At 71.1% G+C, this 56415-nt stretch carries 54 protein-coding genes, 2 tRNA genes and 1 riboswitch (2 of these 57 cut by a window edge); of the genes, 36 read left to right on the forward strand and 20 right to left on the reverse strand.

Annotation, left to right across the window (positions count from 1 at the left end; genetic code table 11):
* The 4 genes from yidC to rpmH all read right to left on the reverse strand — a co-directional run.
* Positions 1 to 292 carry the 5' portion of a membrane protein insertase YidC gene (gene yidC, locus BLQ63_RS10665; RefSeq protein WP_091033287.1) on the reverse strand. Its footprint begins 836 nt before the window's first position, so only the first 292 of its 1128 coding nucleotides appear in the window; its start codon is at positions 290 to 292; its stop codon lies off the left edge, out of view.
* On the reverse strand, positions 292 to 546 hold the full coding sequence (gene yidD / locus BLQ63_RS10670; protein WP_342673932.1) for a membrane protein insertion efficiency factor YidD: 255 nt from the start codon (positions 544 to 546) through the stop codon (positions 292 to 294). Before yidD ends, yidC begins: the two co-directional genes overlap by 1 nt.
* A 98-nt stretch (positions 547 to 644) precedes the next feature.
* Positions 645 to 1091 carry a ribonuclease P protein component gene (rnpA, locus tag BLQ63_RS10675; protein ID WP_342673930.1) on the reverse strand — a complete coding sequence of 149 codons (447 nt, stop codon included), beginning with the start codon at positions 1089 to 1091 and terminating at the stop codon, positions 645 to 647.
* Between the two features lie 96 nt (positions 1092 to 1187).
* Positions 1188 to 1325, reverse strand: coding sequence for a 50S ribosomal protein L34 (gene rpmH, locus BLQ63_RS10680; RefSeq protein ID WP_091033296.1), 138 nt, complete (start codon positions 1323 to 1325; stop codon positions 1188 to 1190).
* 611 nt (positions 1326 to 1936) lie between these two features.
* Between rpmH and dnaA the strand changes: the two genes are divergently transcribed.
* The 12 genes from dnaA (at position 1937) to BLQ63_RS10735 (ending at position 15016) form a co-directional block, all read left to right on the forward strand.
* The gene (gene dnaA, locus BLQ63_RS10685) at positions 1937 to 3925 is read left to right on the forward strand and encodes a chromosomal replication initiator protein DnaA (RefSeq protein WP_091033300.1); all 1989 of its coding nucleotides are present in this window, start codon (positions 1937 to 1939) and stop codon (positions 3923 to 3925) included.
* 392 nt (positions 3926 to 4317) lie between these two features.
* A complete protein-coding gene (gene dnaN, locus BLQ63_RS10690) occupies positions 4318 to 5466 on the forward strand; it encodes a DNA polymerase III subunit beta (protein ID WP_091033304.1) in 1149 nt (382 codons plus the stop codon).
* A 76-nt stretch (positions 5467 to 5542) separates the two neighbouring features.
* Positions 5543 to 6418 carry a phosphogluconate dehydrogenase (NAD(+)-dependent, decarboxylating) gene (gnd, locus tag BLQ63_RS10695; RefSeq protein ID WP_091033895.1) on the forward strand — a complete coding sequence of 292 codons (876 nt, stop codon included), beginning with the start codon at positions 5543 to 5545 and terminating at the stop codon, positions 6416 to 6418.
* A gap of 191 nt (positions 6419 to 6609) precedes the next feature.
* Entirely contained in the window at positions 6610 to 7746 is a 1137-nt protein-coding gene (gene recF, locus BLQ63_RS10700; RefSeq protein WP_091033308.1) for a DNA replication/repair protein RecF, read from the forward strand.
* The gene (locus BLQ63_RS10705; protein WP_177154877.1) at positions 7736 to 8203 is read left to right on the forward strand and encodes a DciA family protein; all 468 of its coding nucleotides are present in this window, start codon (positions 7736 to 7738) and stop codon (positions 8201 to 8203) included. The genes recF and BLQ63_RS10705 overlap by 11 nt, the downstream gene beginning before the upstream one ends.
* A 302-nt stretch (positions 8204 to 8505) precedes the next feature.
* On the forward strand, positions 8506 to 10464 hold the full coding sequence (gene gyrB / locus BLQ63_RS10710) for a DNA topoisomerase (ATP-hydrolyzing) subunit B (protein ID WP_091033316.1): 1959 nt from the start codon (positions 8506 to 8508) through the stop codon (positions 10462 to 10464).
* Positions 10465 to 10508: 44 nt separating this feature from the next.
* Positions 10509 to 13007, forward strand: coding sequence for a DNA gyrase subunit A (gene gyrA / locus BLQ63_RS10715; RefSeq protein ID WP_091033319.1), 2499 nt, complete (start codon positions 10509 to 10511; stop codon positions 13005 to 13007).
* On the forward strand, positions 13008 to 13709 hold the full coding sequence (locus tag BLQ63_RS29940; protein WP_091033321.1) for a DUF3566 domain-containing protein: 702 nt from the start codon (positions 13008 to 13010) through the stop codon (positions 13707 to 13709).
* A gap of 186 nt (positions 13710 to 13895) precedes the next feature.
* Positions 13896 to 13972: transfer RNA gene (locus BLQ63_RS10725), tRNA-Ile, on the forward strand.
* Between the two features lie 238 nt (positions 13973 to 14210).
* Entirely contained in the window at positions 14211 to 14342 is a 132-nt protein-coding gene (locus tag BLQ63_RS28830; RefSeq protein ID WP_218125197.1) for a DLW-39 family protein, read from the forward strand.
* Between the two features lie 112 nt (positions 14343 to 14454).
* Positions 14455 to 14527 (forward strand) — tRNA-Ala (locus tag BLQ63_RS10730).
* A 105-nt stretch (positions 14528 to 14632) separates the two neighbouring features.
* On the forward strand, positions 14633 to 15016 hold the full coding sequence (locus BLQ63_RS10735; protein ID WP_091033325.1) for a helix-turn-helix domain-containing protein: 384 nt from the start codon (positions 14633 to 14635) through the stop codon (positions 15014 to 15016).
* 39 nt (positions 15017 to 15055) lie between these two features.
* On the opposite strand, the gene BLQ63_RS10740 is transcribed toward BLQ63_RS10735, so the two are convergent.
* From BLQ63_RS10740 to BLQ63_RS29820, 3 genes are all read right to left on the reverse strand, one after another.
* Positions 15056 to 15643, reverse strand: coding sequence for a ClpP family protease (locus BLQ63_RS10740; RefSeq protein WP_091033328.1), 588 nt, complete (start codon positions 15641 to 15643; stop codon positions 15056 to 15058).
* Complete coding sequence (locus BLQ63_RS10745) at positions 15640 to 16269, reverse strand: ClpP family protease (RefSeq protein WP_091033332.1); 630 nt, start codon at positions 16267 to 16269, stop codon at positions 15640 to 15642. Before BLQ63_RS10745 ends, BLQ63_RS10740 begins: the two co-directional genes overlap by 4 nt.
* Positions 16270 to 16364: 95 nt before the next feature.
* The gene (locus tag BLQ63_RS29820; RefSeq protein WP_218125198.1) at positions 16365 to 16691 is read right to left on the reverse strand and encodes a type II toxin-antitoxin system RelE family toxin; all 327 of its coding nucleotides are present in this window, start codon (positions 16689 to 16691) and stop codon (positions 16365 to 16367) included.
* Positions 16692 to 16720: 29 nt separating this feature from the next.
* On the opposite strand from BLQ63_RS29820, the gene BLQ63_RS10755 reads away from it, so the two are divergent.
* A complete protein-coding gene (locus tag BLQ63_RS10755; RefSeq protein WP_177154878.1) occupies positions 16721 to 17740 on the forward strand; it encodes a phosphotransferase in 1020 nt (339 codons plus the stop codon).
* 1 nt (position 17741) lies between these two features.
* Here the strand turns inward: BLQ63_RS10755 and BLQ63_RS10760 are convergent, their stop codons facing one another.
* Together BLQ63_RS10760 and BLQ63_RS10765 are read right to left on the reverse strand one after the other, a co-directional pair.
* Positions 17742 to 18419 (reverse strand): response regulator, encoded by a 678-nt coding sequence (locus BLQ63_RS10760; protein WP_091033341.1) that lies wholly within the window; start codon positions 18417 to 18419, stop codon positions 17742 to 17744.
* Positions 18416 to 20056 (reverse strand): sensor histidine kinase, encoded by a 1641-nt coding sequence (locus tag BLQ63_RS10765; protein ID WP_218125199.1) that lies wholly within the window; start codon positions 20054 to 20056, stop codon positions 18416 to 18418. Before BLQ63_RS10765 ends, BLQ63_RS10760 begins: the two co-directional genes overlap by 4 nt.
* Positions 20057 to 20168: 112 nt before the next feature.
* Here BLQ63_RS10765 and BLQ63_RS10770 point away from each other — a divergent pair, with 112 nt between their 5' ends.
* The 3 genes from BLQ63_RS10770 to BLQ63_RS10780 are packed head-to-tail and all read left to right on the forward strand — an operon-like array spanning position 20169 to position 23247.
* Positions 20169 to 21164, forward strand: a complete 996-nt coding sequence (locus tag BLQ63_RS10770; protein ID WP_091033346.1) for a Bug family tripartite tricarboxylate transporter substrate binding protein — start codon at positions 20169 to 20171, stop codon at positions 21162 to 21164.
* Positions 21161 to 21739: a tripartite tricarboxylate transporter TctB family protein gene (locus BLQ63_RS10775; protein WP_091033349.1), complete on the forward strand. Its 579-nt coding sequence runs from the start codon at positions 21161 to 21163 to the stop codon at positions 21737 to 21739. The genes BLQ63_RS10770 and BLQ63_RS10775 overlap by 4 nt, the downstream gene beginning before the upstream one ends.
* Entirely contained in the window at positions 21739 to 23247 is a 1509-nt protein-coding gene (locus tag BLQ63_RS10780; protein WP_091033352.1) for a tripartite tricarboxylate transporter permease, read from the forward strand. The genes BLQ63_RS10775 and BLQ63_RS10780 overlap by 1 nt, the downstream gene beginning before the upstream one ends.
* A 51-nt stretch (positions 23248 to 23298) precedes the next feature.
* On the opposite strand, the gene BLQ63_RS10785 is transcribed toward BLQ63_RS10780, so the two are convergent.
* Together BLQ63_RS10785 and BLQ63_RS10790 are read right to left on the reverse strand one after the other, a co-directional pair.
* Complete coding sequence (locus BLQ63_RS10785) at positions 23299 to 24459, reverse strand: DUF418 domain-containing protein (protein ID WP_091033355.1); 1161 nt, start codon at positions 24457 to 24459, stop codon at positions 23299 to 23301.
* Positions 24460 to 24615: 156 nt separating this feature from the next.
* Complete coding sequence (locus tag BLQ63_RS10790) at positions 24616 to 25353, reverse strand: DUF2306 domain-containing protein (RefSeq protein WP_218125200.1); 738 nt, start codon at positions 25351 to 25353, stop codon at positions 24616 to 24618.
* A gap of 146 nt (positions 25354 to 25499) precedes the next feature.
* On the opposite strand from BLQ63_RS10790, the gene BLQ63_RS10795 reads away from it, so the two are divergent.
* Complete coding sequence (locus BLQ63_RS10795; RefSeq protein ID WP_091033359.1) at positions 25500 to 26189, forward strand: TetR/AcrR family transcriptional regulator; 690 nt, start codon at positions 25500 to 25502, stop codon at positions 26187 to 26189.
* Positions 26190 to 26373: 184 nt separating this feature from the next.
* Here the strand turns inward: BLQ63_RS10795 and BLQ63_RS10800 are convergent, their stop codons facing one another.
* The gene (locus BLQ63_RS10800) at positions 26374 to 27783 is read right to left on the reverse strand and encodes a dicarboxylate/amino acid:cation symporter (protein WP_091033363.1); all 1410 of its coding nucleotides are present in this window, start codon (positions 27781 to 27783) and stop codon (positions 26374 to 26376) included.
* Between the two features lie 352 nt (positions 27784 to 28135).
* On the opposite strand from BLQ63_RS10800, the gene BLQ63_RS10805 reads away from it, so the two are divergent.
* The 3 genes from BLQ63_RS10805 to BLQ63_RS10815 all read left to right on the forward strand — a co-directional run bounded on the left by BLQ63_RS10805 (position 28136) and on the right by BLQ63_RS10815 (position 31982).
* Positions 28136 to 28585 (forward strand): fluoride efflux transporter FluC, encoded by a 450-nt coding sequence (locus tag BLQ63_RS10805; protein ID WP_091033367.1) that lies wholly within the window; start codon positions 28136 to 28138, stop codon positions 28583 to 28585.
* Complete coding sequence (locus tag BLQ63_RS10810; protein ID WP_091033371.1) at positions 28582 to 28944, forward strand: fluoride efflux transporter FluC; 363 nt, start codon at positions 28582 to 28584, stop codon at positions 28942 to 28944. Before BLQ63_RS10805 ends, BLQ63_RS10810 begins: the two co-directional genes overlap by 4 nt.
* A 485-nt stretch (positions 28945 to 29429) precedes the next feature.
* Positions 29430 to 31982, forward strand: a complete 2553-nt coding sequence (locus BLQ63_RS10815; protein ID WP_091033379.1) for a S8 family serine peptidase — start codon at positions 29430 to 29432, stop codon at positions 31980 to 31982.
* Between the two features lie 444 nt (positions 31983 to 32426).
* On the opposite strand, the gene BLQ63_RS10820 is transcribed toward BLQ63_RS10815, so the two are convergent.
* Positions 32427 to 33161, reverse strand: a complete 735-nt coding sequence (locus tag BLQ63_RS10820) for an SDR family NAD(P)-dependent oxidoreductase (RefSeq protein ID WP_091033382.1) — start codon at positions 33159 to 33161, stop codon at positions 32427 to 32429.
* 142 nt (positions 33162 to 33303) lie between these two features.
* Positions 33304 to 33510: riboswitch (cobalamin riboswitch) on the forward strand.
* Positions 33511 to 33552: 42 nt separating this feature from the next.
* On the opposite strand from BLQ63_RS10820, the gene metE reads away from it, so the two are divergent.
* From metE to BLQ63_RS10870, 10 genes are all read left to right on the forward strand, one after another.
* On the forward strand, positions 33553 to 35808 hold the full coding sequence (metE, locus tag BLQ63_RS10825) for a 5-methyltetrahydropteroyltriglutamate--homocysteine S-methyltransferase (protein ID WP_091033385.1): 2256 nt from the start codon (positions 33553 to 33555) through the stop codon (positions 35806 to 35808).
* A 155-nt stretch (positions 35809 to 35963) separates the two neighbouring features.
* Positions 35964 to 37148, forward strand: coding sequence for an alanine racemase (alr, locus tag BLQ63_RS10830; RefSeq protein ID WP_245680946.1), 1185 nt, complete (start codon positions 35964 to 35966; stop codon positions 37146 to 37148).
* 41 nt (positions 37149 to 37189) lie between these two features.
* A complete protein-coding gene (locus tag BLQ63_RS10835; protein ID WP_091033388.1) occupies positions 37190 to 38389 on the forward strand; it encodes an alpha/beta fold hydrolase in 1200 nt (399 codons plus the stop codon).
* 52 nt (positions 38390 to 38441) lie between these two features.
* On the forward strand, positions 38442 to 38924 hold the full coding sequence (gene tsaE, locus BLQ63_RS10840) for a tRNA (adenosine(37)-N6)-threonylcarbamoyltransferase complex ATPase subunit type 1 TsaE (RefSeq protein WP_091033915.1): 483 nt from the start codon (positions 38442 to 38444) through the stop codon (positions 38922 to 38924).
* Positions 38921 to 39559 carry a tRNA (adenosine(37)-N6)-threonylcarbamoyltransferase complex dimerization subunit type 1 TsaB gene (gene tsaB, locus BLQ63_RS10845; RefSeq protein WP_091033391.1) on the forward strand — a complete coding sequence of 213 codons (639 nt, stop codon included), beginning with the start codon at positions 38921 to 38923 and terminating at the stop codon, positions 39557 to 39559. Before tsaE ends, tsaB begins: the two co-directional genes overlap by 4 nt.
* Before the next feature lie 30 nt (positions 39560 to 39589).
* Entirely contained in the window at positions 39590 to 40036 is a 447-nt protein-coding gene (gene rimI / locus BLQ63_RS10850; RefSeq protein ID WP_091033395.1) for a ribosomal protein S18-alanine N-acetyltransferase, read from the forward strand.
* A gap of 35 nt (positions 40037 to 40071) precedes the next feature.
* A complete protein-coding gene (gene tsaD, locus BLQ63_RS10855; protein ID WP_091033920.1) occupies positions 40072 to 41109 on the forward strand; it encodes a tRNA (adenosine(37)-N6)-threonylcarbamoyltransferase complex transferase subunit TsaD in 1038 nt (345 codons plus the stop codon).
* Between the two features lie 50 nt (positions 41110 to 41159).
* Positions 41160 to 41738, forward strand: a complete 579-nt coding sequence (locus BLQ63_RS10860; protein ID WP_091033400.1) for a mycothiol transferase — start codon at positions 41160 to 41162, stop codon at positions 41736 to 41738.
* Positions 41739 to 41817: 79 nt separating this feature from the next.
* Positions 41818 to 42855 carry an endonuclease/exonuclease/phosphatase family protein gene (locus BLQ63_RS10865; RefSeq protein ID WP_091033403.1) on the forward strand — a complete coding sequence of 346 codons (1038 nt, stop codon included), beginning with the start codon at positions 41818 to 41820 and terminating at the stop codon, positions 42853 to 42855.
* Positions 42856 to 42956: 101 nt separating this feature from the next.
* A complete protein-coding gene (locus BLQ63_RS10870; protein WP_091033406.1) occupies positions 42957 to 43523 on the forward strand; it encodes a dihydrofolate reductase family protein in 567 nt (188 codons plus the stop codon).
* Between the two features lie 92 nt (positions 43524 to 43615).
* On the opposite strand, the gene BLQ63_RS10875 is transcribed toward BLQ63_RS10870, so the two are convergent.
* The 3 genes from BLQ63_RS10875 to BLQ63_RS10885 all read right to left on the reverse strand — a co-directional run bounded on the left by BLQ63_RS10875 (position 43616) and on the right by BLQ63_RS10885 (position 46380).
* Positions 43616 to 44161, reverse strand: coding sequence for a GNAT family N-acetyltransferase (locus BLQ63_RS10875; protein ID WP_091033409.1), 546 nt, complete (start codon positions 44159 to 44161; stop codon positions 43616 to 43618).
* An 87-nt stretch (positions 44162 to 44248) separates the two neighbouring features.
* Positions 44249 to 45229, reverse strand: coding sequence for a S66 peptidase family protein (locus tag BLQ63_RS10880; RefSeq protein ID WP_091033413.1), 981 nt, complete (start codon positions 45227 to 45229; stop codon positions 44249 to 44251).
* A gap of 83 nt (positions 45230 to 45312) precedes the next feature.
* Entirely contained in the window at positions 45313 to 46380 is a 1068-nt protein-coding gene (locus BLQ63_RS10885) for a hypothetical protein (RefSeq protein WP_091033416.1), read from the reverse strand.
* 256 nt (positions 46381 to 46636) lie between these two features.
* Between BLQ63_RS10885 and BLQ63_RS10890 the strand changes: the two genes are divergently transcribed.
* The 4 genes from BLQ63_RS10890 to BLQ63_RS10905 all read left to right on the forward strand — a co-directional run bounded on the left by BLQ63_RS10890 (position 46637) and on the right by BLQ63_RS10905 (position 51821).
* Complete coding sequence (locus BLQ63_RS10890; RefSeq protein WP_342673934.1) at positions 46637 to 48892, forward strand: glycoside hydrolase domain-containing protein; 2256 nt, start codon at positions 46637 to 46639, stop codon at positions 48890 to 48892.
* Positions 48889 to 50181 (forward strand): glycosyltransferase, encoded by a 1293-nt coding sequence (locus BLQ63_RS10895; protein WP_091033424.1) that lies wholly within the window; start codon positions 48889 to 48891, stop codon positions 50179 to 50181. The genes BLQ63_RS10890 and BLQ63_RS10895 overlap by 4 nt, the downstream gene beginning before the upstream one ends.
* Before the next feature lie 351 nt (positions 50182 to 50532).
* Positions 50533 to 51051, forward strand: coding sequence for a SigE family RNA polymerase sigma factor (locus tag BLQ63_RS10900; protein ID WP_218125203.1), 519 nt, complete (start codon positions 50533 to 50535; stop codon positions 51049 to 51051).
* Positions 51048 to 51821: a hypothetical protein gene (locus tag BLQ63_RS10905; protein ID WP_091033433.1), complete on the forward strand. Its 774-nt coding sequence runs from the start codon at positions 51048 to 51050 to the stop codon at positions 51819 to 51821. Before BLQ63_RS10900 ends, BLQ63_RS10905 begins: the two co-directional genes overlap by 4 nt.
* Before the next feature lie 237 nt (positions 51822 to 52058).
* On the opposite strand, the gene BLQ63_RS10910 is transcribed toward BLQ63_RS10905, so the two are convergent.
* Both BLQ63_RS10910 and BLQ63_RS10915 read right to left on the reverse strand, forming a co-directional pair.
* The gene (locus BLQ63_RS10910) at positions 52059 to 52787 is read right to left on the reverse strand and encodes a PIG-L deacetylase family protein (RefSeq protein ID WP_091033436.1); all 729 of its coding nucleotides are present in this window, start codon (positions 52785 to 52787) and stop codon (positions 52059 to 52061) included.
* 59 nt (positions 52788 to 52846) lie between these two features.
* Positions 52847 to 53326, reverse strand: a complete 480-nt coding sequence (locus BLQ63_RS10915) for a rhodanese-like domain-containing protein (protein WP_091033439.1) — start codon at positions 53324 to 53326, stop codon at positions 52847 to 52849.
* 191 nt (positions 53327 to 53517) lie between these two features.
* On the opposite strand from BLQ63_RS10915, the gene BLQ63_RS10920 reads away from it, so the two are divergent.
* On the forward strand, positions 53518 to 54354 hold the full coding sequence (locus BLQ63_RS10920) for an aldo/keto reductase (RefSeq protein WP_091033443.1): 837 nt from the start codon (positions 53518 to 53520) through the stop codon (positions 54352 to 54354).
* Between the two features lie 238 nt (positions 54355 to 54592).
* Here the strand turns inward: BLQ63_RS10920 and BLQ63_RS10925 are convergent, their stop codons facing one another.
* Positions 54593 to 55474 (reverse strand): sigma-70 family RNA polymerase sigma factor, encoded by an 882-nt coding sequence (locus BLQ63_RS10925; protein WP_091033446.1) that lies wholly within the window; start codon positions 55472 to 55474, stop codon positions 54593 to 54595.
* Between the two features lie 178 nt (positions 55475 to 55652).
* On the opposite strand from BLQ63_RS10925, the gene BLQ63_RS10930 reads away from it, so the two are divergent.
* On the forward strand, positions 55653 to 56126 hold the full coding sequence (locus BLQ63_RS10930; RefSeq protein ID WP_091033449.1) for a carboxymuconolactone decarboxylase family protein: 474 nt from the start codon (positions 55653 to 55655) through the stop codon (positions 56124 to 56126).
* Between the two features lie 200 nt (positions 56127 to 56326).
* Here the strand turns inward: BLQ63_RS10930 and BLQ63_RS10935 are convergent, their stop codons facing one another.
* Positions 56327 to 56415, reverse strand: the 3' end of a protein-coding gene (locus tag BLQ63_RS10935; RefSeq protein ID WP_091033452.1) for a class I SAM-dependent methyltransferase. It continues 724 nt past the right edge of the window; 89 of the gene's 813 nt are visible here — the last part of the coding sequence; its start codon lies beyond the right edge, outside the window; its stop codon occupies positions 56327 to 56329.

Here is a 56415-nt window from a genome sequence, read left to right on the forward strand (position 1 = left end):
CCTTCTCCTTCCGATACAGCTCCATCATCTCTTTCTGGAGCGTCTCGCGGTCGCCCTTGTACCGCTCCTGGAGCACCTTGATCTCCGGGGCGAGCTTCTGCATCGCGCGCTGCGACTGGATCTGCTTCACGAACAGCGGGAAGAGGATGATCCGGAGGGTGAGCACGACGCCGACGATGGCGAGCACCCAGGCCCAGTCGGTCTGGAGGAACTGGTTGCCGTCGAAGACGTTGGACCAGAGATCGTGCCACCGCAACAGCACCCAGGACACGCCGTTGTAGGCCCACTCCATCACTTGCGGACTCCAGTCATCTCGGTCTTCGAATTCGGTACGTGCTCATGCCGTGGGGGTACGGGGTCATGCCCCCCGGGATGAAAGGGGTGGCATCGTCCCAGCCGTCGCAGGCTCAACCATATGCCACGGACGGCACCGTGCCGGGACAGCGCCTCAAGGGTATATGCGCTGCAACTGGGGTAGAAGCGGCAGCGGGCCGGCAGGGCCGGGCTTATCCAACGACGGTACGCGATCACGGGGGCGCCGACCACTCGGACCAGCAGGCCGTCGGTCACTCGCTCAAGGGGTTTGACCTGCTGCGGCGTCGGCAGGGGGATCGTTCGGGGGGCCTGCTCGGCGGCGGGGTGCGTCATGGCGCGCTCCGGGCCTCGCGGGCACGACCTGCCTTGCCGCCCTTGCCTTCACGTGCGGCCCGCACGGCTTCGGCGAGATCGCGGTGGAGCTCGGCGAAGTCGCGTTCGGCGGCGCGGGGGGTGGCGCGCACGACCACGTCGGTGCCGGCGGGCCAGTCGGGGAGCTCGGCCGCGGCGGCGTGGCGCAGGCGGCGCTTGACCTTGTTGCGCACGACCGCGTTGCCCACGGCCTTGGAGACGACGAAACCCGCCCGCGCCGTGGTGTTCACGGCTTCGGACGGTGTCGCCGGCCCGTTCGGGGCCGGAATGTCAACGGAACGCTTGACCGCTGGTGCCCAGTGCACGACGACGCCGCCGCGAGCGGCGCGGCGGCCTCGCTTGAGCGCCGAACCGAAGTCCCGGCTGCTGCGAATGCGCGCGTCGGCTGGAAGCACCTGGATCACGTCCTCATCGAGGCCCTCAGCTGGGGGCGGCGGGCACTGAGCGCTACGGCACTCGAAGGCCCGCGGGCCGCCTGCCAGGGGACGAGAAGCAAGCGCTCAGACGGTCAGCTGCTTGCGACCCTTGTTGCGGCGCGCGTTGACGATGGCGCGCCCGGCACGGGTGCGCATGCGAAGCCGGAAGCCGTGGGTGCGGTGACGACGGCGGTTGTTCGGCTGGTAGGTGCGCTTGCTCACGACGGATGTCTCCCATTACGAATCAAATTGCCACTGCGCCACCCGGTCTGCGGAGGCTCCTGCCCCGGCCCGCGAGGGGCACCAGAGACGCGGAGAACAGCCTAGCAGGGCATTCATGCGCCGGCCCAGCCGCGGACGGCGGGTGTGGCATGCCCCTCTGGTTCGAGCGGGCAGTCTGCTCATGTTACTCGCCGCGTCCGGACCGATGCCACCGCGGTGCGGGCCCGGGCGCCGCCCCGGGCGGCGCAGACCGTCCTTCTCGGAAGGGCCTCCCCGGCCGCCACGCGGCCTGTGCAGGGCCGTCGCGCCCGGCGCGGGCAGCCTGTGGATAACTTCGCCCGAATCGTGGACGACTTCGGCGGCCCCCGAACGGCATCGTCGCGAGGCTCACAAGAAAGTCCAGGTCATGACCGTGATTCAGGAAACATTGTCACAAGGCGCCCATGTGCACAGGCCAGCTGAAGGCCTGTGGATAACCTGTGGAAAACTTGCTTGGACGTAACGGGTGCGACCGGGTGCGGCAGCGCGTATCGCCTGCATCGGAGCCTACCGTTTGCCGGTTCCGATCTTCGCGAAACGGCCGCTTCGAGGACAGAAGACAACGCAGAGGGATGGCGAAGGTGACCGACCAAGATCTGTCGGCAGTCTGGTCGGCGGTGACCGCCGAACTGGCCGACACGTCGGCGCTGACCCGTCAGCAGCAGGCGTGGATGCGGCTGACGCAGCCGGTCCTGGCGGTGGGCGGCACGTTCATCATCGCCGCGCCCGACAAGTTCGCCCGCTCCGCGTTCGAGTCGAAGCTGCGGCTGCCGATCAGCGACGTGCTGACCCGGCTGATGGGGCAGCCCACGCAGATCGCGGTCACCTTGCAGGAGAAGCAGGCCGACCCGCCGGCGCCCGAGCCCTCGCCTCCGGCCGAGGCCGCCCACCAGGCCCCGCCGGCCCCCGCCGCGCAGGTCTCGCCTCCCCAGGCCCCGCAGCCTCCCGCCGGGCCGGCCGAGGGCGCGCCCGTGAACGGCGCCGCGCACCGCCCCCCCGAGGACCCGGACGCCACCATCGTGTTCGAGCGGCCAGGGTCGTTCGACCGGCCCTCCTTCGAGCAGAGCACCGTCGACCAGAACGCCTTCAACCCTGACCTGTCGCTGGAGGAGACCCAGCGGCTCGCCCCGGCCCGCAAGTCCGTGCCCTCCCAGAACCCGCCGAGCCTGTTCGACACCGCCGCGTTCCGCGCCGGCGAGGCCGCGGGCGCGGCCTCCGCCGAGCCGCCCGCGGCACCCGAGCCCGAGCCGAGCGCCCCCGAGCGCTCCGCGGCGATCCCGCACCAGCCGGTGCGGCCCGCCGATCCCGAGCCCCCGTCCGTGCCCCGCTGGGAGGAGCGCCAGCCCGAACCCCCCGGCGACGAGCTCGAGCGCGTCCTCTCGGAGGCCCATCCCCGACAGGGCGCCAAGGAGAACGGTGCCGGGCCGCTGGTCGCGCCCCCGCCCTCCGACGACCCCGACCCCGAGCGCCGGGGCGGGATCACCAAGCCCGGCGGCGGCGCCGCGCCGGTCAAGGCCGTGGACGGCGTCGGCCGGCTCAACCCGCGCTACAACTTCGACACGTTCGTCATCGGCTCCTCCAACCGCTTCGCGCACGCGGCGGCGTTCGCCGTCGCCGAGGCGCCCGCGAAGGCCTACAACCCGCTGTTCATCTACGGCGGTTCGGGACTGGGGAAGACGCACCTCCTCCACGCGGTCGGCCACTACGCCCACGACCTGGGCACGGCCCACTCGGTGCGGTACGTGACGACCGAGGAGTTCACCAACGACTTCATCAACTCCCTCTCCGACCGGCGCCAGCAGGCGTTCCAGCGCCGCTACCGGGACGTCGACATCCTCCTCATCGACGACATCCAGTTCCTCATGGACCGCGAGCGCACGCAGGAGGAGTTCTTCCACACCTTCAACGCGCTCCACAACGCCAACAAGCAGCTCGTGATCTCCTCGGACCGCTCCCCCAAGCAGCTCCAGACCCTCGAGGACCGGCTGCGGACCCGCTTCGAGTGGGGCCTGCTGGCCGACATCCAGCCGCCGGACCTGGAGACGCGCATCGCGATCCTGCGCAAGAAGGCCGTGCAGGACCAGCTGAACGTCCCCACCGACGCGGTCGAGTTCATCGCCACGCAGATCCACCACTCGATCCGCGAGCTCGAAGGCGCGCTCATCAGGGTCACCGCGTACGCGAGCCTGAACAAGAAGCCCGTCGACCTCGGCCTCGCCGAGGAGGTCCTGCACGACATCATCCCCGAGAACGGCAAGTCCGCCGAGATCACGGTGGACCAGGTCATGGGGGCCACCGCGGACTACTTCGGCGTGCAGTCGGCCGACCTCAAGGGGAACTCGCGCTCGAGGGCGCTCGTGAACGCCCGCCAGGTCGCGATGTACCTGTGCCGGGAGCTGACGGACCTGTCGCTGCCGCGCATCGGCCAGGCGTTCGGGGGACGCGACCACACCACGGTCATGCACGCGAACAAGAAGATCCGCAAGCAGATGTCCGAGCGGCGGGCGCTCTACAACCAGATAGCGGAATTGACGAACCGTTTGAAACACACCGACGATTGAGCGGGCCTGTGGACAACTCTGTGGAAAAGCTGTGGATAAACCCGCATTTCTGTGGAAAGCCTGTGGACGGCGTGTGGATAACACGCGGTGACGCGATCTTCGTTCGCCTTGGCGCTGTGTACAACCCTGTGCATAACCTGTGGAAAACCTGTGGACAAGCCTGTGGATGAAATGTGGAAAACTCGCCGGGTGTCGGAGGCTGTGGATAAGCTCCTGATTCATCCACAGGTTCTCCACAGCCCGTCCACAACCCGAGACCCCGGAAGAGCTGCGAAAAGGCGGGTTTTCCACAGTATCCACAGCACCGACGACTACGACGACAGTTATATCTATAGAGAGTTCATTAGTAATAGCGCTGTGAACAACCGAGCTTCAGACAGAAGGAGCGACCCATGAAGTTCCAAGTTGACCGAGACACGTTCGCGGACGCGGTCTCATGGACCGCCAAGAGCCTCCCGGCCCGCCCCTCGGTCCCCGTCCTCGCGGGCGCCCGCCTGTCCGTCGACGAGGGCAAGCTGACGATCTCCGGCTTCGACTACGAGATCTCCACCCGGGTCACCGTCGACGTCACCGGCGAGTCCGCCGGGACCGCCCTGGTCTCGGGCAAGCTCCTGGCCGAGATCGTCAAGGCCCTCCCGCACAAGCCCGTGGACTTCGTCGTCGACGGCCCCCACGCCGAACTCACCTGCGGGTCGGCGCGCTTCACCCTGCCGACCATGCCGCTGGAGGACTACCCGAGCCTGCCGCAGATGCCCGAGGCCATCGGCACCATCGACGCCGAGGAGTTCGCCCGGGCCGTCGCCCAGACCGCCGTCGCCGCGGGCAAGGACGAGACCCTGCCGACGATGACCGGCGTCCAGGTCGAGATGACCGGCGGCGGCATCGGCATGCTCGCGACCGACCGCTACCGCATGGCGATCCGCGACTCCTCCTGGGAGCCGGGCAGCTCCGACGTCTCGGTGACGGTCCTGGTGCCCGCCAAGGCGCTCGCCGACACCGCCCGCACGTTCGGGTCGCTGTCGGGCCCGGTGACGATCGCGATCCCCCAGGGCGGCGAAGGCGCCCCCGGCATGATCGGCTTCACCTCGGGCGGGCGCCAGACCACCTCGCGCGTCCTCGACGGCCAGCTGCCGCCGCTGCGCAGCCTCCTGGCGACCTCGTACGCGACCACGCTGCGCGTCAAGACCTCCGACCTCATCGAGGTCGCCCGCCGCGTCGCGCTCGTCGGCGACCGCAACTCGCCGATCCGCCTCTCGTTCGACGAGGACGGCCTCGTGGTCGAGGCCGGCGGCGCCGAGGACGCCAAGGCCTCCGAGGGCATGGACTGCACCCTCGAAGGGGAGCCGGGCAAGATCGCGTTCAACCCGACGTACCTGCTCGACGGCCTGTCGGCCATGGACGCCCCGTACACGGCGTTCAAGATGAACGAGCTCGGCCGGCCGGTCGTGATGACCGGGCAGCCCGCGCCCGAAGATGAGGATTCCGACACAAACCACGACGTGTACCTGTACATGCTGCAACCATTGCGTTGGGACGCCTGACAGCACAACGACGTGAGTGACCCTGGCGCGCGACATCGCCGATGTCTCCGGACGCAAACGTGAGAGGGGGCGCGACATGCAACTGGGCATGATCGGGCTCGGCAAGATGGGCGGCAACATGAAGTTGCGGCTCGAAAAGGCTGGACACCGGGTCGTCGGCTACGACCGCAACCCGGACGTCGCCGACGTGGGCTCGCTCGCGGACCTGGTCGCGGCCCTCGAGGGCCCGCGGGCCGTCTGGGTCATGGTCCCGGCCGGGGAACCCACCCGGTCCACCGTGGCCGAACTGGCCGGGCTCCTGTCCGAGGGCGACATCGTCGTCGACGGCGGCAACTCCCGCTTCACCGACGACGCCGTGAACGCGCAGGCCCTCGCCCAGAACGGGATCGGCTACATCGACGCGGGCGTCTCCGGCGGCGTGTGGGGCTTGACCGAGGGCTACGCGCTCATGGTCGGCGGCGCCGAGGCCGACGTCGAGCGGCTCATGCCGGTCTTCGACGCGCTCAAGCCCGAAGGCGAGCACGGCTTCGTGCACGCCGGCGGCGTCGGGGCCGGCCACTACGCCAAGATGGTCCACAACGGCATCGAGTACGCGATGATGCAGGCCTACGCCGAGGGCTACGAGCTCCTCGAGGCCAGCGAGTACGTCGACAACGTGCCGGAGATCTTCAAGTCCTGGCGCTCGGGCACCGTGATCCGCTCCTGGCTGCTCGACCTGATGGACCGGGCCCTGGACGACGACCCGGACCTGTCGAGCATCAAGGGCTACGTCGAGGACTCCGGCGAGGGCCGCTGGACCGTGGACGAGGGCATCCGCCTGCGCGTCCCGCTCCCGGCCATCACCGAGTCGCTCTTCGCCCGCTTCACCTCCCGCCAGGAGGACTCCCCGGCGATGAAGGCCGTCGCGGCCCTGCGCAACCAGTTCGGCGGCCACGCCGTGAAGTCGGAATAGTGGCGGTCACGCGCCGCGAAGCGGCAGGTGACGCGACGCAGTCGTGGCACCTCGTGAAATCGGAATAGTGGCGGCCGCGCGCCGCAGCACGGCGGCTGACGCGACGCGGTCGCGTCAGCCGGTGAAGTCCGAGACCGCGCCAATGCGGGGCTCGCAAGCGCCGCCCCGAGCCGACCGGGCATCATAGAGGCGTGCGTGTACGACAGCTGCAACTGAGCGACTTCCGTTCCTACGCGCACGCCCAAGTCATGTTCGACGAGGGCCCATCGATCCTGGTGGGCCCCAACGGACACGGCAAGACCAACCTGGTCGAGGCCCTGGTCTACCTGGCGAACCTCCGCTCCCACCGCGTCTCCACCGACGCCCCCCTGGTCCGCCAGGGCTGCGAGCAGGCCGTGGTGCGGGCCGAGATCCTCCACGACTCCCGCCGCCTCCTCGCCGAACTGGCGATCGTCCCCGGCAAGTCGAACAAGGCCCGCCTCAACCGGACCCCGCTCGCCCGGCCCCGCGAACTCATCGGCGCCCTCAAGGCCATCGCGTTCGCCCCCGAGGACCTGTCGCTCGTGCGCGGCGAGCCCGCCTCGCGGCGCCGCTACCTCGACGAGCTCCTGTGCTCCCGCTACCCGCGCTTCGCGGGGGTGCGCGCCGACTACGAGCGGGTCCTCAAGCAGCGCAACACGCTCCTGCGCACCGCCTACCTCGCGAAGAAGACCGGCGGCCGCGGCCCCGGCGGCGCCGAGATGGCGACCCTCGACGCCTGGGACGCCCACCTCGCCGAGCACGGCGCCGAGCTCCTGTCCGGGCGCCTCGCGCTCCTGGAGGACCTGACCGAACCGGTCGCCAAGGCCCACGCGCGCATCGCCGACGGCCGCTCCGAGCTCACGCTCGCGTACGAGTCCGAACTCGGCGCCGACCTGACGGCCGACCGGGACGTGCTCACCGCGCGCCTGGCCGCCGCGCTCGCCGGCGCCCGCGCCAAGGAGGTCGAGCGCGGCACCACCCTCGTCGGCCCCCACCGCGACGACCTCGACCTCGTGCTCGGCACGCTCCCGGTCAAGGGCTACGCCTCCCACGGCGAGACCTGGTCGGTCGCGCTCGCGATGCGCCTGGGCGCGTTCGAACTGCTCCGCGCCGACGGGACCGCCCCGATCCTCATCCTCGACGACGTGTTCGCCGAGCTGGACGCCACGCGGCGCGAGCGCCTCGCCGAGTACGCTGAATCCGCACCGCAGGCGCTCATCACGTGCGCCGTCGCCGGAGACGTCCCCGAACGGCTCACCGGCGCCCGCTACGACGTGTGGGAAGGGGAGGTCCAGCGTGTCCTATGACGGCTCGGGCTCCGGCGGCTACGACTACCGCCCCCGACCCCGGCGGCGCGGCAAGTCCGACGACCCGCGCTTCCGCAAGGAGTGGTCCGGCCCCGGACCCGACAAGCGCGACCCCGAACTCCTGGGAAGCCTGCTCCCGCAGATCGTGCGCAAGAACGGCTGGACCCGCAAGGTGGCCGACGCCTCGGTGTTCGGCCGCTGGGAGGCCATCGTCGGCGCCGACATCGCGGGCCACTGCCGCCCCGAGCGGCTCGAGCACGGCGAGCTCCTCGTCGTCGCCGAGTCCACCGCCTGGGCCACCCAGCTGCGCCTGTTCTCCCGCCAGATCCACGCCAAACTCGCGGCCGCGCTCGGCCCGAGCGTGGTCAAGCGGCTGAAGATCGTCGGACCCCAGCAGCCGACACGTTCCTTCGGTCCCAGGCGCGTACGGTTTAATGGCTCCCGTGACACGTTCTGAAGCCACGCACCCCTAGTCCCGTAGGGGGGTTCATGTCCGAGCCTCCCAGTGCGACTGTGACGACAACGAGGCGCACAGACGCCGAATCGGAAGTCGGGTCGCAGTAGACTTGACCGATGCGGTTCGGCCGGCGCTCCAGCGTCCGGCCGTCTCCATGGCAGGTCCGCCGCGCCGGGTGCCCCCCGCGCCGACCGCGCGGACCAGACAATCCGGCAGGCCCGAGGCCAGACGGCTGAAAAGTGTCACAACCATGGACTAGCTTTCTCACTACTGACCGTGTACGACGACAGAAGGAGTTGCCGGTGGCGGCGAAGCAGCAGGACGATTACAGCGCCAGTTCGCTGCAAGTCCTCGAAGGCCTCGAGGCCGTCAGGAAGCGCCCGGGCATGTACATCGGCTCGACCGGCGAGCGCGGCCTGCACCACCTCATCCAAGAGGTCGTCGACAACTCCGTCGACGAGGCCATGGCGGGACACGCCACCGAGATCCTGGTGATCCTCACCGAGGACGGCGGCGTGAGCGTCGAGGACGACGGCCGCGGCTTCCCGGTCGACCTCCACCCCAAGCTCAAGAAGCCCGGTGTCGAGGTGGCCCTCACCGTCCTCCACGCGGGCGGCAAGTTCGACTCCGAGAGCTACGCGGTCTCGGGCGGCCTCCACGGCGTCGGCGTCTCGGTCGTCAACGCCCTGTCCACGCGGCTCTCGGTCGAGATCTGCCGCGACGGGTTCGTGTGGCGCCAGGACTACAAGCACGCCCAGCCCGGCCCCCTCGAGAAGGGCGAGCCGACCGACCGGACCGGCACGATCGTCTCCTTCTGGCCCGACGGCACCATCTTCGAGACCCTCGAGTTCGACTACAAGACGATCTACCGCCGCCTCCAGGAGATGGCCTTCCTCAACAAGGGCCTGTCCATCACCCTGCGCGACGAGCGGCCCGACCACCTCGACGACGAGGGCAACGTCCGCCAGGTCGCCTTCAAATACGACGAGGGCATCGCCGACTTCGTGCGCCACCTCAACGCCTCCAAGATCGCCATCCACCCCACGGTCGTCGCGTTCTCCGCCGAGGAGGACAACCAGGCGATCGAGGTCGCGATGCAGTGGAACGAGTCCTACGGCGAGTCGGTCTACACGTTCGCGAACACCATCAACACCCACGAGGGCGGCACCCACGAGGAGGGCTTCAGGTCGGCCTTGACCAACGCGGTCAACAAGTACGGCCTGGAGAAGAAGATCATCAAGTCCGAGAAGGACCGCCTCTCCGGTGACGACATCCGCGAGGGCCTGGCGGCGATCATCTCGGTGAAGCTGCGCGAGCCGCAGTTCGAGGGCCAGACGAAGACCAAGCTCGGCAACACCGAGGTCAAGGGCTTCGTCCAGCGCGTGTGCAACGAGTGGCTGCCCGACTGGCTCGACCGCCACCCCAAGGAAGCCCGCATCATCGTCCAGAAGGCCTCCAGCGCCGCGAACGCCCGCAAGGCCGCCGCGCAGGCCCGCAAGCTCGCGCGCCGCAAGAGCCTGCTGGAGTCCTCGTCGATGCCGGGCAAGCTGGCCGACTGCCAGTCGACCAACCCGGAGGAGTGCGAGATCTTCGTGGTCGAGGGCGACTCGGCCGGCGGTTCGGCCAAGCAGGGCCGCAACCCGCGCACGCAGGCGATCATGCCCATCCGCGGCAAGATCCTCAACGTGGAGAAGGCCCGCCTCGACAAGATCCTCAAGAACAACGAGGTCCAGGGCATGATCACCGCCCTGGGCACCGGCATCCACGAGGAGTTCGACGCCGAGAAGCTGCGCTACCACAAGGTCATCCTGATGTCGGACGCCGACGTCGACGGCCACCACATCAACACCCTGCTCTTGACGCTGCTGTTCCGCTTCATGCGCCCGCTGGTCGAACTCGGCCACGTGTACATGAGCCAGCCGCCGCTGTACAAGATCAAGTGGAACAAGAAGGGCGACCTGGTCGACTACGCGTACTCCGACGCCGAGCGCGACCGCATCGTCGAGGCCGGCGTCGCCTCCGGCAAGGCCGACCCGCGCCGCTCCGAGGGCATCCAGCGCTACAAGGGCCTCGGTGAGATGAACTACACCGAGCTGTGGGAGACCACCATGGACCCCTCGCAGCGCAACCTCCTCCAGGTTCAGCTCGACGATGCGGCAACCGCCGACGAGCTGTTCAGCGTCCTGATGGGTGAGGACGTGGAGAGCCGCCGCCGCTTCATCCAGGAGAACGCCAAGGACGTCCGCTTCTTGGACATCTAGCGGCCCGCCGACCATGATCCGACTGACACAGCAAGGAAGCACTGGTGCCTGAGAACAACCAAGACCAGCTGGAGATCCCGGAGGGCCACGGCCGCATCGAACCGGTCGGCATCGAGGTGGAGATGTCGCGCTCCTACCTCGACTACGCCATGAGCGTCATCGTCGGGCGCGCGCTGCCCGACGTGCGCGACGGCCTCAAGCCGGTCCACCGCAAGATCCTCTACGCGATGTACGACGGCGGCTACCGCCCCGACCGCGGGTACGTCAAGTGCTCGCGCGTCATCGGCGACGTCATGGGCCAGTTCCACCCGCACGGCGACGGCGCGATCTACGACTCGCTGGTGCGCATGGCCCAGCCGTGGAGCCTGCGGTACCCGCTCATCGACGGCCAGGGCAACTTCGGCTCGCCGGGCAACGACCCCGCCGCCGCGCACCGCTACACCGAGTCGCGCCTCGAGCCGCTCGCGATGGAGATGCTGCGCGACATCGACGAGGACTCGGTCGACTTCGAGCCGAACTACGACGGCAAGACCACCGAGCCCACGATCCTGCCCTCCCGGATTCCGAACCTTCTGGTGAACGGCTCCGAGGGCATCGCGGTCGGCATGGCCACCAAGATCCCGCCGCACAACCTGCGCGAGGTCGCCAAGGCCGTCGACTGGTGCCTCGAGAACCCCGACTCCGACGAGGCCGAGGCCCTGGAGGCGATCCTCCAGATCATCACCGGCCCCGACTTTCCGACCGGCGCGACCATCCTGGGGCGCGCCGCGATCGAGGACGCGTATCGGACCGGCCGCGGCTCCATCAAGATGCGCGCGGTCATCGAGGTCGAAGAGGACGCCAAGGGCCGCGCCTGCCTGGTCGTCACCGAGCTGCCCTACCAGGTCAACCCCGACAACCTGGCCGAGCGCATCGCCGACCTCGTCAAGGAGGGCAAGCTCGGCGGCATCGCCGACATCCGCGACGAGTCCTCCGGGCGCACCGGCATGCGGATCGTGGTCGTGCTCAAGCGCGACGCGGTCCCGAAGGTGGTGCTCAACAACCTGTACAAGCACACGCAGCTCCAGGACACCTTCGGCGCGAACATGCTCGCGCTGGTCGACGGGGTCCCCAAGACGCTCAACATCGCGCAGATGGTCCGCTTCTACGTGGCGCACCAGATCAGCGTGATCGTCCGCCGCACCCAGTACCGGATGCGCAAGGCCGAGGAGCGGGCCCACATCCTGCGCGGCCTGGCCAAGGCCCTGGACCTGCTCGACGAGACGATCGCGCTCATCCGCCGCTCGCCCTCGGCCGAGGAGTCGAAGCAGGGCCTGATGTCGCTGCTCGACGTGGACGAGATCCAGGCGACCGCGATCCTCGACATGCAGCTGCGCCGGCTCGCCGCCCTCGAGCGGCAGCGGATCATCGACGAGCTGACCGAGATCGAGACCAAGATCGCCGACCTGGCCGACATCCTGGCCAAGCCGGAGCGCCAGCGCCAGATCGTGCGCGACGAGCTCGGCGCGGTCGTGGCCCGCTGGGGCGACGACCGCCGGACGCAGATCATGCCCGACGCCGGCGAGGTGTCCATGGAGGACCTCATCGCCCGCGAGGACATCGTCGTCACGATCACCCGCGGCGGCTACGTCAAGCGCACCAAGACCGACAGCTTCCGGTCGCAGAAGCGCGGCGGCAAGGGCGTCCAGGGCGCGCAGCTCAAGCAGGACGACATCGTCAGCCACTTCTTCGTGTGCACCACGCACGACTGGATCCTGTTCTTCACCAACAAGGGCCGCGTCTACCGCGCGAAGGCGTACGAGCTGCCCGAGGCCAGCCGCACCGCGCGCGGCCAGCATGTGGCGAACATCCTGGCGTTCACGCCGGACGAATCGATCGCCCAGGTCATCCAGCTGGCGCACTACGAGGTCACCCCGTACCTGGTGCTCGCGACCCGCAACGGCCTGGTCAAGAAGTCCAAGCTCACCGACTTCGACTCCCCGCGCACCGGCGGCATCGTCGCGATCAACCTGCGCGACGGCGACGAGCTGGTGGGCGCGGCGCTGGTCGAACCCAGCGACGACCTGCTGCTGATCTCCCGCAAGGCCCAGTCGATCCGGTTCGAGGCCACGGACGAGGCGCTGCGGCCGATGGGCCGGGCGACGAGCGGCGTGATCGGGATGCGGTTCGTCGGAGACGACGAACTGCTCACCATGATCGTGCTGCGCGATAATATGGACATTCTTGTGGCGACCAGCCGCGGGTATGCGAAGCGGACTCCCGTCGACGCGTATCCGCCCCAAGGCCGCGGCGGGAAGGGCGTGCTGACGGCTAAGATCACGGAACGACGCGGCGACCTGGTGGGGGCGCTGTCGGTGACGCAGGACGACGAGCTGTTCGCGATCACCTCGGAGGGAGGCGTCATCAGGACACCTGTGAAACCGGTCCGCAAGACTTCGGACCGCAACACCATGGGCGTCAAGCTGATCGACCTGCCCGAGGAAGTCTCGCTGCTCGCCATCACCCAGAGCGCCGAAGAACCCGATGAGGGGCAGGACGAGTAGATGACCGAAGCGAAGGCTACCGCTGCGGCGACCGAGCGCGACGAGGACGTTCCGGAGTTCTCCGACGCGTCCGATGCGGACGCGTCGCCGAAGGCCGACGACGCCGTGTCGTCGGTCTCCGCGCCGCCCGCCGCGCAGGACCAGACCCTGACGCTGCGCCGGCCGCCGGGCATGACACCGCCGCCGGTGACGCCCGAGGGGATCGGGCAGATGTCGACGGGCAACACCGCGGCCAATCAGGCCGCGGGCGTCGCCTCGTCGGCCAGGGTGGCCGATGCGGTGCGCGCCGCGCGCGCCGCGGTGAGCCAGGCGACGGCGCGCGGTCCGCGCCGGGCCCGCCTGCGGCTCAAGCGGGTCGACCCGTGGTCGGTGATGAAGTTCGCGTTCGCCGTCTCGATCGTGCTGTTCATCGTGATGGTCGTGGCGACCACCGTGCTGTACATCGCGCTCGACGCGATGGGCGTGTTCGACACCGTGAACGACATGCTCCAGATGCTCATGGGCACGAACTCGGATTCGGCCGCCGCGGCGGCGACGGCGGACTTCCGGATCACCGCCAAGGGCGTCATCGGGGCCGCGGCCCTGCTGGGCGTGGTGAACATGGTCCTGTTCACCGCTCTGGCGACGCTGGGCTCGTTCATCTACAACGTGTGCGCCGACCTCGTCGGCGGCGTCGAGGTGACGCTCGCCGAGCGCGACTAGCGACGAGCGGACGGGTGTCTTCGGCCTTGCGGCCGAGGGCACCCGTCCGATTTTCCGCTCCGCTTGCGCGGCAGTGACGGCCGTCCCTTTGCGCGAGGCCCCCCGTTCGCTTTCGGGCGGGCGGTGAGGTAATCTTGCTCAGCGTCGCCGACGAGTCCGCAGGTCTCCGGTCCGCGTCGCAATTCTGGGGCTATAGCTCAGGTGGTTAGAGTGCGGAGCTGATAACTCCGAGGTCGATGGTTCGAGCCCATCTAGCCCCACCAACACCCGCCGCGAACCGGCGGGTTTTTTCATGCCCTGGAACCGCCGGACGGGGCGTCCCGCGCGGAGCCGGGTGCCGCGAGGGCCTTCTCCGGCCGCGATACGGACGCACCCGGGCGCGCCGGGGAACGGCGCCCCACCGGCCAGCCCTGCCGCAGTTCGCTATGCTGAGGCGCATCGTGCAGTGCCGATCACGGCATTGCTGTTCGCGGCAATCTCTGATATAGGGGGCCTGTGTCCATGTGGAAGAAGATCTTGATCGTCGCCGGTGTGGCCACGGTCGCGTTCGTGGTGGCCAAGAAGGTCAAGTCCATCAACGACGACCGCACCCTGTGGCACGAGGCCACCACCTCCGCCGAGGACGTGCGCTGACGCAATGCGTTAGCCAGCTCACTGCGATCCGGGTATCCTCGCTGTTGCCGTGAGCGCGGCGGGGATACTCGTGAGGTTCAGTCGCGCAGCCGCACTCGGGTGCCGCTGACCGGGGGCCATAGCTCAATTGGCAGAGCACCGCCTTTGCAAGGCGGGGGTTAGGGGTTCGATTCCCCTTGGCTCCACGAACACGGAACGGCCGGGCCTTCGCCCGGCCGTTCCGTGTTCCCGGAATTGCGCCCTGGGCGTAACGTGCGGTGCCCCTCCCGCCGGGCGCCTTAGGATGGGGCATGGCCGAGACTCCTCCTCTTGCGGCGACCGACGCGTCGCCCGCGACGCACGAGCACTCCGACCGCCCCGCCGACGACGCCCCCGGCCTCGGCGCGGAGCCGCTGTGGCGCGACGCCCTCGGCGACTGCCTGCGGGACCTGCGGCGCGGGCGCGGCGAGAAGCTCTCCGACACCGCCGGGCGCGCCGGGATCTCCCCCCAGTACCTCTCCGAGATGGAGCGCGGGGTCAAGGACCCCTCCAGCGAGATGATCGCGGCCGTCGCCGGCGCGCTCGACCTCAGCCTCGTCGATCTGACCGTGGCCGTCGCCGAGCGCCTGCGCACGGGCGAGATCACCGCTTCGGTGAGCTACGGCAGCCGCAGCGCCTACGCCCTGGCCGCATAAGGGAGGCGGTGTCCAGGCGCACGCCTGAACACCGCCTGTTCACAGCTCTTCCATGACGCGGTCGATCAGGCCGTAGTCCTTCGCCGTCTCGGCGGTGAACACGCGGTCCCGGTCGGTGTCGGCGCGCAGCGCCTCGACGCTCCGCCCGGTGTGGCGCGACAGGATCGCCTCGATGTCGGCGCGGACGCGGACGATCTCGTCCGCGGCGAGGATGAGGTCCGGGATCGTCCCGCGGCCCTGGCCCGCCGGCTGGTGCAGGACCACCCGCGCGTGCGGCAGCGCCGACCGCTTGCCCTCGGCCCCGGCCGCCAGGAGCACCGCGCCGACCGCCACGGCCTGCCCGATGCACGTGGTCGCCACCGGCGACTTGATGTACCGCATGGTGTCGTAGACGCCGAGCATCGCGCTCGGGTCCCCGCCCTCGCAGTTGATGTACAGCTGAATGTCGCGGTCGGAACCGGTCGCGTCCAGGTGCAGCAGCTGGGCGACCAGGGCGTTGGCCACGCCCGCGTCGATCCCGGTGCCGAGGTAGATGATCCGCTCGGAGAACAGGTGCGAGTAGACGTCCATGACCCGCTCCCCGCGCGAGTCGCGGGTGATCACGTTCGGAATCGTGTAGCCGCTCACGAGGCCGCTCCTTCCTGGTTGAGGCCGAGGCCGACGCTGCGGCGGGCGACGGGCGCGATCTGGGCGAACTCGCTCACGATCGCGTCGACGAACCCGTACTCGAGCGCTTCGCCCGCGGTGTACCACCGGTCGTGCAGGGAGTCCTCGAAGACCCGCTCGAACGGCTGGCCGGTGTCCTCGGCGATGAGGCCGAGCACGGTGTCGCGCGTGTGCCGCAGGTCGTTGGCCTGCAGTTCGATGTCGACGGCGGCGCCGCCGATCCCGGACGAGCCCTGGTGCATCAGGACGCGGGCGTGCGGCATCGCGCGGCGCTTGCCGCGCGTGCCGGAGGAGAGCAGGAACTGGCCCGCGCTGCACGCGATCCCCAGGGCCAGTGTGGACACGTCGCAGGGGATGAGGCGCATGACGTCCCGGATCGCCAGCATCGAGGGGACCGACCCGCCGGGCGAGTGGATCCACAGTGCGATGTCCGCGCCGGCGTTCTCCGCCGCGAGCGTCATCAGCTGCGTGGCCAGGAGGGTCCCGTTGTCGTCGTCGAGCACGCCGTCGAGGACCAGGACCCGCTGCTGGTACAGCTCGCGGCGGGCCCGGTCGTCGAACAGCGGCGGTTTCTCGTTGTCGCTCATACCGACCACCTTGCGTTCGCGCAGGTACCGGGGGCAAGCGATTCAGCCTTGAGCGGATCCGCTCACAGCAGCGCGGCCCCGAACCGGTCGAACACCTACTCGTCGCGGTAGACCTTGCCGCGGTGGCCGATCGCCACGACCAGGATGGTGAGACGGCCGTCCTCGATTCGGTAGACGATCCGCCAGTCCCCCGCACGGATGCGCCGGCGATCAGTGGCGCCTCGGAACTTCTCGACCCCGTCGGGGCGAGGGTTCCCTTCGAGTTTCGCGAGAGCGAGCAGGGCTCGGCGCTGAGTCGAATGGTCGAGTTCTGAAACTGCGGCCAGTACCGAGAAGGTGTCGCGGAGGGGCCACCCGGGGGAAAGGTCGCGCTTCCGGGGACCCTGGCCAGGTCTCGGCCCAGGACAAAATACCGGTACCACGCCGGGGCCCCGGCCGGTACGCTCCGGCGGTGGCCTTCCCCGATCCCCTCCCGCTCGCCGGGCTCGACGCGCTCTCCCGCGCCTACGGTCTCGGCGCGATCCGGTCCTGCCGGTACCTGCCCGACGGACTCCTCAACCGCAACTGGCGCATCGACACCGCGCAAGGCGTCTTCGCGCTGAAGGAACTGGTCGGCCTCGACCCCGACGTCGCTCGTCGCAACCTTGCTCTGCTGCAGGACCTTTCGACATTCGGCGTTCCCGTCGTCGAGGCGGTGCCCGCCCGCTCCGGCGAGACCGTCATCGCCCTCGGCGGCCACCACTATTATCTCGCTCCCTGGATCGAGGGCGCTCATCCGCGCGGCGAGGCGATGGACGCGGACGCCGCCTTCCACATGGGTTCGGTCATCGGCCGCATCCACCGCGCGCTCGGCGATCCGGCGATCGGGCTGCCTGCGCCCCAACCGCCCGGCGGCGCGCCCACCACGCCCGATGAGGCTCGCGAACGCATCGGCGACTACCTCGGACGGATCGGTCTCCTCGCGGCGCCGTCCGAGTTCGACACCGCCTGCGCCAAAGTGCTCCGCGCCCGCCTGGAACTCCTTGCCGCACATGAACATCTGCGGCCGGCCGACACCGCGCCGACCGGACCGTTCGGGTGGATGCACGGCGACTGCCAGAACTGGAACCTGCTGTGGTCGGGCGGGCGGATCGCCGCCGTCATCGACTGGGACCGTTTGTGCGTCAAGCCTTTCGGCGAGGAGATCGTGCGTGCCGCGATGTACCAGTTCGTGCTGGCCGACGGCCGCGTCGACCTCGGCAACGTCGCGGCCCTCGTCGCCGGGTACCGCTCCGAGGCCCCGATCGACGCGGCCGCTCTGGTCGATGCCGCCAGGCGCCGCTGGTGGCGCCTGACCTCCAGCGTCTGGCACCTGAAATACCACTACCACCTGGGCGACCACTCCAGCGACCATCTGTTCTTCTCCGACGAGCGCCTGGTCCGGTGGTGGACGGCGCACCTCGACGAGGTCGAGGCGGCGTTCGCGGCCTGAGTCAGTCCGGGCGCCGCCACCGGTAGCGGCGCTCGGGGCGTCCCCGGCCCGCGTACTTCAGGGCCACGGCGGCGCTGCCGCGTTCGGCGAGCTGCTCGAGGTAGCGGCGGGCGCTGACGCGCGAGATGCCGATCCGCATCGCGCATTCGGCGGCCGACAGGGTGCCTTCGGCCTCGCGCAGGGCGGTCTCCACCAGTTTCGCCGTCTCGTTGCTGAACCCCTTGGGCAGCATCGACACCGCCGCCGCGGAGGGGCGCTCGAAGGCGCGGTCGACGTCGGACTGGTCGTGCACGGCCGCCTCCGCCAGGCCCGCCCGGCGGTTCGCGTACTGCTCCAGGCGTTCGGAGAAGTCGTCGAAGCTGAAGGGCTTGAGCAGGTAGGACACGACGCCGAGCCGGACGGCGGCGCGGACGGCCTCGGCCTCGCGGGCCGCCGAGATGACGAAGACGTCGCAGTCGTGGCCTTCGGACCGCATGCGCCGCAGCAGGTCCAGGCCGAACACGTCAGGCAGGTACAGGTCGAGCAGTACCAGGTCGGGCCGGTGCTCCCGGACCGCGGCGAGGGTCTCCTCGCCGGTGCGGGCGCACGCGACGGCCTGGAAGCCCCGGGTGCGCTCGACGAAGCCGCGGTGGATGTTCACCAGCCGGAAGTCGTCGTCGACGACCAGCACATCGATCATGTCGGCTCCTGGGACGGGGAAAGGGGCGCGCCGAGCAGCGGCAGGACCGCGGTGAAGCGGGCGCCGCCGGCGGTGTCCGCGAGGGCCACCGTGCCGCCGTGATGCTCGCACACGAGCCTGGTCAGCGCAAGGCCGATGCCGTGCTCGCCCGCAGCGGCCTTCGTGGTGTACCCGTGCGCGAAGACCTCGCCGGCGGTCTCGGGCGGCACGCCCGGCCCGGAGTCGGTGACGGTGAGGTGCACGGCCCCTTCGGTTTCGCGGATCTCGACGGCGACCCAGGCCTCCGCGGCGCTGCGCCGGGGCAGGGGCGCGGCGCCGGCGAGGCCCGCGGCGGCGTCCACGGCGTTGTCGACGAGGTTGCCCAGGACGGTGCCGACGTCGGCGGAGTCGGCGGCCGACAGCGGCCCGAGCAATGAGCCCTCGACCATGCGCAGGCGCACCTGCCGTTCGGAGGCCTGCGCGGACTTGGCCATCAGGAGCGCGGCGATCGCCTTGTCGCCGATCGGGCCGCCGATGGACAGGTCGAGCGACTGGCGGTGGCGGTTGAGCGCGTCGATGTAGGAGCCGACCTCGTCGTGCTCGCCGATCTGGATGAGCCCGGAGATGGTGTGCAGCTTGTTGTCGAACTCGTGCGCCTGCGCCCGCAGCGCTTCGGCGGTGGACCGGAACGATCCGAGGTCGCGCTCGAGCTGGGCGAGCTCGGTGCGGTCGCGCAGGGTGGCGACCGCGCCGAGGGCCCGCCCGTCCTTGGACACGGGCATCCGGTTCACCACCAGGACCCGGTTGCCCTGCAGGACCACCTGGTCGGAGCCGGTCACCGCACCGGACAGGACGTCGCGCAGCCGCCCGGTCAGGTCGAGCTCCCCCAGCGACCGCCCGACGGAATCGCCGGGCAGGTCCAGCAGGCGGCGGCCGACGTCGTTGACGAGCGTGACCCGCTGCTGCGGGTCGAGCGCGACGACGCCCTCGGCGATCCCGTACAGCATCGCCTCCCGGTGCTCGGCCAGGCCCGCGATTTCCCTGGGCTCCATGCCGAACGTCTGGCGTTTGATGCGCCGCGCCAGCATCCACGACCCCGCCACGCCCAGGACGCTCGCGACGCCCAGGTACAGCAGCAGGTTCGGGCTCGCGCCCGCGAGCCGCTCGAACGGGGAGGGCACCCGGTGGCCGACGACGGCGACGCCCAGCTGCACGCCGTGGGCGGCGCCGTCGGCGCCGATCACCGGGACCTGCGCGACCAGTTCGGTGCGCCCGCCCAGGTCGGTCTCGCCCCGCCAGCCCCGCCCCTCGAGCACCCCCGACCCGAGCGCGGGCTCGGTGCCGATGAGCAGCGGATTGGTGGAGGCGACCACGACGCCTTCGGCGTCGGCGAGCGTCACCGAGGAGACCTGCCAGCGTTCGAGGTCGCTTTGGATCTGCGGGGCGAGCGTCTGCTCCGGCGCGGGCGCGGGCAGCAGCTCGCGCACCAGGTCGGAGGCCGCGAGGCTCTCGGCGAGCTGGGTGACGCGCCGGCCCTGCTCGACGGTGAACACGGCCGCGGACTGCGCCAGGGAGAGCCCGGCGACGGCGGCGAGGACGAGAAGGATCACCGTCAGCTGGAAGACGAGCAGCTGACCGGCGAGCGTGGGGCGGGGCACGGGCCTGAACACAATGAACTCAATGATCGTTTCGGACACAAGGCTGACACCGGGGCCGCGCCAGGGTGACCATCGTCTCTCACCCCGCCCCCGAAATGAAAGAGCAACGACGATGAAATTTCACCGGAGGGCCCTCCTGTCCGCCGCGGCGGCCGTCCCCGTCGCCGCGGCCGCGTCCGCCTGCGGCCTCACCGCCGACGACGGCGCCGACGGCGGCCCGCTCGCCGGCCTGCGCATCATGGTGCCCAACAGCCCCGGCGGCGGCTACGACACGACCGCCCGGTCCATTGCCCGGATCATGGAGGACGAGTCGATCGCCAAGGGCGTCGAGGTCTTCAACCTCTCGGGAGCCGGCGGCACGGTCGGCTTGCAGCGCACCGTGAACGAGGAGGGCAACGGCGACCTGGTCATGCAGATGGGCCTGGGCGTCGTGGGCGCCTCCTACACGCAGAACTCCGAGGCGAAGCTGACCGGGACCACCCCGATCGCGAAGCTCGTCGAGGAGGCCGGGGCGATCGTCGTGCCCTCGGGGTCGCCGTTCCAGACGATCGGCGACCTGGTCGAGGCCTGGAACGGTGACCCGGGGGGCGTCGCGATCGGCGGCGGCTCCTCCCCCGGCGGGCCCGACCACCTGCTGCCGATGCGCCTGGCCTACACCGTGGGCATCACCCCGGTCGACGTCAACTACGTGTCCTACGACGGGGGCGGCGAACTGCTTCCGGCGCTCCTGGGCGAGAAGATCGCCGCGGGCGCGAGCGGCGTCGGGGAGTTCATCGACCAGATCGAGGCGGGGTCGCTGCGGGTCCTGGCCGTCTCCACCGCCGAGCGCGTCGACGCCGTACCCGACACGCCGACGTTCACCGAATCGGGCATCGACCTGGTGTTCACCAACTGGCGCGGCTGGGTGGCCCCGCCCGGCATCGAGGACGCCGACCGCGACAAGTGGATCGACGCGATCACCGCGGTGGCCGAGTCCGACGCGTGGGCCGAGGAGCTCGCCAAGCAGGGCTGGATCGACGCGTTCGTCACCGGCAGCGCCTTCGGCGAGTACCTCGAGGAGCAGGACACCGAAGTGGCCGCGATCCTCCAGGAACTGGGCCTGGCATGACCGGTGCCGACGACACGGCCGTCCCGGCCGCCGACAATGCCGCCGACGACAGCGCCGCCGACGGCGGCCCCGACACCGGAGCCGACGCCGAGGCGACCGCGCCTGCGGGGCCGGACCGCGCCCAGTATTGGGTGTGCGGCGGCCTCGCGCTGCTGGGCGTCCTCGTCATCGTCGACGCCGCCCGCATCGCCGGGTTCACCGCCTCCAACGACCCGATCGGGCCCAAACCTGTTCCGATCATCCTGGGCGCGCTGCTCATCGGCGTCGCCGCGTTCTACGCGCTCGACGTCGCCCGGGGCGGGCGCGGCGAGGCCGCCGAGACCGACGGGGCCTTCGACTGGCGCACCGTCGGCCTCCTGTGCGCGCTGTTCGTCGCGAACGCGCTCGTCATCGAATGGCTCGGCTGGGTCATCTCCGGTTCGCTCCTGTTCTGGGGCGCGGCGATCGTGCTCGGCTCGCGCCGCTACTTCCTGACGCTCGGCGCCGCGGTGGTGCTGGGACTGGCCACGTTCTACGGCTTCGCGATCGGACTGGGCGTGGGCCTGCCCGCCGGGATCTTGCAGGGGATCCTCTGATGGACAACATGCATGCGCTCATCGACGGGTTCGGCGCGGTCCTGACCCCGCAGAACCTGCTCATCGCGCTCATCGGCGTCACCATCGGCACGGCCGTCTCGATGCTCCCGGGCATGGGCACGGCCATGGCGATCGCGCTGCTCCTGCCGATCACCTACGGGCTGGAGCCGACCCAGGCGTTCATCATGTTCGCCGGGATCTTCTACGGCGGCATGTACGGCGGCTCGACCACCGCGATCCTGCTGAACACGCCGGGGCAGTCGTCGTCGGTCGTGACGGTGATGGAGGGCTTCAAGATGACCCGCAAGGGCCGCGGGGGCCAGGCGCTGGCGACGGCGGCGATCGGGTCGTTCGTGGCCGGGACGATCGCGACGGTCGCGCTCGTGTTCGTCACGCCGATCACGGTGGACTTCGCGATCGGGCTCGGCGCGCCCGACTACTTCGCGATCATGGTGCTCGCGCTGGTGGCGACCGCTTCGGTCCTGGGGTCCTCGCGCATTCGCGGGTTCGCGTCGCTCCTGTTCGGGCTCGCCTTGGGCACCATCGGGATCGACGCGGTGACGGGTCAGCAGCGGTTGACGTACGGGCTGCCGCAGCTGGCCGACGGGATCGACGTGGTGATCGTCGCGGTGGGCGTGTTCGCCATCGGCGAGGCGCTGTGGATCGCGGCGCGGGGGCGCGCGACGAAGGACGAGGTGCTGCCGGTCGGGCGGGTGTGGATGGGCCGGTCGGACTGGAGGCGGTCGTGGGGGCCGTGGCTGCGGGGGACCGCGCTCGGGTTCCCGTTCGGCGCGATGCCCGCCGGGGGCGCGGAAGTGCCGACGTTCCTGTCCTATGTGACCGAACGGCGGTTGTCGAAGCACAAGGACGAGTTCGGTCACGGGGCCATCGAGGGCGTCGCGGGGCCGGAGGCGGCGAACAACGCCTCGGCGGCCGGGACGCTGGTGCCGATGCTCGCACTGGGCCTGCCGTGCAACGCGACGGCGGCGATCATGCTGGCGGCGTTCCAGACGTACGGCATCCAGCCGGGGCCGCTGCTGTTCGAGAACGAGTCGACGCTGGTGTGGACGCTCATCGCGAGCCTGTTCATCGGGAACGCGATGCTGCTGGTGCTCAACATGCCGATGATCCCGATCTGGGTGAAGCTGCTGCGCATTCCCAAGCCGTACCTGTTCGCGGGGATCCTGTTCTTCGCGTCGATGGGGGCGTACGCGGTGAACGCGCAGCCGTTCGACCTGTTCGTGCTGCTGGTCCTGGGCCTGGTGGGTCTTGCGATGCGGCGCTTCGGGGTGCCGATGCTGCCGTTGATCGTCGGGGTCATCCTCGGCCCGATGGCGGAGCGCCAGGCGCGGATGTCCCTGCAGCTGTCGGGCGGGGACTTGTCGGGCCTGATCGGTGGGCCGGTCTCGTGGACCGTGTACGGGATCATCGCTTTGATCGCCTTGTGGCCGTTGGCGGTGCTCGTGCGGCGGCGCTCGACCCGCGTGCGCGAGCCAGCCGCGGCCTGAATGGGGGGGGGAGGGTGCGGGCCGCGGCTGCGGCCCGCACCTTTTTGCGGTTTAACGCAGGAGGGTCTTCTGGAGCATCTCGGCCGGGCCGGTCGCGAAGCGGCGCAGCCACAACCGGGATCCGACGAGGAGGACGGCGCTGATGGCGAGCCACAGGGCGGCGACGAACCACGGGTCGTCGCCGAAGCGCGCGGCCAGGCCCAGGCCCCACCCGTAGCAGATCGCCGAGGCCAGCAGGTTCTGGAGGATGTACCCGCTGAGTGCGGTGCGGCCCAAGGACTCCAGGGCGGCGGTGACGGGTCCGCGGCGGACGCGTTCGATGAGGAGGCCGACGAGGCCGACGTACCCGAGCATGACGACCGGGGCCGCGGCGTACCGCTCCAGGAAGAACAGCTCGTCGGGGCCGAGCATGAGCGCGAGGTTGGCCGGCAGGCCGATGCCCAGGCCCCACGACAGGAGCCTGTTGCGGATCCGGCCGCCGGTCGCATCGGAGCCGAAGGCCCCGGCGCGGAAGAGCCTGACGCCCAGCATGAACAGGAACACCAGCAGCGGGAACGTCACGATCGGCTCGATGCGGAACATCAAGGCGTTGTCCAGGCGGAACTGGACCTGCTCCCACCAGGATCCGGAGGCGTAGAGCGCCTGGATCTCGGGGTCGTGCTGGGGGGCGATGCCCGGGCCCGTGAACATGGCGGCGGTGACCAGGCCCATGATCGTCAGGTGCACGCCGAGTGCGGTCCACATGACCGCGTGCTGCGCGCGCTGGGAGCGGGTGAGCAGCCAGGCGACGGCGACCGCCGTGACGGCGTAGCCCATGAGGACGTCCCAGGCGAACACGAGCGTGAAGTGGATCGTGCCTTCGACAAAGAGGAACAGGGCCCGCCAGTGGTAGCGGCCGGGCCAGCGGCGCCCGCGCTTTTCGGCCGAGCGGTACTGGATGGCGAGGCCGACGCCGAAGAGGACGGTCAGCATGGACAGGAACTTGCCGTTGGCGAGCAGTGCGAAGAGCGCGCCGATCGCGGTGTCGTCGGTGCCGGCCGAGCCGATCAGGGGGCCGGCCTCGCCGTACTTGTCGGCGAAGATCCAGACGTTGGTGCCGAGCGTGCCGAGGATGGCGACGCCGCGCAGGACGTCCAGGAGCGGCAGGCGCCCCTTCGGCGCGGGCGGCGCGGCTTCGCGGGCGGCGGCCTGGGCCGCGGCGGAGGTGTGCATGTCTTCAGGATCGCCGCCGCGCGGGCCCGATGAATCCTGCTGCGGCATGGACTTTCGGGCCCGGCGGGGGCGACCGGCGGTGCAGTCCGGGCCGGTCCGAAGGTGGGACGCGGGCGGGGGCGGGTGCGACTTTGGTGGCAGGCCCCCGCCCGGTCCTCACGCGGGCACAGTCGCCGTCCGGTTGCGGCGCTTGGGTTTGCGGTCGAGCCACCACTGGGCGATCATCAGGTTGACGATCCCGCTGATCCAGATCGAGGCGACGGCCACGTCCTCCATGAGGGCGTTCGTGTCGCCGCCGTAGTAGCCGTCTTGGAACGGCGTGAGGATCAGGATCAGCACGACCATCCACAGGCGGTTGACCACGATCGAGGTGCATAGCGCGAAGCTGCGGATCATCCAGCGGCGGTGGTCCCCGAAGCGGCGGCGCCTGGCGGCGGCGAACCCGGCGGCGGTGGTGGCGAGCCACAGCACCGCGAGGAAGACCTGCCCGATCTTGCCGGCCGCTCCGACGACCGAGAGGATGCCGACGACCAGGGCGAACAGTCCTGAGGGGAGCACTCCGGCGAACACGTAGAGGCGCCCGGAGATCCGGTGGACCTTCGGGTGGTGCCGGCGCAGCCACGGCCACACCTGCATCGAGCAGGTGATGATCGCGATGGAGCCGAACAGGATGTGTCCCGAGAGCAGCAGGTAGTGGGTCTCGGGGAAGGCGGCCTGGAGCTGGACGAGCGAGTCGTCGGTGTCGAAGGTCAGGTAGGAGGGCAGCCTCGCGGCCACGAAGAGCCCGACGATGGTGAACAGCGGGATGATCCAGGGCCGGCGGTACCACTTGGGTTTCGCTCGGGCGGGCCCGGATTCGGGTGCGGGGCGGGTGAGGGTGGTCGGCTGGGCCATGGGTGTCTCCGATCGCGGCATGGAGTGCCGATCAATGCGTATGAGATACGCTATTTAGCGTACATCATACGCATCAGTGATGCCTGCGAGCGGCTCCCGGCCGGGTCGTAATCTGCGACTCTCGGGCGAAGTGGAGGAGGAACACTGTGGGACAAGGCGAGTACGAGCTGTTCTGGGGGGACCGGTCGCGGCCCGGGCGGGGACGGCCCCCCGGGCTCAGCCGCGAAGGCATCGTGGCCGAAGCCGTCGCAATCGCCGATGCCGAAGGCCTGCAAAAGGTCTCAATGAAACACCTCGCCGAACGGCTCGGCAGCGGCGTCATGTCCCTGTACCGGCACGTGCCGGGCAAGGACGAACTGGTCATCCTCATGTACGACTCCCTCATGGCCGAACCCCTGCCCGAACCCGAGGCCGACACCCTCCGCGACCTCCTGCTCGCATGGGGGCGCGCGGTGAAGGACATGCTCACGGCCCACCCGTGGGCGCTCAAAGTGGCTACCTCGCACCGCTCCATGGGACCGAACGAGGCGGCCTGGCTCGACGCGACGCTCGCCCGACTGGACGCGGTCGACATGCCCCCGAGACTCGCGATGATCGCGATCCTGACCGTCGACTACTTCGCGCTCGGCGCGGTGCGACCCGAGATCGGCGGCTCCGAGTCCTCCGAGGAACTCTTCCGGTTCCTCGCCGACCCGGCGGTGAACTCGCGCTTCCCCCACCTCGCGCGGATGGCCGCGCCCGGCTCCCAGCCCGAACCGCCCCTGGACGACCACTTCGAGTTCGGCCTCGGACTCGTCGTCGACGGCCTGGAACGCTACATCGAATCCGCACGCTGAACCGCACCGTGCGCCGCCTCACCCCCGGCGACCGACGCGGACCGGGCCGGATTGTCGGACCCCTCTGCCACCCTCAATACAAGGGGCGCGAGAAACCGCCCCCAAGGCCGCCAACCCTGCCATGAAAACGAGGGGCCGACCCGTGTCCGGGCCGGCCCCTCGTCATCTCAGGAGAGCAGTAAAGCTAAGCGGGTTGCAGCGCAGGCCCACCCTGACGGGCCGGACCAGCCGAACCACGGCCGTCCGCAGCATCCTCGGCACCGTCCTCGGCACCATCGAACGCCGACGCCGCATCAAGCGGCCGCGGCGCCGCGTCGTACACCTCGCGGTCGAGGATCTTCTCCGACTTCGCCACGATCACCGGCACCACCATTTGCCCGGCCACGTTCGTCGCCGTACGGATCATGTCCATGATCGGGTCGATCGCCAGCAGCAGACCCACACCCTCCAGCGGCAGACCCAGCGTCGACAGCGTCAGCGTCAGCATCACCGTCGCACCCGTCAGACCCGCCGTCGCGGCCGAACCGATGACCGACACGAACGCGATCAGCAGGTAATCCTGCACACCCAGATCGACCCCGTACACCTGCGCCACGAAGATCGCGGCAATGGCCGGATAGATCGCGGCGCAACCGTCCATCTTCGTCGTCGCACCGAACGGCGACGCGAACGACGCGTAATCGCGCGGCACCCCGAGCCGCTCCGTCACGATCTTCTGCGCCAACGGCAGCGTCCCCACCGACGAACGCGACACGAACGCGAACTGGATCGCCGGCCACGCCTTCCGGAAGAACTGCACCGGCGACACCCGGGCGACCACACGCAGCAGCACCGGATAGACGATGAGCATCACCGCCAGAGCACCCGCATAAATGTCGATGCTGAAGACCGCCAGCGGCTCCAGCAGATCCCACCCGTACGAGTACACCGACTTGCCGATCAGCGCCGCAGTACCCAACGGCGCCAGACGGATGACCCACCACAGCGCCTTCTGGACCAGCGACAGCGCCGACGCGTTGAACTTCAAGAACGGCTCCGCCTTGACGCCGATCCTCGCGGCCGCCGCGCCCACCACGATCGCGATGAACACGATCTGCAGGACGTTGACGTTCACGAACGCGTCGACCACGTTCGTCGGAATGATCCCGGTCAAGAAGTCCGTCCACGACCCCGACGTCTCCGGCGCGGCCGCCGCACTGGTGAGCTCCACGCCCTCACCCGGATTCGTCGCCAACCCGATGCCGAGCCCGATCGCCACGGCGATGAGCGACGTGAGCGCGAACCAGCCCAAGGTCTTGGCGACCAGCCGGCCCGCGTTCGCGAGATTCCGCAGATTCGCGATCGAAGCGACGATCGCAGTGAAGACCAGGAACGGAACGATCAGGAACAGCAACTGCACGAACAACGTGCCGATCGTTTCCAGAGTCGTACCGAGCCACGCGACCGACCACTCCCGGGCGACATACCCCAGGACGAGGCCCAGCACGAGGCCGATGAGCAACTGTGCGGCGAACGGGACCTTGAAGCGCCGGCGCTTCAAGGTGCTCGCAGTGGTGTCGCCGGTCTCGGACGCGGCGCTGGCAGATGTGGACATGGGTGATCCTCTGAGCAGATTCAGGGCGGGCAGCACGACACAGGGGCACAGGGCGCGGTGGCGCCCCGCCGCTACAGGCGTGCTTACTAAGGAAATGCCGGAACGGACTCAGGTCCGGCACGGAAAACGGGAGGCATCGGCGAGCCCGCCGGTGAGGCCGTACGTACTAACGACAGAGCACGGTCGACACGCGGCAGAAGTCGATATGACGCCTGCGTGTCAGATACCGGTACGTAACGGAGAAGTTCATCGCCCACCAACGATAGACGATCTCGCATATCGGACGCAAGAGCCGGTGAGCGATCGCATACAGACGCGAGCACCCCCACCGACCCGGGACTAGATTCATGTGATGCCCCGACCCGACCGGCCACCGCTGCGCAGCACCCTGCGCGCCGTCCCGACCGCCGCCCTCACCGCGGTCGCCGCCGGCGGCGCCATCGGAGCCCTCGCCCGGCACGCGCTCACGGTCGCCCTCCCCGCCCCGCCCGGCTCGTTCGACCTCGCCACCTTCCTCGCCAACACCGCCGGCGGCCTCCTCATCGGCATCCTCATGGTGATCCTCACCGAGGTCAGACCCGGAGCACGGCTCGTGCGGCCATTCCTGGGCGTCGGCGTACTCGGCGGCTTCACCACCTTCTCCACCTACATCGTCGGCATCGGCCGCGCCATCGACGCCGAAGCGCAACTGCTCGCCGTCGCCTACGCCTTCGCGACCCTGGCCGCCGCACTCACCGCAGCGGCCCTCGGCATGTGGGCGACCCGCCGAGCCGTCGCCCGACCGCGGAGGGAGGAGCCGTGACGCTGCTGCTGGTCGCCGCCGGAGCCGCCGTGGGCGCTCCGGCCCGATTCCTCACCGACGTCCTGATCGCCCACTACGCGGGACGCCGACTCCCCTGGGGAACCCTGGCGGTCAACACCACCGGCTCCGGCATCGCGGTGTTCCTCGCGGTCGCCATCGCCGACCCGGCCTGGACCGCACTGCTGGCCACGGGCTTCTGCGGGGCGCTCACCACCTACTCGACCCTGTCGTACGAGACGCTCGTCCTGGCCGAAGAGGGGCGCTGGCGCGCGGCGGCCGCCAACGTGGGACTGAACCTCGCGGGAGGGCTCGCGGCGGGCCTGATCGGCCTCGCGATAGCGCGCCTCGTCACCGGCTGAACCACCGCGGGGGACAGCGGGGCCCGAAACCGCACCGCATCGGCGAACGGTGCAGCGCCACCGGCTTCGGCGGAGAACGGCACGACGGCCCCAGCCCGTTCCAGGAACACCCGCCTCGCGCGGACCAGCGCGCCTCGAAGGCCGCACGACCGGCCGACACCGAAGGAGCCTCGGGCAAGCGAACCCTCCGCGCCTCAGGTGCGCCGTGCGCCAGGCCTCCCGAACGAGCCACCTCAGATATGCGCAGTCACCTCAGGCACGCGGAATGTCGGACCCATCGGCCACCCTTGTGTCGGGGGCCCTGCGAAGTCCGATTTGAAGGCTGATGCCGGGCTCGTCCCTCCAATGCCGACACGCGCGGGCGTGCGGCAAATCCGCGGTTCGGGCCGCCGCATGGCCCACGATCGAGGTCCTGCCAGATCTGTCGGCCGGGGTGCCCGGGCGCCTCCGCGCACCCCGGCCGACACGAGTCGAAGGGACCCCTGATGCCGGGATTCCGCACCCGCCCGCGCCGCCGATCCGCTTCCACCGCTTTGCCGCACCTCGCCGCCCACTGGCGGCCGCTGCTCGCGGCATCGCTAGCACTGCCGCTCCTCGTCTCGTCCGCCCCTGCGGCCGAAGCGAAAACGGAGGACGGGCCTGCACCGGTGTGGCTGGTGGAACTCGTCCCCGGCGCGAGCGCGGACGCACTCGAAGCGGCCGCCCACGACCTCGACTACACGCTCCGGCACGACTTCGAGCGGGTGTGGAACGGCGTCTCGGTCGAAGCCGACCCGGCCACCGCCCGCCGCCTCGAAGGCCTCGACCTGGTCGAAGAGGTCTGGTCGGACGTGGTCTTCACCGGGCCCGCCCGCGTCGGCACCACCCCCGACGCGCCCGCCGAATCCGGCGCCATTCCCGAACTGGCCCAGGCGATCGAGACCACGCGCGCCGCCGACGCACACGAGCGGGGCATCACCGGCGAGGGCGTCAAGGTCGGCGTCATCGACACCGGCATCGACTACACCCACCCCGACCTCGGCGGCTGCTTCGGCCGCGGCTGCCGCGTGGTGACCGGCGCCGACTTCGTGGGCGACGAGTTCGACTCGGACGACCCCGAGAACGCCGAACCCGTCCCCGACGACGACCCCGCCGACTGCGGCGGCCACGGCACCCACGTCGCCGGCATCGTCGGCGCGAACGGCCAGGTCACCGGCGTCGCCCCCGACGCGCGGTTCGGCGCGTACAAGGTCTTCGGCTGCGAGGGCTCCACCAGCTCCGAAGTGATCATGCAGGCCCTCGAAGCGGCCCTCGACGACGGCATGGACGTCGTGAACCTCTCACTGGGCCAGTCGTTCCAGTGGCCCGGCTACCCGACGGCCGAGGCGGCCGACCGGCTCACCGAGGAGGGCGTGGTCGTGGTCGCCTCGATGGGCAACGACGGCGAGGCCGGGGTCTACTCCGGCTCGGCGCCCGGCGTCGGCGAGGACGTCATCGCGGTGGCCTCCACCGACAACCCGTCCGAGCGCATGGAGGCGGCGTTCGTGCCCGGACTCGACCGCGCCATCGGCTACCGGGTGCTCGACGCGACGCCCGCACCGGAACCCGGGACGGCGACCGACGAGCTGGTGTGGCTCGGCCGCGCCTGCGCCGACGACGCCTCGGAAGGCGACGTGAACGGCAAGGCGGCGTTGATCATCCGCGGCACCTGCACGTTCAAGGAGAAGTACGCGCGGGCCGTCGCCGAGGGCGCGACGAGCGTCGTGGTCTACAACGATCGGTCCGGGCCGTTCGGCGGCGCGGGGGTCGAGGACCTCGGCGTCCCGATGGTCTCCGTGACCGACACCGACGGTGCGGACCTGCGGGACCTGACCGAGATCGGCGAGGGTCCCGTCCTGGAGTTCACGGACGAGACGGTGCTGGTCGACCTGCCCCGGGCCGGGCTCGCCTCCGCGTTCACCGCGTACGGCCCGGCCCCGGACCTCCAGTTCAAACCGGACCTGGCCGCGCCGGGCGGCGGGATCTGGTCGACGGTGCCGGTCGCCGACGGCTCGTACGAGTCGCTGTCGGGCACGTCGATGTCGTCCCCGCACGTGGCCGGCGCGGCGGCCCTGCTGCTGGACGCCGAACCGCGGCTGGAGCCGCGCGAGGTGCGAACCCGCCTCGCGAACTCGGCCAAGCCGGTCGCGTGGGGCGACAACCCGGACCTGGGCGAACTCGAAGCGGCGCACCGGCAGGGGACCGGAGTCATCGACGTGATCGACGCCCTCGACGCCGAAGCCTGCCTGTACCCGACGGGGGTCAACGTCGGCGACGGCACCGAGGCGCGCACGTTCGAGCTGACGCTGACCTCGCGTGAGCGCGCCGCGCGCTCATACGCATTGACGCACCAGTCGACGATCGCGACCACCGGCGACGACATGGACCCGGGCTTCCATGCGGCCGAACCGAAGGTGACGTTCGCGCCGCAGGAGCTCACGCTGTATCCGGGCCAGTCGGCGACCGTGGAGGTCACGGTCGAGCCGAGCGAGGAACTGCCGCTCGGCAGCGTCTTCGGCGGGCGCATCACGGCGAGGCCCGAGGGCGACGGCGAGTCGCTGACGGCCGCCTACTCGGGCTACCAGGGCGACTACCTCGCGATTCCAGTGCTGGAGCACCCGGACTACCCGAGCCTGGCCGCGGTCGTCGGGCAGGACGCGGAGACGCGCGAGTTCGAGTACCGGGACCTGGAAGACGGCGAAAAGTTCAGCATCGCCGAGGGCCCCGACGTGGCCGCGCTCGTGTTCCTGGGACACCAGGTCGCCGAGATGGAGGTCAGCGCGACCAACGTCGACAGCGGAGCGATCATCGAGTGGGAGCCGGAGGCGTACCTGCCGCGCTCGCCCGGGCCGGGCGATGCGATGGCGATCCACTTGGAGGACTTGTCGGCCCAGCGGCCCGACGCGTTCGAGCCGGGCCAGTGGACCTTGGAAGTGCGGGTGCTCAAGGCCTTGGGCGACCCGGCGAATCCGGATCACTGGGAGCAGTGGACCTCGCCGGCGTTCACGCTCACGGACTGAATGTTTCCCCGGGGTCCGCCAGGAATGGCGCGGATCCCCGGGAGCGTTGAGCGCGGGCGACCGGACTGGATGGTCCGGTCGCCCGCGTTCGCTTTGGTCGGGCCGGTGTTGCGGGGACCGCGCGCGGGTGGCTCCCGCGCGCGGTCTCGGTATGGCGACTTTCGCGATTCCCCTTGTATGGTCGCCATCCCGCAGTGCCGGATGGGTTTTTTGTTACAACCGTGACATGGCCTGCGGGGAACTGGCGAGCACTATTTTCCAGCCTGTGGATAACTGCCGCCGAGCCGCGCTTCGCGCAGGACACGGCCTCGTCGGAGGCGGTGTCCGCTCGGTGGTCGAAGCTCGTCTGGCGCATGGATCAACCGTGGCACATGCCTCCACAAAGCCGCAAGTGGAAGTTCGTCGCCTGTGGATAACTCGGTGCCCCTGCTGGTCGGGCAGGGTTTATTGGCGGCGGTGGACCAGTTGCGCTCCGGCCTGGTCCCTCGGCGTGATGGTGATCTGGTCGATGTTCACATGGGCCGGCCTGGTCGCCACCCACGCGATCGAGTCGGCCACATCCTCCGCCGTCAGCGGGGTCATCCCCGCGTACACCGAATCGGCCCGCTTCTGGTCCCCCTCGAACCGCACCACGCTGAACTCGGTCTCGACCATGCCCGGGTCGACCTCGCACACCCGCACCGGCTCCCCCAGCAGCTCCATGCGCAGCACCCTTGTCAGCGCCGCCTCCGCGTGCTTCGCCGCGTTGTAGCCGCCCCCGCCCGGGTACGGCTGGTGCGCCGCGATCGAGCCGATCACCACGACCTGCCCGTCCCCCGAGGCCACCAGCTTCGGCAGGAGCGCCTTGGTGACCCGCACCGTCCCCAGCACGTTCACGTCGTACATCCGCTGCCACAGTTCGAGGTCCGCACCCGCGATCGAGTCGAGCCCGAACGCCCCGCCCGCGTTGTTGACGAGCAGGTCGCAGCGGCTCACCACGGCGGCGAAGGCGGCCACCGAATCCTCGTCGGTCACGTCCAGCGGCAGCGCGGTCCCGCCGCATTCGGCGGCGACCTCGGCGAGCCGGTCGGCTCTGCGGGCCCCCAGCACGACGTCGAACCCGGCTTCGGCCAGGGCTTTCGCGGTGGCCGCCCCGATGCCGCTGCTCGCTCCCGTGACGACTGCGGTCTTCCTGCTCATGGATTCCTCCTCGGTGCGTCGGATGGGTCCGCCGGCGCTCGAGGCGCCGCCGGTCCGATCGGACCCTACTCGGGGGCTTTCGGCGCCCGCTTCGGGTTCTCACACTCTGGCCGCTCTCGCCGCACCGCGCCGCGGCGGCCGTACCATCGCGGGTGACGCTGGTTCCGCGGCAGTGCGCCTGCCGCGGCCAAGAGGGAATCTGGTGTGAATCCAGGACTGCCCCGCAGCGGTGAGAGGGAACGAACCCCGCCATGAGCACTGGGCCCGCGGGTCTGGGAAGCGGCGGGAAGTAGGTGCCGGCGACGGCGCGCCCTCGAGTCCGAATACCTGCCCGCGTCCCGCGCGCGACCGCGCGCGGCCCCGTTGTCGCACGTTCGAGGGAAACTGACACATGAACACGACCACTGCCGTGCCCGCAGGGCGCCTCACGTCCACCGCGCTGGGGTATCCGCGCATCGGGCCGAACCGGGAGTTGAAGCGGGCCTTGGAGGCCCACTGGTCCGGGCGGCTCGACGCCGACGGGCTGGAGGCCGCCGCGGCCGCCGTCCGGGCGGGGATGCTCGACGACCTCTCGGTGCTCGACACCGTTCCGACCGGCACTTTCTCGCTCTACGACCATGTGCTCGACGCGGCGTTCGCCGTGGACGCGGTCGCGCCTCGTCACCGTCGCGAGACCGCGCTGGCTTCGTATTTCGCCGCCGCCCGCGGTGACGACGCGGCCGCGCCGCTGGAGATGACCAAGTGGTTCGACACGAACTATCACTACCTCGTCCCCGAGATCGGGCCCGACACCGAGTTCAAGGCCAATCCCGACAAGGCGGTCGCCGAGTTCCTCGAGGCCCGCGAACGCGGCCTCGACGCCCGGCCCGTGCTCCTCGGCCCGGTCTCCTTCCTCCTGCTGGCCAAGCCCGCGGCAAACGCCCCCGCCGACTTCCGTCCGCTCGACCGGATCGTCGATCTCGCGGTGGTCTACGTCGAGATCATCAACGCGCTCGGCCGCGCCGGTGCCGGACTCGTGCAGCTCGATGAACCCGCGCTGTGCGCCGACCGCACCCGGGAGGAGCTCGCGGCGACCGCCGAGGCCTACCTGCGGTTCAACGAGGACGTCGAGATCGTGGTCGGCGGCGGCTACGGCCCCCTCGGCGTCGCCCTCGAGGTGCTGCGGTCGGCAGGCGTCGAGGGCTTCGCGCTCGACCTGGTCCGGGGCCGCAGTGACATCGAGACGCTCGAGGAGTTGCAGTCGCCGCATGTTTCACGTGAAACATATTTGCTCGCGGGGGTCGTCGACGGCCGCAACATCTGGCGCACCGACCTCGCCCGGGCGGCCGCGGACATCGAACGGCTGCAGCGCATCAGCGACCGCGTCGCGGTCAGCTCCTCGTCCTCGCTCCTGCACGTCCCGGTGGACCTCGCCGTCGAGCACGACCTTCCCGAAGGCCTGGCCGAGCGCCTGGCCTTCGCCCGGCAGAAGCTCGAGGAGATCGTCGCCCTCGCCGACCCGGACGGGCCGCGCGACGCCCGCCCGGAGAGCCCGGAGGCCTGGCGTGACGCGGCCGTCCGCGAACGCCTCGCCGCCCTCGACCCCGGCGCCGACCGGCGCGTCCCCTACGCCGACCGCGCCGCCGCCCAGGCCGCGCGCGTCCCGCTCCCGGCGATCCCGACGACCACGATCGGCTCGTTCCCGCAGACCGCCGAGCTGCGCAAGGCCCGCGCGGCCCACCGCCAGGGCCTGATGATCGACGCCGACTACCGCGCCCGGATGCGGGCCGAGGTCGCCGCCGTCATCGCCGAACAGGAGCACCTCGGCCTCGACGTGCTCGTGCACGGCGAACCCGAGCGCAACGACATGGTCCAGTACTTCGCCGAGCAGCTCACCGGCTTCGCGACCACCGCCGCCGGCTGGGTCCAGTCCTACGGTTCGCGCTGCGTCCGCCCCCCGGTCCTCTACGGCGACGTCGCCCGGACCGCCCCCATGACCGTGGAGTGGACGGCGTACGCCCAGTCGCTCACCGAGAAGCCCGTCAAGGGGATGCTGACCGGACCCGTCACGATCCTGGCCTGGTCGTTCGTGCGCGACGACCAGCCGCTCGCCGACACCGCCGACCAGGTCGCCCTCGCCCTGCGCGACGAGGTCCGCGACCTCGAAGCGGCCGGAACGGCGATCATCCAGGTCGACGAGCCCGCCCTGCGCGAGCTGCTGCCCGTGCGCGCGGCCGCCCGAGCGGCCTACCGCGACTGGGCGACCCGCTCGTTCCGCCTCGCCACCTCCGGCGTCCGCCCGGAGACCGCGATCCACACGCACCTGTGCTACTCGGAGTTCGGCGAGGTCATCGACGCGATCAGTGCCCTCGACGCCGACGTCACCTCGATCGAGGCGTCCCGTTCGAAGATGGAGGTCCTCACCGACCTCGACCGCGCCCGGTACCGCAGCGCCGTCGGCCCGGGCGTGTGGGACATCCACTCCCCGCGCGTCCCCGCCGCCGACGAGATGGCCGCGGCCCTGCGCCTGGCCGTCGCCGCGCTCGGACCCGGCCGCGTCTGGGCCAACCCCGACTGCGGCCTGAAGACCCGCCGCTACGAGGAGGTCCGCCCCTCGCTCGCGGGCCTCGTCGAAGCCGCACGGGCGGTCCGCGCCGAGGTCGCCTAGCGGCGATGAGGCCGGACGGCGCCCCCGTCCGGCCGCGCCCCCGCCCGGACCGCCGGACCCGCAGGAAACGGAACCGGCGGTCCGGGCGCCCACCGCGCGACGCACCGGCACCACCGGCCGCCCCGGCGAGAGCCACGTACCCTTGTCCTGTGGCGATGGACAACTACCGCATTCTGTCGGAACCGGTCAACGGCGGCATGTCCGGCCTGGCCAAGGCCAGCGCGGACTGGCGCCGTCTGGCGCACAACGTCGAGGCGCTGGCGCAGGTCGCGGGCGTGCCGATGATGGCGATGGTCAAGGCCGACGCGTACGGGCACGGCATGGTCCCGGCGGCGCGCGTCATCGTCGAGGCCGGCGCGGCGGGCCTGGGCGTGGTGACGCTGCGCGAGGCCTGGCAGCTCAAGCGGCTCCCCGACCTGGCCGAGGCGAGGGTGATGGCGTTCTTCTTCGCGCCCGGTCAGCCGGGCCTGGCGGAGGCGGTCGGGGCCGGGATCGACCTGGGCGTCTCGTCGCTGGCGCAGTTGGACGCGGTCGCGGAGGCCGCGGTGCGGGCGGGTCGTCCGGCGCGCATCCATCTCAAGGGCGACACGGGCATGTCGCGTGGCGGGGTCGGCGAGCACGAGTGGGCGCAGGCGGCCGAGGCGGCCGCGAAGCACCAGGCCGCGGGTGCGGTCGTGGTGGTCGGGGCGTGGAGTCATCTGGCGTGCGCGGATGAGATCGGGCATCCGGCGAACGCGGAGCAGAAGGCGTCGTTCGGGCGGTTCCTGGAGGTGGTGGCCGCGGCGGGTCTGGAGCCGGAGGTGCGGCATCTGGCGAATTCGGCGGCTTTGATCGCCGATCCCCAGACGCGTTATGACATGGTGCGGCCGGGCATCGCGTTGTACGGGTACAACCCGGTGCCGGAGTTCGCGGTCGATCTGCGGCCGGTGATCGAGGTGCGCAGCCAGGTCATGAGTGTGAAGCGGCTGCCGGCCGGTACGGGGATCTCGTACGGGCACACGCATGTCCTGGAGCGGGATGCGAATGTGGCGCTGGTGCCTTTGGGGTATGCGGACGGGGTGCCGCGTGCGGCCTCGAACAAGGCCGAGGTGTACGTGGCGGGGAAGCGGCGGCGGGTGCTGGGGCGGATCTGCATGGACCAGTTCGTGGTCGACTGCGGTGACGATCCGGTGAAGGCGGGTGAGCCGGTGGTGCTCATCGGTGCGGGGGAGCAGCATCCGGACGCCGACGACTGGTCGGTGTGGGCGGGCACGATCCCGAACGACATTCTGACCGGGTTGGGTTCGCGCATCCCCCGGTTGTGGAATCGCGGCGTCGGGGATTCGCCGGCGGGCGGATAGGGCCGGGTGCGGCGGAGTCCCTCTAGTCACTGTGAGAGCGCATGAGTGAGAAGCAGTCCCGTCGGCGTCGCGGTCTGGCGATCGCGGGCGGGGTGACCGGTGGTGTGGCCGTGGGTGCCGCGCTGGCGTTCGGTGTGCCGCGGTATCTGGCGCGGCGGACGCGGTTGTCGTCGACGGATCCGTACGCGCATGAGCCGTTCGAGTTGCCGCCGTTGAATTCGGTGCGGACGGTGGAGACGCGGGACGGTGTGGCCGTGCATGTGGAGACGGCGGGGCCGGAGGACGCCGATCTGACGGTGGTGTTCCTGCACGGGTACATGCAGGACATGGGGACGTTCTATTTTCAGCGCAAGGCGGTCGTGGCGGCGGATCGTGAGGGGTTGTCGCTGCGGGCGGTGTTCTACGACCAGCCGGGGCACGGGCGGTCGGGGCCGCTGCCGCGGACGGAGTACAGCATCGAGGATCTCGCGGAGGTGCTGTTCGACGTGGTGGCGGCGGTGGCGCCGCGGGGGCCGCTGGTGCTGGTGGGTCATTCGATGGGCGGGATGACGATGCAGTCGTTCGCGCGGTTGCATCCGGAGGATTTCCACGAGCGGGTGAAGGGCGTGGCGTTCCTGTCGAGTTCCGCGGCGGGGCTGGACATGGTGGAGACGAAGCCGATGCGGGCGCTGCGGCGGTTGCGGCGGACGGTGTTGCCGATGCTGCAGCAGGTCGCGGGGTGGACGCCGGATCTGATCGACCGGTCGCGGCTGCTCGCGGGCGACTTGGCGTGGTTGTTGACGCGGCGGGCCGCGTTCGGGCACGCGGATCCGCCGGCGTCGCTGGTGAGCCTGGTGGAGCGCATGAACCGGCGGACGTCGATTCAGAGCATCGTGGGTTATGCGCGCGCTATTCTCGACCACGATGAGACGGCGACGCTGCCGCGGTTCGCGGGTCTGCCGGCGCTGGTCGCGGTGGGGGATGCGGATCTGCTGACGCCGCCGGAGCATTCGCGGCGGCTCGCGGCGGCGCTGGGGGGTTCGCGTTTCGTGCTCGTAGCCGAGGCGGCTCATTCGCCGCAGCTGGAGTATCCTGGTGAGATCTCACAACTGTTGTTGGAGATGATCGACAAAGTCGCGGCCGAGATCGGTAACGGTTCCGGTGCGTCCGTCCCGTCCCGTCAGGCGGCGCCCGAGGGCGACCGGCGGCATCGCAGGTGGACGCCGTTCTCGCGCCAGCACGGTCATCGTCTCGAACCGTGAACCCGGATCCGGGCCAGGTGGGTCGGATCCTACGCATGTGGAGGAGTGCAACGTGAGGCTCGAGCTTCGTTCGGCCGCTGACACCCACGACTTCGGACGGCGCCTCGCCGCGGTCCTGCGCGCGGGCGACCTCGTGATCCTCACCGGCCCGCTCGGGGCGGGGAAGACCGCTCTCACGCAGGGGGTCGGTGCCGGTCTGGGTGTCGAGGGTCGCATCACCAGCCCTACGTTCGTCATCGCCCGGTCGCACCGGGCGGGCGAGGGGGGCGTGCCGCTGGTCCATGTGGACGCCTACCGGTTGGAGACGCTCGACGAGTTGGACGACCTCGACTTGGACACGGATGTGGACGCGGCGGTCACCGTGGTGGAGTGGGGTGCCGGTCTGGCCGAGCGCCTCGCGGAGTCCCACTTGGAGATCGCGATCGAGCGGCGGGCGGACGAGACGCGCGTCGCGGTCCTGCGCGGGCGCGGCGGGGACTGGGCCGAGCGCCTCGCCTCGCTGGGGTCGGGCGCTCCGGTCGGCGCGTCCGCATGAGGGTGCTCGCGCTCGACACTTCCACCAGTGCCGTTCAGGCGGCGCTGGTCGACCTGGACGACGACGAGCAGTTCCTCATCTCGTTTCGCCGGGAGATCAACGCCCGCGGGCATGTGGAGAAGCTCGCCCCGTTCATCGAGGGCTGTCTGGACGACGCGGGGAAGCGGCCCAAGGATGTGGACGCGGTCGTGGCGGGGATCGGCCCGGGCCCGTACACGGGCCTGCGGGTCGGCATGGTCACCGCCGCCGCGTTCGCCGACGGCGCGGGCGTCCCCGTCTACGGGGTGTGCTCGCTCGACGGCATCGGCGGCAACACGCGCGGGCGGGCCCTCGCGGCGACCGACGCGCGCCGCAAAGAGATCTATTGGGCCGTCTACGAGGACGGTGTGCGCGAAGGCGAACCGCAGGTGTGCAGGCCCGCGGAGCTGCCCGACACGGGTGCGGACTACGCGATCGGCGAGGGCGCCAGCAAGTACGCGGGCGAGCTCGCGGTCCCGGCCGAGGCCGAACCGGTCTACCCCGACCTGGTCAAACTCGTCGAATTGGCTGCGCCGCGGCTGCTCGCCGGGGCGGCGGGCGAGCGGCTCACCCCCATGTACCTGCGCCGCCCGGACGCCCAGCCCGCCGCGTCGTGACGCCGCCGCGGCGTGGTACAGCTTGACGTGATGAACGGTGACTTGCGGATCGACCGGCTGCGCTGGTGGCACCTCCCTGCGGTCGCGGCCATGGAGATCGCGATCTTCGGGCCCGAGGCCTGGAGCGAGGGCCTGCTGTGGTCCGAGCTGTCGGCCGGGCACGACTACCGGGCGGTCTTCGACGGCGACGCCGTCGCCGGCTACGCGGGGACCGCGTACGGCGACGCCGAGGCGTGGCTCAACAACATCGCCGTGGACGCGGCCCACCGGCGCCGCGGCGTCGCCCGGATGCTCATGGACGACCTGGTCGCGCGCGCCCGCGCGGGCGGGGCGAAGTCGGTGTTCCTGGAGGTCGCGGTCGACAACGTCCCGGCGCAGCGCCTCTACGACTTGTACGGTTTCTACGGCATCGGGGTGCGCAAGCACTACTACCAGCACACCGGCACCGACGCCGCGGTGATGAGGATGGACCTGTGAACAACGACAGCAGCGGCTCCGCGGAGCCCGTGGTGATGGGCATCGAGACCTCGTGCGACGAGACCGGGGTCGGGATCGTGCGCGGGCACGAGCTCCTGGCCGACGCGGTCGCGTCGTCGGTCGAGGAGCACGCCCGCTTCGGCGGCGTCGTGCCCGAGGTCGCCAGCCGCGCGCACCTGGAGGCCATGGTGCCCACGGTGCAGCGGGCCCTGGACGACGCCGGGCTCACCCTCGCCGACCTCGACGGCATCGCCGTCACCGCCGGGCCGGGCCTGGCCGGGGCGCTCATGGTCGGCGTCGGCGCCGCCAAGGCCTACTCGCTCGCGACGGGCGTGCCCCTGTACGGTGTCAACCACCTCAGCGCGCACATCGCCGTCGACACGCTCGAGAACGGTCCGATCCCCGAACCGGCGATCGGCCTGCTCGTGTCGGGCGGGCACTCCACGATCATGATGGTCGAAGACCTCGCCGGGAAGGTCACGCAGCTGGGCGCGAGCATCGACGACGCCGCGGGCGAGGCCTTCGACAAGGTCGCGCGCCTCTTGGGCCTGCCCTTCCCCGGCGGGCCCTACATCGACCGGGCCGCCAAGGAGGGCGACCGGGCGTTCGTGCGGTTCCCGCGGGGCCTGTCCGCCGCGAAGGACCAGGAGCACCACCGGTACGACTTCTCGTTCTCGGGGCTCAAGACCGCCGTGGCCCGGTGGATCGAGGCGCGCCGGCTCGACGGCGAGGACGTCCCGGTCAACGACGTCGCCGCCGCCTTCCAGGAGGCGGTCTGCGACGTGCTGACCCGCAAGGCGATCCTCGCCGCGAAGGAGCACGGGGTCGACACGATCCTCCTCGGCGGCGGCGTCGCGGCCAACTCGCGCCTGCGCGCGCTCGCGACCGAGCGCGCCGAGCAGGCCGGGATCACGCTGCGCTACCCGCGCCCGAAGCTGTGCACCGACAACGGCGCCATGGTCGCGGCCCTCGGCTCGCACCTCGTCGCGGCGGGCGTGTCCCCGTCCCGGTTCGACTTCCCCGCGAACTCCTCCATGGACGTGGAGATCGTCAGCCTCGCCGACCGCCTCTGACCCGCCGAATGCGGGCGCGGTTGTCGGTGCCCCGGTCTACCGTTGCCCTCATGAGCGACGACGACTACTGGTGGGAGCCCCCCACCGCCGGCACCGAGACCGAACACCTGCTCGGGGCCCTCGACCGGCTCCGCACCACGTTCCGCTGGAAGGCCGACGACCTCGACGCGGCGGGCCTGGCCGTCCGCGTCGGCGCCTCGGCCCTCACCATCGGCGGACTCCTGAAGCACCTCGCCGCCTGCGAGGACTTCATGTTCACCGCGAAGATGTCCGGGCAGCTGCCCGGCGAACCCTGGGACTCCCTCGGCTGGAAGCCCTTCGAAGACGAAGGGTGGGCGTTCACCTTCGACACCACCGGGCTCGCCCCCGCGCAGCTGTACGCGCTGTGGGACGGCGCGGTCGAACGCAGCCGCACGCGACTGGCCGCGGCCCTGGCCGCAGGCGGACTCGACCAGGAGGTCCACCTCGCCTGGCCCGACCGCGGCCACCTGAACCTGCGCCGCCTCGTGTTCGACCTGGTCGAGGAGTACGGCCGCCACACCGGCCACGCCGACCTCCTCCGCGAGGCCGTCGACGGCCGCGTCGGCGAGGACCCGCCCGCCGGCTGGCACCCCGTCAGCGGCCGCTAGCGGTCCGGCGGCCGGCTTCGGCCGAAGGCCCGCTTTCGGCCGGTACGGCCGTTGACATGGGCCGGTAGGCTTCCGGCCCATGAGCGAAGACAGCGCAGCCGTCACGGTCGCCGAACCCGACGGCGCGACCGGCACGCCCCGGCGCCCCTGGCACCGGGCCCGCCCGCTCCGGTTCCTCTCCTGGCTGTGCACCGCCGGCGTCCTCGCTTACACCCTGGTCCGGCTCCTCGGCCTGGAGACGGGGTGGATCCTGGTCACCACCATCGCCTTCGTCCCCTACGTCGCCGCCGCCGCCCTCGTCGGCGCCGGACTCCAAGCGGCCGTCCGCCACTGGGCCGGCGCCGCGGCCACCGCCCTCGCCGTCGCCGCGCTCGCGGTCGTGCTCGCGCCCCGGCTGATCCCCGACGCGCAGGACGGGGCCGCGGGCCGCGAACTCACCGTCATGTCCGTGAACCTCTACGTGGGCCAGACCGACCTGGGCAAGGTCATCGACCTCGTCGAAACGCACCGGCCCGACCTCCTCAGCGTCCAGGAGCTCACCCCCGGCGCGGCCGAAGGCCTCGCCGAACTCGGCCTCGAAGCGCTTTTGCCGCACACCGTGCTCGAACCCGACGATCTCGCCGTCGGCACCGGCCTGTACTCCGCGTACCCCCTGGAGCGCATCGACACCGTCGGACGCGACGGCATCTTCTACCAGATCGGCGCCGAAGTCGACCTCGGCGGCGGCGACGCGGTGCGCTTCATGGCCGTCCACACCGCCGCACCCGCCACCCCCGAGCGGATCCCCCTGTGGGAAGAGGACTTCACCGACCTCCCCCGCCCCGACGGCGGCGCCCCGTGGGTCCTCGCCGGGGACTTCAACGCCACCCTCGACCACGACAACATGCGCGACCTCCTCGGCGACGGCTACACCGACGCCGCCGAAGCCGCCGGGAGCGGACTCCAGGCCACCTGGCGGCCCATCGAAGGCGGCTACCTCGGCGGCCTCGTCCGGCCCCCGGCCGTCACCCTCGACCACGTCCTCGCCGAGACCGGCGTCGCGATCCTCGACTGGGAGGTCCTCGACAAGTCCGGCTCCGACCACGCCCCGGTCCTCGCCCGCCTGCGCCTGCCCTGACCGCCCTTCCTGAAGCGGATTTCAGGTTTGCGATGAATCCTGTCGGACCGCCTCGTCATAGTGGAGGAGAAGCCAACGACCCGCACCGGAGGAACCGCATCATGCGCCAGCTCATCGTCACCGCCTTCGTCTCCCTCGACGGCGTCATGGAAGCCCCCGGCGGCGAACCCGGGTACCGCAACACCGGATGGACCTTCAAGGACATCGAATTCCTCCCCGAGGCCTACGACCTCAAGGCCCGCGAACAGGACGAGGCCGGGGCGCTGTTGATCGGCCGGCGCTCCTACGAGGCGTTCGCCCCCGTGTGGCCCACCATGGTCGACGAATTCGCCGGCTACAACGCGATGCCCCGCTACGTCGTCTCCACCACCCTGAAAGAGGAGGACGGGCGCTGGCCCGCCACGATCCTCCGCTCGATCGACGAGGTCGCCGCCCTCAAGGAGACCGAAGGCGGACCGATCTCCGTCCACGGCAGCGCCACCCTCGGCAAGAGCCTCGCCGACGCCGGACTCGTCGACCGCTACCACCTGCTGGTCTTCCCCAAGCTCCTCGGCGCCGGCAGGCGGCTGTTCTCCGAAGCCGACAAGGACGCGGTCAACCTCGAACTCGTCGAGCACGAGGCCTACGCCAACGGCATCCAGAAGCAGGTCTTCGACGTCAAGCGCTGACACCCGCCGTCCGGGCCGGAACCGTTCCGGCCCAGGGCGTCAGCCCCGACCGACAATCCCGCTGAACTGCCCCGCCCGGTCGGCGCCGCGGCTCAGCGCAGCTCCTCCACGGGCCGGTCCTTCGGCAGCGTCAACCGCTCCAGCGGATAGGACGCGCCCGCCAGGTCGAGGGCGCCGGTCTCCCCGTCGGCGACGAAGCCGTACCGCTCGTAGAAGCGGCGGCCGATGTCGTTGCCGGCCAGCTCCCAGACCCGGACCGGGAGCATGTCCCGCTCCGCGAGCCAGCGGTGCACCTCGCGCATCAGCGCGAAACCCGCCCCCCGGCCCCAGTGGTCGGGGTGGACGTAGATCGCCCACACCTCGCCCGGATCGCCGGGACCGGACGCCTCCTCGCTGCTCTCGCGAGTGTCCCAGCCGACCGAGGCGAAGCCGATCACGTTGGGGCCCTTCTCGGCCACGAGGGTGATCGCGAATTCGCGGCGTCTGGCGAGGCTGCGCACGAACCGTTCGGGGGCCACTTCGGGAAGCTCGGCGAGGGCGTCCTCGTCCACGATGCCGGAGTACGCGGCGCGCCACGACGCGGTGCGCACCTGCACGATCTCGTCTGCGTCTGCGGGGCCGCCGGTTCGGATCCTCATGTCTACCAACCGTGCCCGAAGGTCCACAAGAAAGCAACCGCTCAGGCGGTCGGAATTGCGGCAGCAACCCGTTCGTGCAAGAAACGTCTAGTCGACGGGCGACTCCAGCAGCCGCAGCTGATGCGACGTGGCGTCCACCGAGGCGAGCGTCCCGATCGGCAGCGGCAGATTCGGGCCGGTATGTCCGAAGTCGACTCCCGCAAGCACGGGGAAGTCGTATTCGCCGACGGCGTCGAGCACGATGTCCTTGACGCCGATGCTGCTCCCGTCCGGCATCTCGTAGTCGGGGATGTCGAGCGGAATGCCCACGACCATCGCGCCGATCCGGTCGAACACGCCCTGCATCCGCAGCACGTGGAGCTGGTTCCACACGTGCCCGATGTTGCGGCCCACGTCCTCCCAGAAGAACACCGCCCCGTCCCACGCCTCCGGCGCCAGCGCGTACGGCGAGGCCTGCACGTTGATGAGCCGGTCCAGCAGCCCGCCGACCAGGCGGCCCGTCGCCCGTCCCGGCTTCCATGTCTCCCAGGCGTTGTCGGCCGGGAGCGTGACCTCGCGGAGTTCGCCGGTGAGGAGCCCGCGCACCAGGCCCGCGATCTCGGCGTGGCGCTCGGCCGTCGCGTCCTCCCAGAACAGGCCGCCCAGGCCCGGTGCGAAGTCGCAGTGGAAGCCGACCAGGCCGGTCTGGGAGTGGAACGCCAGGTGGAGTGCGGTGATGTCGCTGAAGCCCAGGAGCGGCTTGGGGTCGCGGCGGATCGCGTCGTAGTCGATGCGGTCGAGGTAGGCGGTGGTCCCGTTGCCGCCGGAGAACGGGACGATCGCGCGGATCTCGGGGTCGGCGAGCAGCGCGTTGAGTTCGGCGGCCTGCACCTCGGGCGGGGCGGATCGCCAGAAGTGGTGCCCGCCGTTGTTGACCAGGTCGGTGGCCCGGACTTTGAACCCCATGCCCTCGAAGACCGCGGTTGCCGCGTCGAGGTGTTCGTGCCGGTGCGCGAACGCGGGCCCCGAGGGGGCGCTGACGGCGATCGTGTCGCCGGGTTGCAGTCGCTTGGGCCGCAAGAGTTCCATGTTGCCTGCTTCCAGTGGACGGGTCCGGGGCCGCGACCAGCCTACGGCGGCCTGGGCCCCGGATCAATGCCTGGACGCAAGCGCTATCGGGGTGCCGGGGCGGGCGCCGCGTCCTCGAGTGCGGCCGGGCGGCGGGCCCGGCGGATCGTCAGTGCGACGCCGGCGGTCGCGACGAGGACGGAGGCGGCGAAGGCGGTGACGGTGGCGGCGTCGGGGGCGGTGAGCGACTGGCCGCGCGCGGCCTGCCATGCGGTGGTCGCGAAGACCCCGAGGTAGCCGGCGGCGAGCCAGCGCACGAGGGCGGCGCGGACGCGGTCGTCGCGCAGCCAGGCGCGGCGGGCGGCGATGAGGCCCAGGAGCATCGCGGCGGCGATGAGGACCTGGATGCCGTGCAGGCCGAGGAAGTGGGGGACGCGCATGTCGCCGCCGGTGGTGGACCAGCCGGTGAGGAACATGCCGTTGCCGTCCAGGTCGCCGACGCCGTGTCCGGCGTTGAGCGTCACCCGGTCGCCGTCGGCGTCTTCGACGACGCGTTCGCCCTGGCCGCCGGTGGAGACGATCGCGAACGCGGCGGCCATGCCGAGGGTCGACAGGGCCAGGCCCCAGCGGATGACGGCGGTGACGGTGCGGTCGCCGATGCGCTGGAAGAGCACGATGACGGCGATGAGCAGGTTGAGCATGAACATGACCGGCACGAACTGGAAGGCGGCCTGGACGATCTGGTTGAGCTGGTCCTCGGAGGTGTTGAAGTGGCTGTAGGTGCCCGCTGCGGCGGCCGCGACGATGACGGCGACCTCGGCGGCGCTGATGAGGGCGAAGAGGGTGCCGAAGACCCAGGCGGTGCGGCGCAGCTTCGTCATGTGGGACAGGAGCCAGGCGAGCGAGAGGCAGTAGGTGAAGAACGCGAAGTTGAACTTGAAGGCCTTGATCCAGACGGATTCGCCCTGGAGGGTGCGGTCGTCGAAGGGGATGGCGAGGAGGCAGGCGAGGGCGGCGGCGCCGCAGGCGATGCCGAGGACGACCAGGGGGCGGTGCCAGCGGCGGGTGCCGTCGGTGAGGGCGAGGCCGGAGGCGGCGGCCTTGTCCTGGAGGGTGCGGCGGCGGCGGGCGGGGTCGGTGCCGACCGGCGCGGGCGCGAGGGTCTCGTTCATGCCTATGACGCTATGGAGATCGGGGCCCCGGCGCATTGCCGCGAGCCGCCCGAAACGGGGTGGGGCCTGCCTTACCTTGTGGAGCCGCGGCGATGGCGCCCTGGGGGCGGCGGGGGCGGGGCTGAGGGGGCGAATGCGGTGAAACCGGTTCGTCCGAAGTGGCGCAGCGGCGAATCCTAGACGAAGTGCGGGCTTCTCCTTGCGCGTTCACTCCGCTGTAACGAGGATGTGACGAATGAGCTCTAATCTCAGTCGCATCTTGGACAGCGTTGACCCGTTCATCGGTACCGCCGCTACCGATCTGCCCGCGGCACAGGGGCTGGCCGCCTCCTGGTGGTGGCCGAAGGCCCAGGTCGGGAACACCCACCCGGGCGCCTGCCACCCCCTCGGCATGGTCTCCGCCTGCGCGTGCTCGGGCGCCTACCCCACCGGTTACGGCCGGTACGGCATCTCCACCGAAGGCGCCCCCGAGCCGATCTACGACGACTACCTCGCCAGCGGCTTCACCCACTTCCAGCAGTCCGGCACCGGCGCGATCCGCAAGTACTACAACTACTTCCGCGTCACCCCCATGATCGAGCCGCTCGACGCGCTCGGCACCCGGTGGCGGCTTTGCGACGAGGTCGCCGAGCCCGGCTACTACGCGGCCACCCTCGAGAACGGCATCCGGTGCGAACTCACCGTGGGCGAGAAGACCGCGGTGCACCGCTACACGTTCCCCGAGGCCTCCTCGGCGCGCGTGGTCATCGACTTCTCCTACGGCGGCCTCGCGATCGAGCACGGCACCACCGTGCCGCTGCGCGCCGGCCTCGAGAGCCTCGGCCAGGGCTGCGCCCAGGGGACCGTGGTCATGGAGGGCATGCCCCTGTCGGTCTACATCGACGCGGACGCACCGAAGGCGTGGCGCCAGCTCGTCTGGTACGACCGCCGCCGCGTGGACGGCGGCACGCGCCTGGACTTCGACTACATCCGCCGCACCACCCTGCGCCCGTTCGGGCTCATGTTCATGGGTCCGGTCCGCGCCGGCCAGACGGTCGAGATCCGCATGGGCTTCTCCATGCGGGGCACCGACCAGGCCCGGCGCAACCTCGAGCAGGCCCTTCCCGGGGACGCGGGGTTCGCGCACGCGCGCGCCGCGACCAAGAACGCCTGGTCCTCCTACTTCTCGCAGGTGGAGGTCCAGGGCGGCACGCCCGAGCGGCGGACCGTGTTCGCCACGAGCCTGTACCACTCGCTCATCAAGCCCTGCTTCGCCGAGGACGAGAGCCCCTTCTGGCCCTCCAAGGGCCCCTTCGTGTTCGACATCGCGACGATGTGGGACATGTACAAGACGCAGTTCCCGCTGCTGACGGCCCTGAACCCGGCCAAGGGCGCCGACATGCTCGAGTCGCTGGTGCGCATCGCCGAGGAGGAGGGGAACCTCCCCATCGGCTACCGCATGGCCCGCGGCTCCGACCGGTTCTTCCGGCAGGCCTCGGCCCTGGCCCACACCGTGCTCGCCGACGGCTTCCAGCTAGGACTCGAAGGCCTCGAATGGGACTGGGCCCTCGTCCACATGCAGGACGACCTGCGCCGCGGCTACGGCGAGGAGTTCGCCGAGCGCGGCGTCGTGCACCCGGTCAGCCACACGCTCGACCTCGCGGCCGGGTACTGGTGCACCGCGATCGTCGCCCGCGGCCTGGGCGACCACCGCCTCGCCGACGAACTCGAGGCCAAGTCCCGGGCCTGGGTCAACGCGTTCGGGCCCGACGGGCTCCTGCGCGACTCCAGCTTCTACGAGGGCGGGCGCTGGAACTACTCGTTCCGGCTCCTGCACGACATGGCCTCGCGCATCGAACTCGCCGGCGGCGACGCCGAGTTCACCGCGATCCTCGACCGCTTCTTCGGGTTCGGGGCCGAACCGGTCGCCCAGCTCGGGGTGGCGCCCTTCGGGCCCGAGTTCGCCATGGGCCTGGACCTGAACCGCTTCGAGGGCCTCAACAACGAGCCCGACATGGAGGCCCCCTGGGCCTACCACTACGCCGGGCGGCCCGACCGCACCGCCGAGATCGTCCACGCCGCGCTCGCCTACCAGTTCGGGACCGGGCGCGGCGGCCTCCCCGGCAACGACGACTCCGGGGCCCTGTCCTCGTGGTACGTGTGGGCGTCCCTGGGACTGTTCCCGGTCGCCGGCCAGAACCTGTTCCTGGTCAACGCGCCCGCGTTCGCCGCCGCCGGACTCCGCTTCGGCGGCAACGACTTCGAACTGGTCACCACCGGCCACGTCGAGTCCGGCATCGGGGCCGACGCGGCCGGGTCCAAGCCCCGGTACGTCCAGTCGGCGCGCTTCAACGGCAGGTCGCTGGACCACGGGTTCATCACCGGCAACCAGCTGCACGGCGGCGGGAGGCTGGAGATCGAGCTCGGACCCGAACCCTCCGACTGGGCGACGAAGACGCGCCCGCCGTCCGCTTCCGACCGCCCCGGGCACGGCCCGGGCGGCCGCATCCGCTTCCAGGAGTTACCACCATGACCGAGCAGTCCCGCGCCTCGCAGCGCCGCCTCGTCATCGTCGTCCGCGCCGACCCGGTCATCTGCGGGCACGCCACCGAGGCCCGGGGCCTCGCCGAGGTCGCGCTGAAGCGCGGCTTCGACGACGTGCGCATCGTGACCTGGCCGATCGAGGCGCTCGAGGCCGCGGGACTGCCGCTCAAACCGCTCGACGAGCTCCTGCCGTACTCGGCGGGGATCACCGTCGAGCGGCCCGGGCCCGTCGGGGACTACCGCGTCCCCGACGGCCGCTACCTCCTGGGGCTCTCGGGGCGCCTCTTCGAACTGTTCACCGACGGCGTGCCGACCGTGTGCATGTCGATGTACCTGTCCCCGCACGCCGACGCGGTCGTCGACGCCCTCCGCTCGGTCCGCGCCTCGGGGCTCGACGCCGACGTCACCACCGTCGCCGAGGCGGTCGGCTCCGACATCACCAACGTGGTCCGCTCCTGCATCGCCAAGGGCGACATCGGCGCCGCCGCGTCCCTGTTCACCACCTACCTCGCCAACGACCTGTGCGTCGCCGTCTCGGCCTACACCCGGGAGCTCATCATCGAAGCGGCCGAACAGGTCGACCTCGCCTGCGGGACCCGCTTCGCCGGGGAGGTCACCGCGCGCGTCCAGGTGTCCTACCCGGCCGTGAACGCCGCCGCCTACACCGGCCTGGACCCGGCGGCGGTCGACGCGGCCCTCGCCGCGCGCGGCCTCGAACGCGACGGCTACGTCCTGTTCCTCTCCCGCGTCGCCGCCGCGAAAGGCGCCGACGACCTCATCCACGCCTACCGCGCCTCCGCTGCGTCCGGCACGCACCGGCTCGTCATCGCCGGGAACGGCCCCGCCCTGGCCGACACGAAGGCCCTCGCCGCGGGCGACGAGCGCATCCTGTTCCTCACCGACGTCTCCGACGACGAGAAGCCGCTGCTCATGAACGGCTGCGCCGCCTACGCGCTGCCGTCCAAGCCGCGCCCGGAGTTCGTCGAGACGTTCGGGATCGCCCTGGTCGAGAAGATGCTCGCCGGCGGCGGACCCGTCATCACCACCCGCACCGGCGGCATCCCCGAAGCCGTGGGGGACCACGCGATCGAAGTCCCGCCCGCCGATGCGGCCGCCCTCGCCGCCGCCATCGACCGGGCCCTGGCGACGGGCCCGGCCGAACGCGCGGCCGCCGCCGAGGCCGCCCGCGCCTGGGCGATGCGCTTCGACCGCACCGCCGTCTTCGACCACCTCTTCGCCGGCCTGCTCGGCGCCGGGATCCCCGCCCCCATCGGCTGACGCCCGCCGACACCGCCGACTGCGCGAACACCGCCGCGGGGCCGCACCGAAAAAACTTTCGGATCCGCGGCAACCTTCGGGGCGCCCGCGGCAACTAGATGTCGGTGCGGCAACCCGGCTCCGCCGCACCGCACAACTTTCCGGCCACCGGGCCGATCGCGATCGGCCCGAAGCGCCGACGGTCACGACACGGAAAGGCTTTCCTGCCATGGAGAGACGCAGCAGGCGCGGACACCGGGGGTGCCCGCGCCTGCGCGCTCGTCGGGAAGCGGGGTCGACTTGGTTCGGCTGCTAGACTCGCCGCCTCCCCGACTTCTCCCCTCGACCGGAGGCCCTCCGTTGGACGTCCCCTTGGAGGAAGACGCCTTCCGCGCCTTCTTCGAGCGGCACCACGCCGAGCTGGCCCGCTTCGCGTGGCTGCTCATCGGCGAACGCGGTGCGGCGGAGGACATCGCGGCCGACGCCATGCTCGCGGTGTGGCGGCAGTGGGACCAGGCCCGCCGGGCCCGCTCGCAGATCGCCTACGCGCGCGGCATCGTCGCCAACCTCGCCAAGACCCGCATCCGCGGCGCCGTGCGCGAACGGCGGCGCAACACCCTGTTCTGGCAGCGCCCCGGCGAGACCGACGACGGCCCCGACACGGCCGCCGTGCTCGACGTGCGCCAGGCGCTGGCCCGGCTCCCGCTGCGCCGCCGCGCCTGCGTCGTCCTGCGCCACTCCCTCGAACTGTCCGAGCGCGAGACCGCCGAGGCCCTGGGGGTCTCGGTCGGCACGGTCAAGAGCCAGACGTCCAAGGGCCTGGCCGACCTGCGCCGCCTCCTCGGACCCCAGGGGTCGCAGGCGACGCTGCGGAACGAGGTGGAACGGTGAACGACGAACTGCCCGACCGGCTCCGCGTGAGCGCCGAGGAGTACGAGCCCGACCGCGACCGCATGTGGTCGCGCGTCGCGGAGGGGATGCGCGAGCCGCGCGGCGTCGCCGCCGAACCGGTGCGCTCCGGCTGGCGGATCTCGCACCTGGCCCTCGCGACCGGCGCGGCCGTGGTCCTCATCGGCGGCGTCGTCCTCTTCGGGCAGACGCTCGGCCTCGGCCCCGTGGTCGGCCCGTCCCCCGAGCCGCCCGCGGCCGGACCCGCTTCGTCGGCGCCCGAGACCTCCGAGCCGGCGACGACCGGCGCCGAGACCTCCACGGGGGAGGCCTCGGACCCCGACAGCGACGACGTCGAGACGACCGGCGACGAGGGCGGCGAGACCGAGGCCCCCGCGTGGCTGCGGACGGACGGCTCGGTCGACCAGGGCAGCGGCGAGTACTGGTCCCAGGCGAACCTGAAGCTGGAGAACGACGAGCCCCTCGCCGAACTGGACGTGGAGCTGCGGGTCGCGATCGGCGAGGGCCTCCAGTCCACCGGGTCGTGGACGACCGACAGCCGCTTCACCGACGCGGTGGTCACCGAGGAGGACGGCTTCCTCGTCTACCGGTGGTCGCTGCGCGAGGGGCAGGTGCTGCCCGCCGGCGAGTACACGCTCGCGGGCCAGTTCAACCACGGGTCGGGGGCGCGCAGCGCCGAGGACGACGACTTCACCTTCGAGGCCGCGACCGAGTCCGGCGAGGACGGCCGGACCGAGGGCGACTTCGCATGAGCGCGCGGCGCCCGGCGCCGCGAACCCCAGGGCTGGAGCGGGGGCCGGGCTGCGAACCGGTCCCCGCTCCGCAGACCCGCAGCGAACATGAAACCGGCGGTGTCCCGCAATATGCGGATAAATCCGGCCTAAGGGACCCCTGGCGCAAAAATACTCGCCGGGTCCGACGCGAAACGCCCGAGTGACCGCGACCGGCCACGCCGGCCGCGGTCCCCGGAGCGATGATCGTGCTCGGTGTCAGAAATTGACCAGCTCGAAGGTGGTCGCGTACGTCGTGCCGAAGCGCTCGCCGGCGGCCGCCGCGAAGCTCGTGAGGAACCCGCGCACGTACGTCTCGGGGTCCTCGTCCGTCAGCGCCGCGATGTAGGCCCGGTGCTCCAGGAGCGAGGCCACCCCGGCCTCGAACGTGTCGGTCACGTCCACCGCGTGCCGCGCCTCGGGCGAGGCCGCCAGGGCGACCCACCGCACCCCGCCCCACGGCTCCAGGCCCTCGTCGGCCAGTTCGGGGAAGATCCACCGGTTCCCCGCGTCGTTCGCCGCGTCCAGCACCGACTCGCCCACCGCCCGGTGGTCGGCGCTGTTCCACGTCCCCGGCACGAAGGCCTCGCGCCGGTTCAGGGTGATCACGAGCTCGGGCCGGTGGCGCCGGATCGCGGCCGCCAGGTCGCGGCGCAGCGCGACACCGGACTCGATCACGCCGTCCTTGTGGTCGAGGAACTCCACGGACGAGACGCCGACCACCGCCGCGGAGGCGCGCTGCTCGGCGTCGCGCACCGGCGCGCACTCCTCGGGGCTCATGGTGTCGATCCCGGCCTCACCGCGGCTGACCATGAGGTACGCGACCTCGCGGCCGCCGCCGGTCCAGTGCGCGACGGCCGCGGCCGCCCCGTACTCCATGTCGTCGGGATGGGCCACGATGGCCAGCGCCCGAGACCAGTCCTCGGGCATGGCGAGCAGTTCGGTCATGCACTGATTATGGCCCCGTGGTCAACCGGCGCAGGGGACCGCGTCGACCGGCCCCGGACTCAGCAGGCGCAGGAGACGCCGCTTTCGGCGCCGACGGGCACGGTGCGCGGGTCGGGCTCGCCGCGTTCGATGCCGGCGTCGGTGGCCACGGGCAGGCCCTCGCGGATCCAGTACTCCATGCCGCCGATCATCTCCTTGACCTGGTAGCCGAGCCGCGCGAACTCGACCGCCGCCCGGTAGGCGCCGTTGCAGCCCGGGCCCCAGCAGTAGACGACGACGGGCAGCGCCGGGTCGGCGAGTTCGGCGGCGCGCGCGGCGATCTCGTCGGTCGGCAGGTGCACGGCGCCCGGTGCGCGGCCCTGGTCCCAGGCGGCCCGGCCGCGCGAGTCGACGAGCGTGAAGCCCGGCTCCCCGCCCTCCAGCGCGGAGTGCACGTCGGAGACGTCGGTGCGGAAGGCCAGCTGGCCGGTGAAGTAGGCGAGCGCGTCGGCCGGGGAGGCCGGGGGTACGCGCAGCACGGCGTTCTCGTTCGTTCCCATGCCGTGAACCTATGTGCCGGTACAACAATACGAGTGCTTGATACAGACTCGGTCATCATGTGGGATCACCGGGCGCCTGTGGCCGGGGGCGGGTGATTCGCGCCGTTTCCCGGGTACCCCGGCGGCGGTAGCGTAGAGCGCGCCGCACACCGGCCACCCGGCGGCGCACCCGAGCAGAGAGGCTTCCCACCATGGCACCTGAAGCACCGACGGTCGAACTCGCGCACGGCGCGGCCATGCCCCGCCTGGGCCTGGGCACCTGGCCGATGGACGACGCCGAGGCGGAGCGGGTGATCGCCGAGGCGATCGGGCTCGGCTACCGGCTCGTCGACACCGCGGAGAACTACCGCAACGAGCGCGGCGTCGGCTTGGGGCTCAAGGCCTCCGGGGCCGCCCGCGAGGACCTGTTCGTCACCACCAAGTTCAACAGGGAGTGGCACGGCGTCGACCTCGCGGCCGAGGCCTGCCAGCGCTCGCTCGACAGGCTGGGTTTGGACTACATCGACCTGCTGCTCATCCACTGGCCGAACCCGCAGCACGGGCATTACGAGGAGGCGTTCCAGGGGCTGGTGCGGCTGCTGGAGGCGGGGCGGGTCAAGGCGATCGGGACGTCGAACTTCAAGCCGGCGCATCTGGACCGGATCATAGAGGCCACGGGCGTCATTCCCGACGTGAACCAGATCCAGTTGAGCCCCTTGACGACTCGGCTCGACGCGCGCGCGTATCACAAGGAGCGGGGGATCGTGACGCAGTCGTGGTCGCCGATCGGCGGTTCGGGCGGCGAGGTCCGCGAGGACCCGGTGGTGGTCGGGCTGGCCGAGAAGTACGGGAAGACGCCGGTGCAGGTCGTGCTGCGCTGGCACCTGGACCTGGGGCTCGCGGTGGTGCCGAAGTCGAGCAACCTCAAGCGGTTGGAGCAGAATCTGGACGTGTTCGATTTCTCGCTCGACCCCGACGACGTGATGGCGCTGTCGGCCCTGGACCAGGGCGAGGCCTCGGCCGCCGACTCGGACGCGTTCGGGCACTAGGCGAGCGGTCCGTCCCCCGGGGCCGGGTGTGTCGGTTCGGAGGGTCCCCCGGTTCGAGCATGGCGCGGGGGTGTGACGGTCGGCGGGAGGGTCCGTCCCCCGGGGTCGGGTGTGGCGCGGCTCGGGGCCCCCGGTCACAAGGGTGCGTCGGGGGTCCGACAGTTCGGCGCCGGCGTGGCCGGTTCGGCGCGGGCCCGGGTTTCGGATCCCATGGGATCCGAAACCCGGGCGCTTCGTCTCACGCGTCGAGCAGGGTGAGCTCCATGCCCTGGAGGCGTTCGGCGTCGGTGATGGCTTCCAGGGCGGTGATCTTGTCGTCCTCGATGGTGAACACGAGGATCCTGGTGCCGAGGTCGCCGGCGGTGGCGACGACGCCGATCTTGCCGTCCACGACGACGAGCTGCCCGTCCTTCGCCATGGAGGAGAAGGTGATCGCGCCGCCCGCGAGCTGCGCGGCGCCGCGGATGACCGGGCCGACCGAGCCGCCGTTCGTGCGGGCGGTGACGTCCGGGTCGAGGACGGCGACGAGCGCGTCGAAGTCGCCGTCGCGCGCGGCCCCCATGAACGCCTCGACCACGGTGCGCTGGCGCGACACGTCGCGGGTCGGCGGCGTGCCGGTGCCGCGGACCCGCGCGCGGGCGCGGCTGGCGAGTTTGCGGGCGGCGACCGGGGTGCGGTCGATGATCTGGGCGATGTCGTCGAAGGGCACGGCGAACATGTCGTGGAGGACGAACGCGAGCCGTTCGGCGGGTTCGAGGGCCTCCAGGACGACCAGGAGCGCGAGGCTGACCGAGTCGGCCATGAGCGCGGCGGTCTCGGGGTCGGCCGCGGGGCCCGCCTGCGCGGCGGGCTCGGCCAGGCCCTCCTCGAATGCGGGCATGGGCTGCTCGGCGCGGGTCTTGCGGCGGCGCAGCTGGTCGAGGCAGACGCGGCCGACGACGGTGGTGAGCCAGCCGCTGAGGTTCGCGATCGCGCCGGTGTCGCTGGCGGCCAGGCGGAGCCAGGCCTCCTGGACGGCGTCCTCGGCTTCGCCGGAGGAGCCGAGCATCCGGAATGCCACGGCCTCCAGGCGGGGCCGGTCGGCTTCGAAGCGGCGGGCCAGCCACTGGTCGTCGTTCATCGCGCTCCTCCTCGGTTCGGGCGGTACGAGGGTATGACGCACGGGCGGGCGCGGTTGTGACCGCACCGGCGCACCTGCCCGGCGATGGTGGCCGGGGACACGTCCGGCGGCGGTCACACCGGTGCGGCGGCGCCCGTCATGTCGGTGCAAGGACGTACACCACCGAAGGGCATCGATCATGGAACCGCGATTCAACCTCTACGCCAGCCCCGCCGCCGCCAAGGTCGCGAAGTACCTCAACTCGGCCTCGAAGGCCGTCGAGGACGCGGGCCTCGACCCGAAGCTGCCGAACCTGCTCCTGCTGCGGGCCAGCCAGATCAACGGCTGCGGCTTCTGCACCGACATGCACTACAAGGACGCCGTCGCCGCCGGGGAGGACCCGGTCCGCCTCAACCTCGTGGCCGCCTGGCGCGAGGCGACGCTGTTCACCGGCGCCGAGCGCGCCGCCCTCGCCCTGACCGAGGAGGGCACCCGCATCGCCGACGCGCGGACCGGCGTCGACGACGGCGTGTGGGAGGACGCCCGCAAGCGGTTCTCCGACGACGAGCTGGCCGGGATCATCTCCCTGGTCGCGATCATCAACGCCTACAACCGCCTCAACGTCATGGCCGGCTCCCCGGCCGGCGGCTACGTGGCCGGCCAGTTCGGGTAGTCGTCTCTGGGAGCCGGGAGCCGGGAGCCGGGAGCCGGGAGCCGGGAGCCGGGAGCCGGGAGCCGGGAGCCGGGAGCCGGGAGCTGGGAGCCGGGAGCCGCACCTCTGCCGGACCGGCGGGCCGGTGCCCGGAGGGCGCGATGAGTTCGTGCAGGTCCCCCGAACCCGGGGCGTGCGAGCGCCGCGCGGCCGCGCCGGCCTCAGATCAGTTGCGGCCGCAGGGGTTTGCGGCCCCAGACCGACACGAGCGAGTACGAGGTGACGGCGAACGCCGGGTCGTCCAGGAGCG

This window comes from Glycomyces harbinensis (assembly GCF_900101745.1).
Classification (GTDB): Bacteria; Actinomycetota; Actinomycetes; order Mycobacteriales; family Micromonosporaceae; genus Glycomyces; species Glycomyces harbinensis.

Bases quoted from the DNA above. Each gene is read 5' to 3' on its own strand.
- dnaA (WP_091033300.1), top strand. From the start codon at position 1,937: ATGGCGAAGGTGACCGACCAAGATCTGTCGGCAGTCTGGTCGGCGGTG.
- dnaN (WP_091033304.1), top strand. From the start codon at position 4,318: ATGAAGTTCCAAGTTGACCGAGACACGTTCGCGGACGCGGTCTCATGG.
- gnd (WP_091033895.1), top strand. From the start codon at position 5,543: ATGCAACTGGGCATGATCGGGCTCGGCAAGATGGGCGGCAACATGAAG.
- BLQ63_RS29940 (WP_091033321.1), top strand. From the start codon at position 13,008: ATGACCGAAGCGAAGGCTACCGCTGCGGCGACCGAGCGCGACGAGGAC.
- BLQ63_RS28830 (WP_218125197.1), top strand. From the start codon at position 14,211: ATGTGGAAGAAGATCTTGATCGTCGCCGGTGTGGCCACGGTCGCGTTC.
- BLQ63_RS10735 (WP_091033325.1), top strand. From the start codon at position 14,633: ATGGCCGAGACTCCTCCTCTTGCGGCGACCGACGCGTCGCCCGCGACG.
- BLQ63_RS10745 (WP_091033332.1), bottom strand. From the start codon at position 16,269: ATGAGCGACAACGAGAAACCGCCGCTGTTCGACGACCGGGCCCGCCGC.
- BLQ63_RS10760 (WP_091033341.1), bottom strand. From the start codon at position 18,419: ATGATCGATGTGCTGGTCGTCGACGACGACTTCCGGCTGGTGAACATC.
- BLQ63_RS10770 (WP_091033346.1), top strand. From the start codon at position 20,169: ATGAAATTTCACCGGAGGGCCCTCCTGTCCGCCGCGGCGGCCGTCCCC.
- BLQ63_RS10775 (WP_091033349.1), top strand. From the start codon at position 21,161: ATGACCGGTGCCGACGACACGGCCGTCCCGGCCGCCGACAATGCCGCC.
- BLQ63_RS10780 (WP_091033352.1), top strand. From the start codon at position 21,739: ATGGACAACATGCATGCGCTCATCGACGGGTTCGGCGCGGTCCTGACC.
- BLQ63_RS10785 (WP_091033355.1), bottom strand. From the start codon at position 24,459: ATGCACACCTCCGCCGCGGCCCAGGCCGCCGCCCGCGAAGCCGCGCCG.
- BLQ63_RS10790 (WP_218125200.1), bottom strand. From the start codon at position 25,353: ATGGCCCAGCCGACCACCCTCACCCGCCCCGCACCCGAATCCGGGCCC.
- BLQ63_RS10800 (WP_091033363.1), bottom strand. From the start codon at position 27,783: ATGTCCACATCTGCCAGCGCCGCGTCCGAGACCGGCGACACCACTGCG.
- BLQ63_RS10805 (WP_091033367.1), top strand. From the start codon at position 28,136: ATGCCCCGACCCGACCGGCCACCGCTGCGCAGCACCCTGCGCGCCGTC.
- BLQ63_RS10815 (WP_091033379.1), top strand. From the start codon at position 29,430: ATGCCGGGATTCCGCACCCGCCCGCGCCGCCGATCCGCTTCCACCGCT.
- BLQ63_RS10820 (WP_091033382.1), bottom strand. From the start codon at position 33,161: ATGAGCAGGAAGACCGCAGTCGTCACGGGAGCGAGCAGCGGCATCGGG.
- metE (WP_091033385.1), top strand. From the start codon at position 33,553: ATGAACACGACCACTGCCGTGCCCGCAGGGCGCCTCACGTCCACCGCG.
- alr (WP_245680946.1), top strand. From the start codon at position 35,964: ATGGACAACTACCGCATTCTGTCGGAACCGGTCAACGGCGGCATGTCC.
- BLQ63_RS10835 (WP_091033388.1), top strand. From the start codon at position 37,190: ATGAGTGAGAAGCAGTCCCGTCGGCGTCGCGGTCTGGCGATCGCGGGC.
- tsaB (WP_091033391.1), top strand. From the start codon at position 38,921: ATGAGGGTGCTCGCGCTCGACACTTCCACCAGTGCCGTTCAGGCGGCG.
- rimI (WP_091033395.1), top strand. From the start codon at position 39,590: ATGAACGGTGACTTGCGGATCGACCGGCTGCGCTGGTGGCACCTCCCT.
- tsaD (WP_091033920.1), top strand. From the start codon at position 40,072: ATGGGCATCGAGACCTCGTGCGACGAGACCGGGGTCGGGATCGTGCGC.
- BLQ63_RS10860 (WP_091033400.1), top strand. From the start codon at position 41,160: ATGAGCGACGACGACTACTGGTGGGAGCCCCCCACCGCCGGCACCGAG.
- BLQ63_RS10865 (WP_091033403.1), top strand. From the start codon at position 41,818: ATGAGCGAAGACAGCGCAGCCGTCACGGTCGCCGAACCCGACGGCGCG.
- BLQ63_RS10870 (WP_091033406.1), top strand. From the start codon at position 42,957: ATGCGCCAGCTCATCGTCACCGCCTTCGTCTCCCTCGACGGCGTCATG.
- BLQ63_RS10875 (WP_091033409.1), bottom strand. From the start codon at position 44,161: ATGAGGATCCGAACCGGCGGCCCCGCAGACGCAGACGAGATCGTGCAG.
- BLQ63_RS10880 (WP_091033413.1), bottom strand. From the start codon at position 45,229: ATGGAACTCTTGCGGCCCAAGCGACTGCAACCCGGCGACACGATCGCC.
- BLQ63_RS10885 (WP_091033416.1), bottom strand. From the start codon at position 46,380: ATGAACGAGACCCTCGCGCCCGCGCCGGTCGGCACCGACCCCGCCCGC.
- BLQ63_RS10895 (WP_091033424.1), top strand. From the start codon at position 48,889: ATGACCGAGCAGTCCCGCGCCTCGCAGCGCCGCCTCGTCATCGTCGTC.
- BLQ63_RS10910 (WP_091033436.1), bottom strand. From the start codon at position 52,787: ATGACCGAACTGCTCGCCATGCCCGAGGACTGGTCTCGGGCGCTGGCC.
- BLQ63_RS10915 (WP_091033439.1), bottom strand. From the start codon at position 53,326: ATGGGAACGAACGAGAACGCCGTGCTGCGCGTACCCCCGGCCTCCCCG.
- BLQ63_RS10920 (WP_091033443.1), top strand. From the start codon at position 53,518: ATGGCACCTGAAGCACCGACGGTCGAACTCGCGCACGGCGCGGCCATG.
- BLQ63_RS10925 (WP_091033446.1), bottom strand. From the start codon at position 55,474: ATGAACGACGACCAGTGGCTGGCCCGCCGCTTCGAAGCCGACCGGCCC.
- BLQ63_RS10930 (WP_091033449.1), top strand. From the start codon at position 55,653: ATGGAACCGCGATTCAACCTCTACGCCAGCCCCGCCGCCGCCAAGGTC.